Origin of the sequence: Actinoplanes subglobosus (assembly GCF_042650585.1) — a bacterium.
Classification (GTDB): Bacteria; Actinomycetota; Actinomycetes; order Mycobacteriales; family Micromonosporaceae; genus Actinoplanes; species Actinoplanes subglobosus.
In genome coordinates this window covers 397,235-454,700 of sequence record NZ_JBHSBL010000018.1, presented here as the reverse complement: position 1 = coordinate 454,700, position 57,466 = coordinate 397,235, and the positions used below count along the sequence as shown (strand labels likewise).

General features: G+C 69.3%; 49 protein-coding genes and 3 pseudogenes (1 of these 52 only partly in view). 18 read left to right on the top strand and 34 right to left on the bottom strand.

What is annotated here, in order from left to right:
- Positions 1-767 precede the first annotated feature (767 nt).
- The 4 genes and pseudogenes from ACFO0C_RS23960 to ACFO0C_RS23945 all read right to left on the bottom strand — a co-directional run.
- Positions 768-1,421 carry a regulatory protein RecX gene (locus tag ACFO0C_RS23960; RefSeq protein WP_378069139.1) on the bottom strand — a complete coding sequence of 218 codons (654 nt, stop codon included), beginning with the start codon at positions 1,419-1,421 and terminating at the stop codon, positions 768-770.
- A gap of 269 nt (positions 1,422-1,690) precedes the next feature.
- The gene (gene recA / locus ACFO0C_RS23955) at positions 1,691-2,743 is read right to left on the bottom strand and encodes a recombinase RecA (RefSeq protein WP_317797347.1); all 1,053 of its coding nucleotides are present in this window, start codon (positions 2,741-2,743) and stop codon (positions 1,691-1,693) included.
- Between the two features lie 196 nt (positions 2,744-2,939).
- The gene (locus ACFO0C_RS23950) at positions 2,940-3,140 is read right to left on the bottom strand and encodes a DUF3046 domain-containing protein (protein ID WP_378068887.1); all 201 of its coding nucleotides are present in this window, start codon (positions 3,138-3,140) and stop codon (positions 2,940-2,942) included.
- Between the two features lie 36 nt (positions 3,141-3,176).
- A pseudogene (locus ACFO0C_RS23945) lies at positions 3,177-3,551 on the bottom strand (uracil-DNA glycosylase family protein); the annotation flags it as partial.
- 79 nt (positions 3,552-3,630) lie between these two features.
- Here ACFO0C_RS23945 and ACFO0C_RS23940 point away from each other — a divergent pair.
- Genes ACFO0C_RS23940 through ACFO0C_RS23930 form a run of 4 tightly spaced genes read left to right on the top strand, consistent with a single transcriptional unit; the run spans position 3,631 to position 5,642 of the window.
- Positions 3,631-3,801 carry a hypothetical protein gene (locus ACFO0C_RS23940; RefSeq protein ID WP_378068886.1) on the top strand — a complete coding sequence of 57 codons (171 nt, stop codon included), beginning with the start codon at positions 3,631-3,633 and terminating at the stop codon, positions 3,799-3,801.
- Positions 3,798-4,631: a helix-turn-helix domain-containing protein gene (locus ACFO0C_RS23935; RefSeq protein WP_378068885.1), complete on the top strand. Its 834-nt coding sequence runs from the start codon at positions 3,798-3,800 to the stop codon at positions 4,629-4,631. Before ACFO0C_RS23940 ends, ACFO0C_RS23935 begins: the two co-directional genes overlap by 4 nt.
- A gap of 5 nt (positions 4,632-4,636) precedes the next feature.
- Positions 4,637-5,332, top strand: coding sequence for a hypothetical protein (locus ACFO0C_RS49045; protein ID WP_449191257.1), 696 nt, complete (start codon positions 4,637-4,639; stop codon positions 5,330-5,332).
- A gap of 16 nt (positions 5,333-5,348) precedes the next feature.
- Positions 5,349-5,642, top strand: coding sequence for a hypothetical protein (locus ACFO0C_RS23930; protein ID WP_378068884.1), 294 nt, complete (start codon positions 5,349-5,351; stop codon positions 5,640-5,642).
- 65 nt (positions 5,643-5,707) lie between these two features.
- Here the strand turns inward: ACFO0C_RS23930 and ACFO0C_RS23925 are convergent, their stop codons facing one another.
- Positions 5,708-6,079 carry a hypothetical protein gene (locus ACFO0C_RS23925; protein WP_378068883.1) on the bottom strand — a complete coding sequence of 124 codons (372 nt, stop codon included), beginning with the start codon at positions 6,077-6,079 and terminating at the stop codon, positions 5,708-5,710.
- 398 nt (positions 6,080-6,477) lie between these two features.
- Between ACFO0C_RS23925 and ACFO0C_RS23920 the strand changes: the two genes are divergently transcribed.
- Together ACFO0C_RS23920 and ACFO0C_RS23915 are read left to right on the top strand one after the other, a co-directional pair.
- Positions 6,478-7,236, top strand: coding sequence for an XRE family transcriptional regulator (locus ACFO0C_RS23920; protein WP_378068882.1), 759 nt, complete (start codon positions 6,478-6,480; stop codon positions 7,234-7,236).
- A gap of 1 nt (position 7,237) precedes the next feature.
- Positions 7,238-7,705 (top strand): NUDIX domain-containing protein, encoded by a 468-nt coding sequence (locus ACFO0C_RS23915; protein WP_378068881.1) that lies wholly within the window; start codon positions 7,238-7,240, stop codon positions 7,703-7,705.
- 466 nt (positions 7,706-8,171) lie between these two features.
- Here ACFO0C_RS23915 and ACFO0C_RS23910 read toward each other — a convergent pair whose 3' ends face one another.
- The 6 genes from ACFO0C_RS23910 to ACFO0C_RS23885 form a co-directional block, all read right to left on the bottom strand.
- Complete coding sequence (locus ACFO0C_RS23910) at positions 8,172-8,477, bottom strand: HNH endonuclease (RefSeq protein WP_378069138.1); 306 nt, start codon at positions 8,475-8,477, stop codon at positions 8,172-8,174.
- Positions 8,478-8,778: 301 nt separating this feature from the next.
- Complete coding sequence (locus ACFO0C_RS23905) at positions 8,779-9,948, bottom strand: phage major capsid protein (protein ID WP_378068880.1); 1,170 nt, start codon at positions 9,946-9,948, stop codon at positions 8,779-8,781.
- Positions 9,949-10,092: 144 nt separating this feature from the next.
- The gene (locus tag ACFO0C_RS23900) at positions 10,093-10,593 is read right to left on the bottom strand and encodes an HK97 family phage prohead protease (protein ID WP_378068879.1); all 501 of its coding nucleotides are present in this window, start codon (positions 10,591-10,593) and stop codon (positions 10,093-10,095) included.
- A 1,635-nt stretch (positions 10,594-12,228) separates the two neighbouring features.
- Positions 12,229-14,016 (bottom strand): recombinase family protein, encoded by a 1,788-nt coding sequence (locus tag ACFO0C_RS23895; protein ID WP_378068878.1) that lies wholly within the window; start codon positions 14,014-14,016, stop codon positions 12,229-12,231.
- Positions 14,017-14,027: 11 nt separating this feature from the next.
- The gene (locus tag ACFO0C_RS23890; RefSeq protein ID WP_378068877.1) at positions 14,028-14,357 is read right to left on the bottom strand and encodes a uracil-DNA glycosylase; all 330 of its coding nucleotides are present in this window, start codon (positions 14,355-14,357) and stop codon (positions 14,028-14,030) included.
- Between the two features lie 151 nt (positions 14,358-14,508).
- A complete protein-coding gene (locus ACFO0C_RS23885) occupies positions 14,509-15,855 on the bottom strand; it encodes an aminotransferase class I/II-fold pyridoxal phosphate-dependent enzyme (RefSeq protein ID WP_378068876.1) in 1,347 nt (448 codons plus the stop codon).
- Positions 15,856-15,915: 60 nt separating this feature from the next.
- On the opposite strand from ACFO0C_RS23885, the gene ACFO0C_RS23880 reads away from it, so the two are divergent.
- Both ACFO0C_RS23880 and leuE read left to right on the top strand, forming a co-directional pair.
- Complete coding sequence (locus tag ACFO0C_RS23880) at positions 15,916-17,157, top strand: bifunctional pyridoxamine 5'-phosphate oxidase family protein/GNAT family N-acetyltransferase (protein WP_378068875.1); 1,242 nt, start codon at positions 15,916-15,918, stop codon at positions 17,155-17,157.
- Positions 17,158-17,186: 29 nt separating this feature from the next.
- Positions 17,187-17,840 (top strand): leucine efflux protein LeuE, encoded by a 654-nt coding sequence (leuE, locus tag ACFO0C_RS23875; protein WP_378068874.1) that lies wholly within the window; start codon positions 17,187-17,189, stop codon positions 17,838-17,840.
- 222 nt (positions 17,841-18,062) lie between these two features.
- Here the strand turns inward: leuE and ACFO0C_RS23870 are convergent, their stop codons facing one another.
- The gene (locus tag ACFO0C_RS23870; RefSeq protein WP_378069155.1) at positions 18,063-18,590 is read right to left on the bottom strand and encodes a hypothetical protein; all 528 of its coding nucleotides are present in this window, start codon (positions 18,588-18,590) and stop codon (positions 18,063-18,065) included.
- A 252-nt stretch (positions 18,591-18,842) separates the two neighbouring features.
- Here ACFO0C_RS23870 and ACFO0C_RS23865 point away from each other — a divergent pair, with 252 nt between their 5' ends.
- Positions 18,843-19,604: a hypothetical protein gene (locus tag ACFO0C_RS23865; protein ID WP_378069154.1), complete on the top strand. Its 762-nt coding sequence runs from the start codon at positions 18,843-18,845 to the stop codon at positions 19,602-19,604.
- A 1,395-nt stretch (positions 19,605-20,999) separates the two neighbouring features.
- On the opposite strand, the pseudogene ACFO0C_RS23860 reads toward ACFO0C_RS23865, so the two are convergent.
- A pseudogene (locus tag ACFO0C_RS23860) lies at positions 21,000-21,671 on the bottom strand (serine/threonine-protein kinase); the annotation flags it as partial.
- Positions 21,672-22,017: 346 nt separating this feature from the next.
- Between ACFO0C_RS23860 and ACFO0C_RS23855 the strand changes: the two are divergent.
- Positions 22,018-26,556, top strand: a complete 4,539-nt coding sequence (locus ACFO0C_RS23855) for an ATP-dependent helicase (protein WP_378069137.1) — start codon at positions 22,018-22,020, stop codon at positions 26,554-26,556.
- Between the two features lie 426 nt (positions 26,557-26,982).
- On the opposite strand, the gene ACFO0C_RS23850 is transcribed toward ACFO0C_RS23855, so the two are convergent.
- Positions 26,983-27,909: an LLM class F420-dependent oxidoreductase gene (locus ACFO0C_RS23850; RefSeq protein ID WP_378068873.1), complete on the bottom strand. Its 927-nt coding sequence runs from the start codon at positions 27,907-27,909 to the stop codon at positions 26,983-26,985.
- Positions 27,910-27,983: 74 nt separating this feature from the next.
- Between ACFO0C_RS23850 and ACFO0C_RS23845 the strand changes: the two genes are divergently transcribed.
- Positions 27,984-28,772, top strand: a complete 789-nt coding sequence (locus ACFO0C_RS23845) for an SAM hydrolase/SAM-dependent halogenase family protein (protein WP_378068872.1) — start codon at positions 27,984-27,986, stop codon at positions 28,770-28,772.
- 66 nt (positions 28,773-28,838) lie between these two features.
- Here the strand turns inward: ACFO0C_RS23845 and ACFO0C_RS23840 are convergent, their stop codons facing one another.
- Positions 28,839-29,576 (bottom strand): N-acetyltransferase, encoded by a 738-nt coding sequence (locus tag ACFO0C_RS23840; RefSeq protein ID WP_378068871.1) that lies wholly within the window; start codon positions 29,574-29,576, stop codon positions 28,839-28,841.
- A gap of 105 nt (positions 29,577-29,681) precedes the next feature.
- On the opposite strand from ACFO0C_RS23840, the gene ACFO0C_RS23835 reads away from it, so the two are divergent.
- Positions 29,682-30,470 carry a DNA-formamidopyrimidine glycosylase family protein gene (locus ACFO0C_RS23835; protein WP_378068870.1) on the top strand — a complete coding sequence of 263 codons (789 nt, stop codon included), beginning with the start codon at positions 29,682-29,684 and terminating at the stop codon, positions 30,468-30,470.
- Between the two features lie 217 nt (positions 30,471-30,687).
- On the opposite strand, the pseudogene pspM reads toward ACFO0C_RS23835, so the two are convergent.
- The 6 genes and pseudogenes from pspM to rimO all read right to left on the bottom strand — a co-directional run.
- Positions 30,688-31,428 (bottom strand): annotated as a pseudogene (gene pspM, locus ACFO0C_RS23830) (phage shock envelope stress response protein PspM); the annotation flags it as partial.
- A gap of 34 nt (positions 31,429-31,462) precedes the next feature.
- Positions 31,463-32,323 carry a PspA/IM30 family protein gene (locus tag ACFO0C_RS23825; protein WP_378068869.1) on the bottom strand — a complete coding sequence of 287 codons (861 nt, stop codon included), beginning with the start codon at positions 32,321-32,323 and terminating at the stop codon, positions 31,463-31,465.
- Between the two features lie 226 nt (positions 32,324-32,549).
- Positions 32,550-32,927, bottom strand: a complete 378-nt coding sequence (locus tag ACFO0C_RS23820) for a helix-turn-helix domain-containing protein (RefSeq protein WP_378068868.1) — start codon at positions 32,925-32,927, stop codon at positions 32,550-32,552.
- A 158-nt stretch (positions 32,928-33,085) separates the two neighbouring features.
- A complete protein-coding gene (locus tag ACFO0C_RS23815) occupies positions 33,086-33,577 on the bottom strand; it encodes a CinA family protein (RefSeq protein WP_378068867.1) in 492 nt (163 codons plus the stop codon).
- A gap of 20 nt (positions 33,578-33,597) precedes the next feature.
- Positions 33,598-34,182 (bottom strand): CDP-diacylglycerol--glycerol-3-phosphate 3-phosphatidyltransferase, encoded by a 585-nt coding sequence (gene pgsA / locus ACFO0C_RS23810; RefSeq protein ID WP_378068866.1) that lies wholly within the window; start codon positions 34,180-34,182, stop codon positions 33,598-33,600.
- Positions 34,179-35,636, bottom strand: a complete 1,458-nt coding sequence (gene rimO / locus ACFO0C_RS23805; protein WP_378068865.1) for a 30S ribosomal protein S12 methylthiotransferase RimO — start codon at positions 35,634-35,636, stop codon at positions 34,179-34,181. The genes pgsA and rimO overlap by 4 nt, the downstream gene beginning before the upstream one ends.
- A 101-nt stretch (positions 35,637-35,737) precedes the next feature.
- Here rimO and ACFO0C_RS23800 point away from each other — a divergent pair, with 101 nt between their 5' ends.
- Complete coding sequence (locus tag ACFO0C_RS23800; RefSeq protein WP_378068864.1) at positions 35,738-36,397, top strand: helix-turn-helix transcriptional regulator; 660 nt, start codon at positions 35,738-35,740, stop codon at positions 36,395-36,397.
- A 31-nt stretch (positions 36,398-36,428) separates the two neighbouring features.
- Positions 36,429-36,890: a DUF3291 domain-containing protein gene (locus tag ACFO0C_RS23795; RefSeq protein WP_378068863.1), complete on the top strand. Its 462-nt coding sequence runs from the start codon at positions 36,429-36,431 to the stop codon at positions 36,888-36,890.
- On the opposite strand, the gene ACFO0C_RS23790 is transcribed toward ACFO0C_RS23795, so the two are convergent.
- Complete coding sequence (locus ACFO0C_RS23790; protein WP_378068862.1) at positions 36,877-39,417, bottom strand: DNA translocase FtsK; 2,541 nt, start codon at positions 39,415-39,417, stop codon at positions 36,877-36,879. The two genes, ACFO0C_RS23795 and ACFO0C_RS23790, sit on opposite strands and share 14 nt — an antisense overlap.
- 86 nt (positions 39,418-39,503) lie before the next feature.
- On the opposite strand from ACFO0C_RS23790, the gene ACFO0C_RS23785 reads away from it, so the two are divergent.
- Entirely contained in the window at positions 39,504-39,929 is a 426-nt protein-coding gene (locus tag ACFO0C_RS23785; protein ID WP_378068861.1) for a YbjN domain-containing protein, read from the top strand.
- Between the two features lie 111 nt (positions 39,930-40,040).
- On the opposite strand, the gene ACFO0C_RS23780 is transcribed toward ACFO0C_RS23785, so the two are convergent.
- From ACFO0C_RS23780 to ACFO0C_RS23760, 5 genes are all read right to left on the bottom strand, one after another.
- Positions 40,041-41,582, bottom strand: a complete 1,542-nt coding sequence (locus ACFO0C_RS23780; protein WP_378068860.1) for a S1 family peptidase — start codon at positions 41,580-41,582, stop codon at positions 40,041-40,043.
- Between the two features lie 115 nt (positions 41,583-41,697).
- Positions 41,698-43,386, bottom strand: a complete 1,689-nt coding sequence (locus ACFO0C_RS23775; protein ID WP_378068859.1) for a ribonuclease J — start codon at positions 43,384-43,386, stop codon at positions 41,698-41,700.
- Positions 43,387-43,399: 13 nt separating this feature from the next.
- Entirely contained in the window at positions 43,400-44,293 is an 894-nt protein-coding gene (dapA, locus tag ACFO0C_RS23770) for a 4-hydroxy-tetrahydrodipicolinate synthase (RefSeq protein WP_378068858.1), read from the bottom strand.
- Positions 44,294-44,319: 26 nt separating this feature from the next.
- Positions 44,320-44,862, bottom strand: coding sequence for a DUF2752 domain-containing protein (locus ACFO0C_RS23765; protein WP_378068857.1), 543 nt, complete (start codon positions 44,860-44,862; stop codon positions 44,320-44,322).
- Between the two features lie 10 nt (positions 44,863-44,872).
- A complete protein-coding gene (locus tag ACFO0C_RS23760; RefSeq protein ID WP_378068856.1) occupies positions 44,873-46,267 on the bottom strand; it encodes a winged helix-turn-helix domain-containing protein in 1,395 nt (464 codons plus the stop codon).
- A gap of 39 nt (positions 46,268-46,306) precedes the next feature.
- On the opposite strand from ACFO0C_RS23760, the gene ACFO0C_RS23755 reads away from it, so the two are divergent.
- Complete coding sequence (locus tag ACFO0C_RS23755) at positions 46,307-46,882, top strand: GNAT family N-acetyltransferase (protein WP_378068855.1); 576 nt, start codon at positions 46,307-46,309, stop codon at positions 46,880-46,882.
- Here ACFO0C_RS23755 and dapB read toward each other — a convergent pair.
- From dapB to ACFO0C_RS23730, 5 genes are all read right to left on the bottom strand, one after another.
- The gene (gene dapB, locus ACFO0C_RS23750; protein ID WP_378068854.1) at positions 46,879-47,640 is read right to left on the bottom strand and encodes a 4-hydroxy-tetrahydrodipicolinate reductase; all 762 of its coding nucleotides are present in this window, start codon (positions 47,638-47,640) and stop codon (positions 46,879-46,881) included. The two genes, ACFO0C_RS23755 and dapB, sit on opposite strands and share 4 nt — an antisense overlap.
- 74 nt (positions 47,641-47,714) lie before the next feature.
- Positions 47,715-49,046 carry a M16 family metallopeptidase gene (locus ACFO0C_RS23745; RefSeq protein WP_378068853.1) on the bottom strand — a complete coding sequence of 444 codons (1,332 nt, stop codon included), beginning with the start codon at positions 49,044-49,046 and terminating at the stop codon, positions 47,715-47,717.
- Positions 49,047-51,371 carry a polyribonucleotide nucleotidyltransferase gene (locus tag ACFO0C_RS23740; protein WP_378068852.1) on the bottom strand — a complete coding sequence of 775 codons (2,325 nt, stop codon included), beginning with the start codon at positions 51,369-51,371 and terminating at the stop codon, positions 49,047-49,049.
- A 190-nt stretch (positions 51,372-51,561) separates the two neighbouring features.
- Entirely contained in the window at positions 51,562-51,831 is a 270-nt protein-coding gene (gene rpsO / locus ACFO0C_RS23735; RefSeq protein ID WP_360292687.1) for a 30S ribosomal protein S15, read from the bottom strand.
- A 114-nt stretch (positions 51,832-51,945) separates the two neighbouring features.
- Positions 51,946-52,878 (bottom strand): bifunctional riboflavin kinase/FAD synthetase, encoded by a 933-nt coding sequence (locus tag ACFO0C_RS23730; RefSeq protein ID WP_378068851.1) that lies wholly within the window; start codon positions 52,876-52,878, stop codon positions 51,946-51,948.
- A gap of 102 nt (positions 52,879-52,980) precedes the next feature.
- On the opposite strand from ACFO0C_RS23730, the gene ACFO0C_RS23725 reads away from it, so the two are divergent.
- Positions 52,981-55,641 (top strand): hybrid sensor histidine kinase/response regulator, encoded by a 2,661-nt coding sequence (locus ACFO0C_RS23725; protein ID WP_378068850.1) that lies wholly within the window; start codon positions 52,981-52,983, stop codon positions 55,639-55,641.
- Positions 55,638-56,039, top strand: coding sequence for a response regulator (locus tag ACFO0C_RS23720; protein WP_378068849.1), 402 nt, complete (start codon positions 55,638-55,640; stop codon positions 56,037-56,039). The genes ACFO0C_RS23725 and ACFO0C_RS23720 overlap by 4 nt, the downstream gene beginning before the upstream one ends.
- Here the strand turns inward: ACFO0C_RS23720 and truB are convergent, their stop codons facing one another.
- Positions 56,040-56,885: a tRNA pseudouridine(55) synthase TruB gene (truB, locus tag ACFO0C_RS23715; protein WP_378069136.1), complete on the bottom strand. Its 846-nt coding sequence runs from the start codon at positions 56,883-56,885 to the stop codon at positions 56,040-56,042. It abuts the gene before it with no gap.
- Between the two features lie 72 nt (positions 56,886-56,957).
- A protein-coding gene (locus tag ACFO0C_RS23710) for an MATE family efflux transporter (RefSeq protein WP_378068848.1) crosses the window boundary here: on the bottom strand, positions 56,958-57,466 show its 3' portion. It continues 823 nt past the right edge of the window; the window shows 509 of its 1,332 coding nt (coding positions 824-1,332); the start codon falls outside the window, past its right edge — the gene reads right to left on this strand; its stop codon occupies positions 56,958-56,960.

The following is a 57,466-nucleotide window of genomic DNA, read 5'->3' as shown; positions in this document are numbered from 1 at the left end:
CGGTCAAGGACTCATGATTCGGCAGCGGATAGGACGTACGGCACAGAGTTCCTTACGCCCAGCTCACGATCCCACGGGACAATTCCAGACGTACCACGCGATCACGCCCCGGCGATCGAGTTCCATCCTCGTGCCGTGACCATTATCGCCACCGGGACCGACGCCGAAGCGCGCGACACGGAGCGTGACAACGGCTCGAAGTGACGGAACGTGTCAACCACCACGGCCACGAAGCCACCGCGTGATATCGGGCTGAACGGTCACCAGAGGAGCGATCCTCACATCAGGACTATATCGGCGAACGCCCTGACCACCAGCCCCAACGGCCCGGCTCGGTCATCAACAGCGGCCTTGCGGTCACGCCCTGGTCGCTCCACCGCGGTCATGGGCGCCCCGCATGGTCTGCCGGCGCCAGCGTCGTGCATCCGACCGTTCCGCAGACGCCTACCGGTCATCGACCACACAGCCGTGTGATCGCGGCCCCGATGGGGTGACCACCTATCGCATGCAGCGTCATGCACACACATCCGGCGGGCTCGATCATCCGGCGGCTCGATCATCCGGACGGCCGTGTCGCGCGGCCCTTTCCTCCGGCCCCGTCTTCGTCTGGCCTTTCGGGCCTCTTCACGCCGCTCCGGCCTCTTCACGCCGCTCCCGGCCCCTTTTCACGCCGCTCCCGGCCCCTTCCGGCCTCTTCCCGCCGCTCCCGGCCTGACCAGACATCCCTTGACGGCCGATTCCGTATCGGTTCAGGTTCCGTATCGGTTTCAGGTCTGAAGGTCTTCGGCCGCGTCGGCTAGGGCATCGGCGTCGAGGGCGTCCGCGAACTCCGCGGCCTCGGCGTCACGAGCAGCCAGTGCGTCCTTGACCGCCCGGATCGCCACCCCGGCTGGGTAGCCCTTCCGGGCCAGCATCGCGACGAGCCGGCGGAAAATCGCGTCGGGTGTGCCCGATGCCGTACGCAGCTTCCGGTCGACCAGATCCCGCGCCGCTGAGGCCTCCGCCTCGTCGTCGACGGCCGCCAGGGCCTCTCCGGCGGTCTCCGCGTCGACCCCGCGCTGCCGCAGCTCGTTGGCGAGCGCCCGTCGGGCCAGGCCACGACCTTGGTGCCGGGTGGAGACCCAGGCCCGGGCGAAAGCCGCGTCGTCGATGATCCCGACCTCGTCGTAGCGATCCAGGACCTCGGCGATCACCTCTTCGGAGATCTCCTTGCGCAGCAGCGCCTTGGTCAGCTCGGCACGGGTCCGTGGGCGAATCGCCAGCTGGCGCAGGCAGATCTCCCGGGCGACTTCGGACTCGCTGCGTGGCGGCTCCTGACGCGCGGGAGCACCGTCGTCGCGCGCCCGGCCTCTGCGGCCCCGCGCCCACGCCGGTGTGCCCGTGCCAGCGCTACCCGGGTCAGTCCCACCAGCCCCGTACAGGTTGGCTCCGCCAGCCCTGTCCAGGTCGGCCCCGCCTGCGCCGTCCAGGTCAGTCCCACCAGCCCCGTCCAGGTCGGCCCCGCCTGCGCCGTCCAGGTCGGCGGATGCCCTGGACGGCCACGAGCCGCGGCGGCCGCGACGCCCCGTGGAACGTCGCGACTCGTCCGCGTCATCGCCTGCTGTCGTACCAGCGCCGGTCCTGGGCGGGATGGCGTCCCATCCGCGCCCGGACCGTGCGCCACGCCGTCCGGCCATCGTGACTTACCGGATCAGAAGTCGACCGGCGGCAGCTCGGGACCACCGGCGGCATCGCCGGCGCCGGCCTGGCCGACACCGAGTTTCTCCAGGATCTTTTTCTCGATCTCGGCAGCGACGTCCGGGTTCTCCTTGAGGAACTCCCGAGCCTTCTCCTTGCCCTGACCGAGCTGGTCACCGTCGTAGGTGTACCAGGCACCCGACTTGCGGATGATGCTCTGCTCGACGCCGACGTCGATGAGCGAGCCCTCGCGAGAGATGCCCTTGCCATACATGATGTCGAACTCGGCCTGCTTGAACGGCGCGGCCACCTTGTTCTTGACGACCTTGACCCGGGTCCGGTTGCCGACGACGTCGGTGCCGTCCTTCAGGGCCTCGATACGCCGGACGTCGAGACGAACCGACGCGTAGAACTTCAGAGCCCGGCCACCGGTCGTCGTCTCGGGCGAACCGAACATGACGCCGATCTTCTCGCGCAGCTGGTTGATGAAGATCGCGGTGGTGCCCGAGTTGTTGAGGATACCGGTGATCTTCCGCAGCGCCTGGCTCATCAGGCGGGCCTGCAGACCGACGTGACTGTCACCCATCTCACCCTCGATCTCGGCACGCGGCACGAGGGCGGCCACCGAGTCGATGACGATGATGTCGAGGGCGCCGGAGCGGATCAGCATGTCCGCGATCTCCAGCGCCTGCTCACCGGTGTCCGGCTGCGAGACCAGCAGGGCGTCGGTGTCGACGCCGAGGGCCCGCGCATACTCCGGGTCGAGGGCGTGCTCGGCGTCGATGAACGCCGCGAGACCGCCCGCCTTCTGTGCGTTGGCCACCGCGTGCAGGGCGACCGTCGTCTTACCGCTGGACTCGGGACCGTAGACCTCGATGACCCGGCCACGCGGCAGACCGCCGACGCCGAGCGCCACATCGAGCGCGATGGAGCTGGTGGGGATGACGGCCATCTGCTGGACCGGCCGCTCCCCGAGCCGCATCACCGAACCCTTGCCGAACTGCTTGTCGATCTGCGCCAGCGCTAGCTCGAGCGCTTTCTCCCGATCAGGTGTTCCTGCCGCCATTCCCGCCACCCCTGTATTCGACTTCGTGCTCTTCGTCGACGAGCTTTTGTTCACCACGGTCGACACGTTAGGCGAGGGGTACGACAAAAATCCTCCGCCCTGTCGTGTGCTGTGGATGACCGAGCCGCTGTGGACAATAGCCGAACACCTGTACGACGATCGAGTGACACGCCAGAACAGGCGTACTAAAAGCAGCTCAGCGCAGCCGCGAGGGCACCCGATCGGGGTACGCCGCCACGACTGCGCGCCAGATAGTAGCGGTATCGACACCCTGAGTAATTGATTCCTCGATGGTTCGCCCGCCGAGCTCCGTGAAGGAGTGGTCAGCCGCGATGCTATGGGCATAAGCGGCGCCGAAGCTCTGCTCCAGGCGCTCCCAGAAATCTGTCAACCGCACCCGCAGAAGGGTACCCACCGACGGCCCGCCCGCACCTCAGGCGACCGCCGCAGCCGCCACCCTCAGATCGTCGACGAGACCCCGGTAGGCCGTCTCGCGATCGTCGGCCCGCAGCACCGCCGACGGATGGATCGTCGCCAGTGCCCGGATCTCCGCGACCGGGAAGTCCTCCGGGTGCTGGGCCGAGGCCGGCCACGGCATCAACCGCCCGCGCGAACGGGTCACACGGAAGTCGGGACCGAGCAGCGCCTTGCCCGCGGACGCGCCGAGAATGACGACCAGCTCCGGCTTGAGCAGTGCGAACTCGGACACCAACCACGGTCGGCAGGCCTCGATGTGAACCGGGCCCGGAGTCTGGTGGATCCGCCGGCTGCCTCGCAGCTCGAAGCGGAAATGTTTCACCTCGCATGTTTCACGTTGTTCAAATACAGACAAGCTCCGGCCAGTGCGCCAACACTGACCGGAGCGGGTGACGGGATGGAGCCCCGCCGTGGACAACACTACTAAGAAGGTGCGTGCCGCTCTGGCCGCCCTTGCACCGTTCGGCCGTTTGGATGCCGACACAGCCCTGATCCTGCTCTCTTGCTGGAAGGGTCGGCACGAGCTGAGTGCCGCCGACCTGTCCGCCGTTCGTGCCGTGTACGCCGGGGGTGCCCGGTGACCACGCGCCGGTACTCCGTAGGCCAGCTCGTGAAGGCCGCGCTCCTGTCGTCTCGTGACTTGAAGAAGTCAGAGCGGGATGCGCTCGTGGCGATCATGGCTCACGGCAACGGGTACGGCGTGGCTCAGCCGTCGGTCCCCGGCGTGGCTGAGTACGTCGGATGTTCGGAGCGCACCATCCAACGGATCATCACGAAGCTTGTCGATCTGGGGCGGCTCGTGGTGACCCGTGTCAAGGGCTGTAAGACCCTGTACCGGCTTCCAGCCGCCGCGCTCGCTCTCGTAGTGAAGCCCGCCGAAGCTTCCGCCCAGGACCCCCGACAGAACGGCACCCAGGGGGTGACAGATCACGGGACTAGTGGTGACAGCCGGAGCGAGGGCCTGGCACCCGAAGTTGGTTTGGAAGTTGGGGAAGAAAACCTCTCGCGCGAGCGCACACAAGATCAAAACCCAGCACCGATGACGGAGGTAGCCCCTCCGGCCCGGAAGCGCCGCTTCGGGGACTGGAAGACCCCCGGATGGTTCAACGGGAAGCGCATCCTGCCCACAACGGCCGAACGGTGCCCTGTGGTGGGACATGAGCACATGTGGGCGAGCAACTGTGCCGCGTGCAAGGTTGACGACGCTCAGGCCGTAGCTGCCTGCCAGAAGTGGGCTCGTGAGCAGGAAGCCCCGTCGTCCGCCCAGGGCGGGACGGCTCCGCTCGTGGGCTTTGAGCGGGTGGCTAAGGCCAGTGATCGGCTCACCCTGGCTGAGCGCCTGTCGATGATTGCGGAGCGCCAGGAAGCCCAGCGTCAGGCTTACGCCGGAGCCCTGGGCGGTGCCCTGTGAACCGGATGGAACGCGCGGAACGAGCCGCGCTCGTGTTGATCCTTCTGGGTGTCGGTGCTGCCGCTGGCTGGGCCAGCTTCACGCACATGAGGGATTGGACGCTCGCCAACAGTCCGGCCGGAACTCCGGCCGCGTACGGATGGGTGAACGCTGCTGTCAGTGAGCTAGTGCCGATCGCTGCGCTCCTGACGATCCGTCAGCGTCGCCGGACGGGGAAGCCGATCGGGTACCCGCTCTTCCTTCTGTTCGCTGCCGCCGGCCTTTCCCTCGCGGCACAGCTAGCCGTCGCTAAGCCGGGCATCTCCGGGTGGGTGCTGTCCGCCGTTCCGGCGCTTGCGTTCATGGCGCTGACGAAGCTGGTCCTGTCCGGCTCCGGGGACGCTCCGGCGAAGAAGCCGGAACCGGGGACCGGGAAACCTCACTTCATCCCGCAAGTTCCGCCGGAACAACCGGCCGTGCCCGCTGTGCCGGTTCCTCCCGCCCTGGGCGCGTCCCGGACAACGGGAAGGAAGGCCGATCGATCTTTGAAGCGGGAGCCGGAACAAGCGGCTACCGTCCCCCGGAAGCGTCGCCCAGCGGCAGAGACTCGCCGGTTGCATGACGAGATAGCCGCCGGTGACCCGACTCTTACGAAGGAAGCCATAGCGGAGCACCTGGGGATCACTCCCCGGCGTCTCCGGACCGTTCTAGCCGCCGCCTGAAACCTGGGGAGTCCGCATGTTCCGCTTCTTTCCGAACTCTCCTGCTGTGGCGGTAGGGATGGCCCGACACGGACTGTCCACGCTCGCCGACCTGGCGGAGTACATCGGGGCTGACGTCCTGGACGTCGCCGAATGGCAATCCGGTCAGCACACCTACCGAGCGATCACGGAAGGCATGGCCGCGCTCTGCGGAATGCTGGGGATCAGCGTCTTTCATGTCATGTACGTGCCGGACGATGACGAGTACCCGAGCGTGTCATGGGAAGACCTGGAAGACCTGGAAGCCTTCCACGAGTCCCTGAACCTCTAGCCACACTGGGAGCCCCTGTCTGCCCTCCAGGGGCTCCCAGGTCTATACGGCCGTGAGCGTTGATCTCAGGCCCGATAGAGCCCGGTCTGTGTCTTCACGATCTGCGGAAGACCGTTCGCTGTCACCTGATCAGCTTCGGTGCCGTGGGTGCCCCGGCAGACTCGGCACAGCCGGTCAACGGCGTCTTCCGGCTCTTCATCACCGGGAAGGTACGTATGCGGGCCGTAGTCGATCGTTTCCACTGTCACCATCGGATAGATGCCGATGACGGAGATCTCAGCAACCGACTTGTGCGCTACCGCGCCGAAGCAGAAGTGAAACCGGTAGCTGACGAATCCGGGAACCGAACCGATCGGGACCGACGGTAGTTCCGCACCCTCTATACAGTGGGGAACGTGAATGATCTTCGCTGGCGGGTAGTGCCGACGTTCAGGCATCGGTCTTGCCCCCTACCCGTCGCATTCACGTACGGCGAGCGAATAGACGCGCCCGCTGTCGTCGGCCTGGGCGTCATCAACCACGTCAAGATCATTGACCGCTACTGCTATCTCATAGCCGGGGCCGCTACCGGTATCCATCCACACCCGCACGCGCCCATCGGCCGGTAACGTCGTGGGACCCACCACCAACACAGCGCCACCCCCTACACCAGAAGTCGGGAAGCCCTTCAAGCCCGGTCGTGGCGACAGGGCGAAGATTCGTCGTGATCCCACAACACCATGTGGCCCAGGACGTCTCACCCGCCCTGTGGGCCGTGTTAGGGACCTTTACGAAACGACAGAACGTCGCTGGGCAGTCTTGAAACGTCCCGACGGGTCCCGGTCCAATGGAGAGCGTGAACGAGCGACTTCGGACGACGATGCTCCGCCGGGGTGTCACGACTGATCAACTAGCCGTTGAGTGTGGCGTGGACGTCAAGAGCGTTGAGCGCTGGATCAGCTTGAACCGCGTTCCGCACCGAAACCACAGGTGGACAGCGGCGAAGTTGCTGGAAGCTGACGAGACGTTCCTATGGCCCAGTGTCCTCACGCGTTCCGCCGGCCGACGTGCCCGCGAGGCTTCACAGGCGGAGCTAGTGGAGCTGTACCCGGACCGCGCAACCGTCCCCCGCGAGACCTGGCTAGGGCTCCTGACAAATGCTCAGCAGGCTATCGATGTGCTGGTACACAGCGGGACCTTCTTCGCCCAGACACAGCCCAGAGTCGCAACCATGCTGGCGGAACGAGCATCGAAGAACGTCCGTGTTCGTCTGTGCTTCGGCAACCCTCAGGCTGAGGCCGTAGCCATCCGGGACCGCGAGGAACGCCTAGGCGGAACGCTGGCAGCGAAGATCAGAGCGAGCCTTACCTATTACCGGTCCCTGATCGACGTTGAAGGTTGCGAAATTCGCCTACATGATGCGGCGCTCTATACGTCGATGTTCCGCTATGACGATGATCTTCTAGCGAATGCCCACGTGTACGGGGCACCCGCGAGCCTGAACCCTACGTTTCATTTCCGCCGAATCGACGGCGGAACCGTGTTTGATCACTATATGGAGGGCTTCGAGAAGACATGGGAGTCTGCCCTCCCCTGGCTAGGAGCTGAGATCTAAAATGGGACGCCGTGAGTTTTATTTCGACGAAAACGCACCGGCCGCAAACACGTTGGTTCCGGCGTGCGGAACCCTAGTTGTTGATGGCGCTGGACGAATCCTGATGCAACAAAGGCGGGATACGGGACAGTGGGCGCTACCGATGGGCAAAATGGAGCTTGGAGAGCGCCCTACCGAGTGCGCTATACGGGAAACCGAAGAAGAGACCGGTATCCGGGTTGAGATCCTGTCTCTAGTCGGTATCTTCTCTGAACCAAACCATATCGTCGCGTACACCGATGGTGAAGTTCGTCAAGAATTTGAAATAACCTATTTAGCCCGCCCGGTGACCGGCGATCCACTCTCCAATGACGAAGCTAGCGACGTCGGTTGGTTCACCCTGGAAGAGTTGCGGGAGATGGACGTTCACCCGAGTATGCGACGGCAGATTGCCGCGTACGCCGATGGGAAGATGCCGTTTCTCCAGTGAGAACCAACCCCTATGGGCGGAGCGCCTGAAAGCCCCCGTAGACTCGTCCAAGAGCCCCGGACGAACCCAGCAATGTCCGGGGCTCTCTCATGCCCTCATGGGCAGCTAGCCGCCCCTGTCAAATGGGACAGGCCGTGCACGTCGGCTAAGTCTGGATCGGGGATTGCGTTTCCGTAGCTGGCTCAGCGGGACACCCTGTACCGGTGTGTCCAGAGTCTCCGACTGATCCGGCTCTTGGGGCTCGCCGGCCTTCCGTTCATCGCTCACTTAGCCCTAGCCTTCCGGCGGGAAGCGTCCGCCGCCTGGATGTTGTGACAGCGCCAATCCGGGAACCATCCGTGACATGAGCATGTACGCAAAGCGATCCACTCCGCTTCAGTTTGAGCGGCACTCCGGGGGCCTGTCATCCTCGCCTGATACTCCCCGTCGGCGAGCATTTTCCGGGCCTTACGCTCCTGTTCGTAGCTCATGCGCTCATCCCAGCGTCTTCGACGTTCCGCTGAGCCACGAGGTAACGAGCGTATTCGCGCCAAGCTTTAGACGTTGCGCGCCAGGAATTCTCTTCGCGCGGCACTACGGCGAGATGCCGATAGTTAACACAAAGCCGATTGTGGCAAAGATGGTCGATCGTCATTCCTTCTATTGACCATCCTTGCGAGCGCGCTACCACCCTGTGCACGTACTCAACCTTGCCGTTATCCCGAATAGCACCATACCCGCTTCCGGTTACAGCTCCCGCCCAGACAACGCATCCGCCATCCTCCAACGGCATCGTCATCACACGATCAAAAACGCGCTCATGCGCCGGACGTCGTGAAGTCACTATAAAATCCCTTCGATGTAGATCGTTACAACCATTAAGTCAAAAAAGAGAGTGACCGGGAATCATCCCGGTCACCTCTGCCCACACCACACACCGAACCCTGAACATGGGACGCTCATTCTGATTCGTTGCGGATTCGTGCAGCTCAGTACGCGAATCAACCACGAATCACAAAGAGAGGCCCAGGGAACCGAACAACCCTGGGCATACCCTCTTACTCGCTAGCCCGAAAGGTAGCTAGCGGACGCTATTAGCTAGCGGCAGCGACAATCTTCTGAACCGAAGTCGCCTCAGCAACCCGGATGCCGGCCCACCTCGAAGTGGCCCGCCAGCTAGACATATCCTCACCGAATGCGTACTCATCCGAACGCTTCACGGTGACGTCACGGCGCACACCCAGATACACGCGCGACGCGTCAGCAACAATCACAGTCCGGGCCGGAACGTTCGCCGACGGAAGAATCGGAAGCCCCCAGGCCGCACCCGCCGGATCAGCGGTAACGGAACCGGCGAGATACGCGCCCGTAGAGCCATTCTCACGGCTCTTAACGAGCCCTCGGAACTGATCGATAGAGCACCACACAACGGTGGGCTTACGGCCCGTCAGGAGAATTGCCATGTAGGCATCTAGAACGTGATCCCAGGTGACCGAAGTGGTGCCAGCGGCGAGCGTAGTAGCCGTGTTCAGCGCTGCCGTGGACGAGATACCGAAAAGACCGGTCGTGCCGTTTCCCTGGAAAGCGTCAAGGTCAACCTTGCTAGCGATGTTTTCCACCATCGTCTGAGCCACAAGCTGCTCAATGTTGATCGCGCTATCTTCCAGGATCTCGCTAGAAGCCTGATAGATGAAGCCGTACTTCTGGGCGTTAAAATCAACGGGACCGGTAGTCAGGTCCGCCTTCGGAATGGTCGCACCCTCAGCGACCACCGACGGATTGCCCGAAGTGAGAACCTGGGGAATGCGGAAGGTCGCGGAATCGAACGGAATCAGGTTGATACCGGGGGCCGCTAGAAAAACGGACTGAGCGCGAAGCTGCCCAATCCACTTATTGCCGACCTTCTGAGGAACGGTGTAACCGCCCTGGGCTGGAGCGCCGGTCTCCATAAGGGCGCGGTATTCCTCGTGCGACGGGAACAGGTTCCGCCACTCCATACCGCTATCCGGCTCGTCCAGGTCGCGCCGACGGGCAGTCTCAGCGCCGGCCCGCTCGTGGACCGTCCGAAGCTCCGCCGCCTGAGCCTCAGCCTGGGTGCGCTGCTCAGCCTGGGCGGCGTCGTTAACCTCCGGGGCCAGCTTGTCCAGAGCCGCATTACGCGACTCCACCGGGAGATCCGTGTTCTCAGAGAGAGTGATCAGGTTCTCCGCCAGCTTCGCGCGCTTCTCGGCAAGCTCACGGGTACCGCTGCAATTGTCAGTCACTAAGTCTTCTGTCCTTTGCTCTAAGGGTTGATTTGGCCGTGTGGGGGCCGCAAAAAGGCCCGGTGCCTACCGGCTTCCGGGCAACAAAAAAGGCCGCACCCAGACGGGTCGGCCCTGTGTTCTATTCGGTTGTGTGTAGCGCCTTTAGACGGCGCTGGACTCACTGGAGAGGTAAGCCGGGTACGTAACCGGCGATACGTCCAGGATGGTTAGAGAGTTGATCGAGCGGAGCGGAGTAAACCCGTCTTCATGCTTCGCCCATTCCTGGCCGCCAGCATTCACACGGAAGCCGAATGAGCTATGGGTGATGTCTCCGCGCTCCAGCGCGATCAGAAGATCGCTGACGTAGCTAATTCGCTCGTCAGCCTGGATCTCGTAGTGAAGGCCCGTGGAGTCCTCAGCGAGCTTTAGCGTGCCCGCAGTGTTTCGGCCTAGTACGAAGTTGGCGTCATGGTTAAGGAGCGCCCGGATGTCATCTCGCCGGATCGACTCCGCGCCGGCCCCCTCTAAAATCTGCTCCCGGAAGCCGCCCATAAGGCGGCTGAGGGAGCGAAACTTGTAGGCGTACCCGATGATTAGCCGCCGGTTGAGTCCGGCACTACGGTGCTCCACGTCAGACGCGAACGTGCGACGTTCAATCGTCAAGCGTGTTCCTTTGATTCAGTATTATTGTGGGATGACGGATTTACGCACCGTCGGGCGAGATTAGGTGCCCGGACTTTTGCTCTCCCATGCCGGGCCAACGGTCAAAGCACGCGCAAGGGTTGGTAAAGCCCTCACCGCTGGCATGTCTGCTGTTTCCTTCATCCGCGCACAACAGAAAGCGCGGGCCTCACTCTGAAAGGTGTTCCGACCACATCGAAGCGTCTCATCATCTACATGTTGCGACATCTTCTATGTCAACTCCGGGAAGGCCGCTGGCCCTCTCGGCTAATCGTGTTGCGTAGCCCCGCAACCGGGCCGCCGGCCTACATGGCCGGAAGTCTTTGTGTGCCGCTTAAGCGGCGTCCAGGTGCTCACCGTGGACAGCGCGGAACTGAGAGCGCTCCGTACCCCATACACGGGCGTAGTGCTCGCGGCGCTCAGTGGCCTTCCTGGCATTCTTCGCCTTCCGGCGACAGTCCAGGGAGCAATAGCGCGGAATCCGGCCCGTGGAGCCGTTCCGCTGGACATCCTTAGAGCAAACCCAGCAAAGGCGGGTCACTGTCCCTCCTTCTGGGATCGTCTATGAAGTTTTGGGAGCCCGTTTCGTCCTCCCACTATGTTTATTGTGGCCGGAACGGCTAAACCGTGCCCGCGAAAGGCTGTGAATTGGGCCACAGTTTCGGGGACGCTTCCTGCCCCCTCATACTGTTTATTGTGTCCGTATGCCGAAACCGGGACACGGAAACGGTGTGGGATACCTCACAGTTTCGACCCCGGTTTCTATTCCCCCAAAGCGGGCAATTCTGCGGACGCACAAGCGGGCATAAGGACGGGGGTCTCTCTGCCTAGGTCCCCAGAGTTTTGACCCTCCCCCTACCCTTCGGGTCGGGTGATTTGACACGGAGCGCAATGTGTGCTCCGACGTGGCAATCAGCGTGTATCCCCTGATGAGATGCCATCCGCACGACGGGATGGCCCATAAAGAGCCGCTCCGGCGGCTCATCCGGTAACTGTGCGCAATCAACCCGGCGGGGATTGATTGCTGGATCATCGTCCATTGGACGGTTACTGGATTCATTAAGTAATAGAGAAGACACCTTTGAAGGTGTCTTCATTAGGTAATAGGTGTATCTATTAATGAGATACCCCTTTAAGGGTGTATCTCTTAGATAGTTATGTAAGTAATCTAGTATCTAAGTAACTACTACTCCCCTTTAAGGGGGAGTAGTTATATGTAAGTTAATTACATTAACGAGCGCGCACGCGTGCGTACGTACGCGAGGGGAGTCACACCCACGACGGGACAGGGGCTCCAGAGCCCCGACACGGCTCCCGCCGGCCACACCCACACCGGGACCACACCCGCCCGCCGATCGGGGCTCAGCGGACCCACTGGAGGGGGTGAAGCACCCATCCGGAGGGATGTCAAGCCATCCGGCAGAATCTGGCACATCATTTAAGGCCCCTAGCGTCCCCGTGGACGAACGAGCGGGGGTGAGTGGCTACACGGGCTAGGGTACGGCCCTCATGATCGCTCACGGCAGCTCTGAGCCGTTTGGGGCTCAGTCCCGCCACGGGTAGGCGCAAAGCAAGATCCCCCGCCGTTGCCGACGGGGGGATCGTCCCGGCTGACGCTCAGCCCCGCCCAGCGGTCCCCCTGGCCCGCCAGAATAGATCCTTCGGGAAGGTCAGTGCGGCTACCGCATTCCCCACAGCGGACAGGTACACCGTCGGCAATTCAGCAGCTTTCCCGCGTTCGTACGCGGCGCGCATCACAATTCCCTTAGCGTCCTCGGTATCGTGACGGACCACTTCCGCGCGAATTCCTGAGTCAAGTAGGAGTTTGCGGCGCTCCGCCGCATCGGCCGTCTCCCAGGTTTCCCGGTAGGTCTTACCCGTCGGCATCATTTCGACGTGTGGCTCAATCTCCGGCATCTCAGCGAGCTTCGTAATGCGCTCTTCCAGCGCCGTAATCTGTTCCGCATAAATCGCCTGGACGGCGGCTGACTTTCCAGCCGTCCGCTCCGTAATGTCCATCAGCGCCGCTGTCGCTTCCGCCAGCTCTTCCCTGTGAGACTCCCCCGCCATCTCTACGGGAACCAACACGGGCACGCTTCCCACCATCCGGAGCACAGCCGCTTCTATGGCGTCTTCCAGGTCGCTTGCCTTGACGCTCTTGTTGGTGCAACGCTCTTCCGGCTTCTGTTCCATGAGATAGGCCCAGTTGCTCCGGCACCCGTAGTAGCTGTACTCAACAACCTTCCCCGCGAACCGGGATTTCTGGTTCCGGTAGTAGCGGGGCTCCCCGCAGACGCCACAGAAGACGATCCCGCCCAGCGGAGACGCGTCGGAAGAGTGGAGCTTGCTATGAGCGTCCCCATCCGCCGCCAGGATGGTTTGCAGGCGTGCCCACTCGTTCCGGTTCACGAGCGCCGGGCAGCGCTTGACGGGCATCCCATCCGAACCTAGAACGGCTTTCCTCTCAAACTCCACGACACCTAGGAGTGCCTGGGCGCGGAGTTGGTCACCGATCGTCTTCCCGCTCCACATGATCGGTGCTGTCAGGCGGTCCCCCTCCGCCACAGGTTGCCCCAGCGTGACGGACCACTTGGCGTGCTTGGGAAACTTGCGGACCTCCGCCGGCCCAGTACCGCCGGACGGTTCGATGGTGCACACGTCATCGGTCAGAGCCGTAACGGTTCCGTCGGCTGGGGCTGTGGGCACCTTCCCGTTGACCATGTTTCGGTACTCACGCGGCGAGAGGATTTCGCGCCCGTTCAGGCTGTCCGCAATGCTGCGCTTGCTCTCCCGGTTGAGCGCCCGTTCCACGATCTCTTCCATTACCTCCCAGGTCTCCGGATTCTTGACGAGCCGCCATCCGTTGCCGTCTCTCTCGGGCATCGTGTGATACGGGTACATCCCGCCGGACCATCGACCGATGGACCGCATGTAGGCCCGCGTCTCTTTGTTCCGCTGGGTGATGACTGAGGCTTCCCACTCAGCGGCGAACGCGAAGATCATCACGATTAGGTGAGTGATCGGGTTAAGGGCTCCGCCCCGGAGATCCAGCACCATCGGCTCTCCGCCGATGCCGGACGCGAATACAAGTTGCTTGCTGTGCTTCGCTGCCCACTTCACCAGGTCGTACATGTCAGCCATCGACCGGATAGCCCGGTCAAACTTCGACCACGCGATCCCGTCGTACTCGCGGACCCTGGAGCCCTCTAGCCACTTGCCCAGCTCCGGCCGGTCGAACGGTGGAAGCGAGATCGCCGATACGTCAAGATCGCTGGCCCATCCGATGATCTCGCTGTGCTGGGCTTCCGCCACAGCCTGGATCGCCGCACGCTGGCGCTCAGGAGAGGTAGAGGGGTCAGCTTCGCCCCGGTGGCGAGAGAGCCGGATTGCACCAAGTAGCCGCATGGGCAGGGATGCTAGTCTCTTCTACAACGCGGCACATGTGAGACCGAGTTGGTGATGTAGAGATCGGCCGGATCGATGCCGGCATCGTCGACCGCCTCCCGGAGCAGGCGGCCCGCCGGACCGATGAACGGCAGACCGTGCCGGTCCTCGACGTCACCGGGTTGCTCCCCGACAAAGACGATCTTCGCGTGCGGGGCCCCACGGCCGAACACGGTCTGTGTCGCATTCTCGTTCAGCTCGCAGCCGTGGCAGTCGGCCGCCGCCGCCTTCAGCTCGTCGATGCTCCGAGGATGCGGCGGCACCCACTGCTGCGCCCCGACGGGGGTCTGGGTCCATGGCATGGCACCGTTTTACCCCCACCCCCCGACAGGATTCCGCCCGGACTCCCCCTCCAGGGGGACGCCGGATCGGCCCGTCGCGGCTCTCACCACATCGGCGGCTCCCCCACCGGCGGCCCGCACAACATCGGGGCTCTCCCCCCAGCGGCGATTCTCACCGCATCGGCGGTGCCATCGTTGCCGGGTGGACCGCGGAGGCCACGGCCCGGGCCAGTTCCGGCGCCTCGTCGGTGTCGAGAGTGCTGATGGTGATGCGGATCCCGGGTGGAGAACCGACCCGGAAGAGCGCCCCCGGTGCGACCGCCCAGCCCCGGTCACGGAGCACGGCGATCGCATGGGTCTCGTCGGGCACCGGGACCCAGACGTTGATACCGGTGTCACCGCCCACCTCGACGCCCTCGGCCCGGAGCGCGTCGCGCAGCGCCCGGCGGCGGCGGCCGTAGGTCTCCGCGGCCAGGCCGACGATCGCGGTCACCTCCGGATCGCGCCACAACCACAGGAGCATCCGCTGGAGCACCGTCGACACCCAGCCCATGCCGATCCGCATCCGGCCGGCCACCCGCGCGACGGTCGTCTCGTCGCCGGCCAGCACGGCGATGCGCAGATCGGGGCCGAACGGCTTCGACGCGGAGCGCACGAACGCCCAGGAACCGGTCACCGGGCCGATGCAGTGCGGCTCACGCTCGGCCAGCTCGGCGGCGTGGTCATCCTCCACGACCAGCACACCCGGGAAGCCGCTCAGGAGGTCGCGCAGCCGGCGGGCACGGTCGGCACTCACCGCGGCTCCGGTCGGGTTCTGCGCGCGGACGGTGACGACGACGGCTCGGGCACCGGAACCGAGGGCCGCAGCGAGCGAGTCGGGGTCGGGGCCGTGCTCGTCGACGGAGACCGGGGCAGCCCGGAGGCCCAGGGCCGCCAGCAGGTCGATGAGGGCGGCCCAGCCCGGATCCTCGATCGCGACGGTGTCGCCTGGTCGGAGGTGGGCGTTGAACACGCGCTCGATCGAGTCGAGCGCACCTGAGGTGACGACGATCTCCGCCCCGGAGACCGGGACGCCCTCGGCCAGGAGGCGGGGGCGTGCGGCATCCGCCAACTCCGGCATGGTGACCGCAGACGCATACCCCTGAGGTGGGGTTTCGCCTGCCGCCGCAGCGGCCAGGGCCGGCGCGAGCGGTGGCAGCAATCGCAGGTCGGGCTCGCCGGTGGAGAGATCCCGCAGCCCGGATGGGATCGGGGCGTGCAGAGCGGAGCGCCGCACCGCAACGGCGGGCCGGGAGCGGACGCGGGTGCCGCGGCGGCCCTCGGTCTCGATCACTCCGCGCTGCCGCAGGTCCTGGTAGGCCTTGGCCACCGTCGCCGGGCTGACGTGCAGCGATCCCGCGAGAACCCGCACCGAGGGAAGAGCCGATCCAGCCACCCAGAACCCCCTGAGGACGCCCGTCTCGATGCTGGCCGAAATCTCTGCGGCGCTGTCACCACTGACCTGATACTGTTCTGCCACAGAAGCGATTCTGTACTAGCACAGGCTCTGACGCAAGCTGAACATACCGGGGAGGCCCCGATGACCGACCTCTACGCTCCCACGCCGCGCACGACGGCCACCCGCACTCGCAAGCGGATGCACTACGAGCGCGAGACCGCGCACGCGATCCTCGACGAGGCCTTCGACTGCGCGGTCGGCTTCGTCGTCGACGGGGAGCCACGCGTTCTGCCCAACCTCCATGTCCGGATCGACGACACCCTCTACCTGCACGGGTCCACCGGCGGGCGTCTCGGTCTGGCCGCTCGCGGCGACGGTGTCCCGGTCTGTGTGACGGTCACCATCCTGGACGGGCTGGTCTATGCGCGGTCGCAGTTCAACCACAGTGCCAACTACCGGTCGGTGGTCGCTTTCGGGACGGCCCGGCCGGTCACCGATGACGATGACAAGCTCCGGGTGCTGCTGGCCCTCACCGACAAGGTGGGCCGAGGCCGGTCCGCCGACAGCCGCCCGCCCACCCGGCAGGAGCTGGCACAGACCACCGTTCTCGCGCTGCCGCTGGTCGAGGTGTCGGTCCGGGCCCGCTCCGGCGGCGTCGGTGACGACCCGGAGGACCTCGACCTGCCGCATTGGGCCGGCGTGCTCCCGTTGCGGACGGTCGCCGGGCCACCGGAGACCGATGCCGGCGTCGCCGCCGCCCCACCCACCTACCTGCCGGGCCATCCGTCGCAGTGGCAGACCCCGGTCGTGCTGGAGGGCCGGCACGTGCGCCTGGAGCCGCTCACCCCGGGTCACGCGCCGGGGCTGTTCGAGGCGCTGGACGACGAGGAGGTCTGGCGGCACATCCCATTCCCACGGCCGCGGACGCCGGAGGAGTTGCTCACGGCCGACATCTCGACCGTGTTGCGTAGCCAGTGGCTCGGCCAGCGCTCGGCATGGGCCCAGGTCGACCCGGCGACGGGCGAGGTGATCGGCATGACGACCTATCACGACATCGACACGAACCTGCGGTCCCTCGGCATCGGGCACACCATGGTCGGCCGGAAATGGTGGCGCACCGGCGTCAACACCGAGGCGAAGCTGATGTTGCTCGAGCGGGCCTTCGACGTGCTCGGCGCCGAGCGGGTGTTCTGGTACACCGATGTGCTCAACGAGCGCTCTCAGCAGGCGATCGCCCGGTTGGGAGCCACCCGCGACGGGGTGATCCGCCGCCAGCGCAGGCGGCCCGACGGGAGCTGGCGCGACACCGTACTGTTCGCGATGACCGCGGACGAGTGGCCCGCCGCCGCTCAGCGCCTCCGGGACCGGCTGGCGTCCGGATGAACCGCCCGTCGACCGAGAAAGGCTGACCGATGCTGGGCATCACCGATTTCTGGACCTACGTGCTCGGCGTGGTCGCGATCATTCTTCTGCCAGGCCCCAACTCGATCTTCGTGTTGTCGGTGGGCGCTCAGCGGGGCATCCGGGCCGGCTATCAGGCCGCGGCCGGGGTGTTCCTCGGCGACACGGTCCTGATGGTCCTCTCCGCGACCGGGGTCGCCTCGCTGCTGAGCGCCTACCCACCCCTGTTCCTCGTCCTCAAGTACGCGGGCGCCGCCTATCTCGGGTGGGTCGGCATCAACATCATCCGCGGCGCCTGGGCCAAGTGGCGCAATCGTGCGGAGACCGCCCCAGCGACGATCGAGGAGCCACCGGCCGAGCTTCAGCGCCCCTTCCGCCGGGCCGCCGTGATCAGCCTGCTCAACCCCAAGGCGATCCTGTTCTTCCTCTCGTTCTTCATCCAGTTCGTCGAGCCCGGCTACGCCCATCCCGCGCTGTCGTTCCTGGTTCTCGGGTCGGTGGTGCAGTTCTTCAGCGTGCTCTACCTTTCCGCGTTGATCTTCGGGGGTCGCTATCTCGCCGGCCAGTTCCAGCGTCGGCGCCGCCTGGCGACCGGGGCGGCGACCGCGGTGGGCGCCCTGTTCGTGGGGTTCGGCATCAAGCTGGCAACGGCGAGCGTCGGCTGAGCCAACAGCGGCCGGCCCGGCCCGGCCCGATGGATCGGCTCAGCCTTCCGCTGCTCCTCCTTGTGCCGCTGCTGCTCTTCACCTCGCCATTTCTCCTCACCTCGCTGTCGCTCCTCACCACGCCATTGCTCCTCACCTCGCTGGTTTCGTCGCCCACGACGCTTCTCGTCCGGTCACGACGCTTCTCCGCTACGGCCAACGTGTGGCCTGCCAAGCGCGTGGTCACGGGCCGGAGCTCGATGGCTCGGATTGCGGAGAGGGTGTCGAGCGTTTCGAGTAGAACGTGCTGCGGATCATCTGGATCTTGGGAAGATCAGCGGTCCAGGCCTTTTCCGTGGTGCTCCAGCCCAGTGCGTACGCTCTGCCGCCCATGACGAACCACCGGAAGACCGCATGCCGGGCGGTGCCACCCGCGGAGCGGTAGCGGTACTCCCAGTCCGCGGCCTTGTTCAGCAGCGGCACCGGGTTGACACCGATGAGCGCGTAATCGGGCAGTTCTCCCGAAGCGGCGAGTCGGCTCTCCTCGGCGCGGGACTCCGTCACCGGGTCGGCGGCGGGATCACGGGCCGCGTCCAGGGTCAGGGTTCTGGCGTTGCGGGGGCTCCGGAAACAGTGGGTGGCGCCGATGAGCTGATAGGTCCAGCCGTCCGGTACCGCGATGTGAAAACCGGAGCCGTCGGTGAAGTAGGACCATCCGGACGGGAGGTTCAGGCCACTCACACCCTGGGCCGCGCCAGCCAGCGGGGTCACGGGCAGATCGTCGGGCGGCGGCGAGTCGCACAGCGACGGTGAGAATGCCTGCACGGGCGCGACCGCGGGTTCGGACGCTGATGTCACGCCCGAGGAAGCCGGTGGTTGCTCCGGAGCCACGGACGTCGTTCCCGGCCCGGCGGAAGCATCCGAGACGCCCGGGGCTCCCGGCAAATCGGGACCTTTGGCGGCACCTGTCGTGGCCGGGGCGCCAGGGCCGGTCGTGGAGGTAGGTGAGGGATCCGGGGACGCTTGGGTCGACAACGGCGTGGGGAGGAAGACCTGGGGTCGGGCAGTGGTCCGTTCAACGACATAGCTGGCCAGCAGGCTGCCGCTGAGCAGCAGGACGACGAGAGCGGTGACAGCCAGGCGCGCATGGGTGACACGCCTCGCGGCCGTACGCCCCGAATTCCGGTGGGGAATCTCGGTGCCGCCCGCCGTCGTGATCACACCGACCAGGACCACCCCCTGCCCTGGTGGAACAGACCGCCGGGGCGCACGGGACTCATCCTGGCCGACGAATTCGTCCGCCCCGGCCGACTCGTCCCGACCGATGGAACCACTCGGCACGGCCGACTCACCGCGATCCGCGCCACGAAGATCCGCGCCACCACGATCCGCGCCACGAAGATCCGCGTCACCGCGATCCGCGTCACGAAGATCCGCGCCACCGCGATCCCCACCGCCAAGATCCGCGCCGAACTCCCGGTCATTATCGGTCGTCTGGTTGGACTCGGCGCTGCCGTCGGCGGGCGGTGCCGCACCAGCGATGTAACCCCTACCGGTGACAGGTGCCTGGCCGGTCGGGGGCTTGCGGCCGGCGCCGGGATCACGGGCGGCTGCCGATGTTCGGTCCGGCCTCGAATCCCGGTCAGCGGTGGCTGCGCTGGGGACTTGGTTATCCGGACTCGGTTCGGTTCGTGGCGGCGTTTCCCGGCGACTCCCGTCGACCATCCGCCGCGCGATCTCGACGGCCGTCGTTTCGGTCGGAACCCGAGCGGACACGCCGCTTGATCGGGTCGCCGATTCCGGCATGGCTTCCTGCCGTCCGGGTACCGGGTCATGCGCGACTCCGTCCGGCCTCGGCACAGACTCCGACACGGACCCGTCCGGTCCCGGCATAGACTTCCGCGCGAATCCATCCGATTCAGGTACCGACTCTCGTGCGGGCCGGTGCAGTCCAGCGACCGGCTCCCGCGCAGGCCCCTCCGATTCAGGCGTCGGCTCCTGTGTGGGTCGGTTCGAGTCAGGAACCGGCTGCCGCTCGGATCCACCCGGTCCTGGTACGGGTTTCCGGATGGACATATCGCCGGGCCTTGCCGTTGACTCAGGCTTCTCCGCGTCGCCTGCCCCGGCCGCTGATGTCCCACCGGAATCTTCCGGCTCGGCCGATGGTGCCCTCTCGGACGTCGCGCCTGTACCGCCAGTCCTTGAGGTGGGGCGGTTCTTCTCGCCTGCCGGCTTTCGGATGGGGTCTCCGGCAGGATTCACGGCGCCGGCCGCGTTCGCCACAGAGGCTGCGTGGGCAGAAGGATCAGCGCTTCTGTTCGGCTGTTGTGGAACACGTCCCGCCGGTCTCTCGGCATCGGCATGGGTGCCCGGCCCCACCAATCCGTCGACGGCGGCCGGAGGTGCACCCGGCGTCCTCCTCCCCGGCGGCATGCCCGAACCGGACGGGGCCACCTGACTCGGCAGGAGGGGATCATTTTCGGACTTCTTGACATGGTCGTGCGGTAACGCGGAGCCCGAGTCGGACGCTGCCGAAGACGAAGGTGCGGTCCGCCGACCGTCGCGCGGGCCGACCGACGCCGCTGCGGACGAAGGCAACGCCGGAACCGGTGATCCATGCGGCCGCGCGGGAACGGCAGCGGAAGAACCCGCAGGAGAGGCCGCAGAGATCGCCGAGGCGGATGCGGACGAATCAAGGTTCGGCGAAGGCGCCACCGGCGAGGGCACGGAGGGGGCCGAGGTCGAGGACGAGGTTGAGGACGGGGTCGAGGTCGGGGCCGGGGACGGGATCGAGGACGGGGTCGAGGACGAGGACGAGGATGGGGACGGGGACGAGGATGGGGACGGGGACGAGGAACGCGGCGGGGTTCGGGGATACGGGGCCGGGGACGGCGGCATTCGGCTGGTGACAGTGGCTGTTCCTCGATGTGGACCGCCCGGCCTGACCGGGCCGATCACCCCGGTATGCCCTGATCCCGCGGGAGCCGCCGCCTGCCTCGGAACCACCCCCGGCTTCGCGGGCGCGCCGGTCGGACGGGGATGCCGCGCCTCCCCGGCACGAGCCGCACGCCGTCCGGGCAGGAAGGGGATCTCCTGCGGATCACTGGAGACGATCATGCGGAGGCGGCGTTCGATTTCGGACACGGTGAGCCGGGTCGCGGGCTCGTAGCGCAACAACCCGTCGAGAACGGCCGCGAGCGGACCGGCTCGGACAGGCGGGTCAGGAGGTTCGGTGGCGAGGGCGGCGAGGGTCGCCATCGCGGTCTCCCTCGCATACGGCGAATGCCCCTCGACCGCCGCGTACAGCGTGGCACCCAGCGACCACAGATCCGATTCGACAGTGGAGGCGCCGTCGCGGGCGCGTTCCGGAGAGACGTACTGCGGCGAACCGACGATCAGCCCGGGCGCGGTCACCCCTCCGTCATCAACGAACGTCGCAAGACCAAAGTCGGTCAGCACGACACGACCATCGGTGCCGATGAGGACGTTGTGCGGTTTCACGTCGCGGTGCAGGACACCGGCTCGGTGCGCGGCCGCGAGTGCGTCCAGCACGGCCAGGCCGATCCGCGCGGCAGCGGCCGGATCGTAGGGCCCGTCCTCGTTCAATACCTGGTAGAGCGAGCGGGACGGGACATACTCCATGACGATCCAGGACTGCCCCTCAGCGTGCACCACGTCATAGATCCGAACCACGTGGGGATGGCTGAGACGCGCGGCGCTGCGGGCCTCCCGGAGGGTCCGCTCGCGGAGCCGATGCTGTTCAGCATCGGACATCCACTCCGGCGGAACGATCTCCTTGACGGCCACGTCACGGTGCAGCATCTCGTCGCGGGCCAGCCAGACCCGGCCCATCCCACCCGCGCCGACCGGTTCCTGAAGACGGTACCGGCCAGCGACGAGCATCTGCCTGACCGCCATCGGCACCCACCCATCACGTCGGGTATCAGGATAATCAGCCACAGACCGGCCAAGGAACGACGATCACCCGGTTACTGCTCAGAACACCAAGATCAGAAAAACCATGACCAACGGGGTGTACGGCCGAACGAGCTCCCTGATCGCGAAAGAGGCGGGAGCGCGTACCACTGGAAAAGCGAAAGGTGATCGAACCTGCCGAACCGGGAAATCTCTCTCCGGAGGCGCGCCGGCGCCCCGGTTTCTGTCACACCCCCGAGGCAGGATGTGAGACGTGCGAGACGTGCTGGAGCAGTTCGGGCCGGCCACCAGGGAGTGGTTCACGGCCGCCTTCGCCGCGCCCACCGCCGCTCAGGCCGGGGCGTGGCGGGCGGTCGGCGCGGGGCGCAACGCGCTGGTGGTCGCGCCGACCGGGTCCGGCAAGACGCTGGCGGCCTTCCTCTGGTCGCTGGACCGGCTGGCCCGCGAGGCGGTTCCCGAGCAGGTCCGCCGGCGGTGCCGGGTGCTCTACATCAGCCCGCTCAAGGCGCTCGCGGTCGACGTGGAGCGCAATCTTCGGGCGCCCCTGACCGGGATCCGGCAGGCGTCCGGGCGGCTCGGCCTGCCACCACCCGAGATCACCGTCGGCATGCGCACCGGTGACACCCCGGCCGAGGAGCGGCGTGGTTTCGCGCGGACCCCGCCGGACATTCTGATCACCACGCCGGAGTCGTTGTTCCTGCTGCTCACGTCGGCCGCGAGGGAGTCGCTGCGCGGCGTCCAGACAGTGATCATCGACGAGGTGCACGCAGTCGCGGCGACGAAGCGTGGCGCCCACCTGGCACTCTCCCTCGAGCGGCTCGACGCGCTGCTGGAGCGCCCGGCTCAGCGGATCGGGCTGTCCGCGACCGTCCGGCCGATCGACGAGACGGCGCGGTTCCTCGGTGGCGCTCAGGATGTCGAGATCGTGCAGCCACGCAGCGCCAAGACGATCGAGGTGACGGTCGAGGTCCCGGTGGAGGACATGACACGGCTCGACGAGGCTCCCGATTCCGATCAGGACGATCCGGGGGCCGGCCGGCACACGCCGTCGATCTGGCCGGCCGTCGAGGAGCGGGTTCTCGATCTGATCCAGGCGCACCGGTCGACGATCGTGTTCACCAATTCGCGGCGCGGGTCCGAGCGGCTCTGTGCCCGTCTCAACGAGCTGGCCGCCGAGCGCGCCGATCCGGAGTCCGCGCAGGTCACGGCCGGTTCACGGATGCCGGCGGAGATCATGGCACAGGCCGGTGCCACCCGTGGCGCGCCACCGGTGGTGGCCCGCGCCCACCACGGCAGCGTCTCCCGTGAGGAGCGCAAGCAGATCGAGGAGGCGCTCAAGTCCGGGCATCTCCCGGCGGTGGTGGCGACGTCGAGCCTGGAGCTGGGCATCGACATGGGTGCCGTCGATCTGGTGGTGCAGATCGAGGCGCCGCCGTCGGTCGCGGCCGGTCTCCAGCGCATCGGCCGGGCCGGTCACCAGGTGGGCGCGGTGTCGCGTGGCGTGGTCTTCCCGAAGCATCGCGGTGACCTGTTGTCCTGCGCCGTCGTGGCGGAGCGGATGGGTGACGGCGCGATCGAGGAGCTGCGCTGCCCCCGCAACCCGCTGGACGTGTTGGCCCAGCAGATCGTCGCGATGACCGCGCTCGACGAGTGGCAGGTCGACGATCTCGCGGCGCTGGTCCGGCGGGCTGCTCCGTTCGCCGAGCTGCCGTCGTCGGCGCTGCACGCGGTGCTCGACATGCTGTCCGGCCGCTATCCGTCGACCGCGTTCGCCGAGCTGCGGCCACGCCTGGTCTGGGACCGGGCGACCGACCTGCTCACCGGCCGTCCCGGCGCGCAGCGACTCGCCGTGACCAGCGGCGGCACGATCCCCGACCGAGGGATGTTCGGTGTCTTCCTGGCCGGGTCGGAGCGGGCCTCGCGGGTGGGCGAGCTCGACGAGGAGATGGTCTACGAGTCCCGGGTGGGTGACGTCTTCCTGCTCGGGTCGACGTCCTGGCGGATCGAGGACATCACGCCCGACCGGGTGCTGGTGTCCCCCGCCCCGGGAGCCCCGGCCCGGATGCCGTTCTGGAAGGGGGATTCCCCCGGCCGCCCGATCGAGCTGGGCCGGGCGATCGGTGCCCGGCTCCGTGCTCTGGTCAAGGCCGGCGACGAGGCGGCGACCAGCACACTGCGGGAGTCGGGGCTGGACGAGTGGGCCGCTGGCAACCTCGTGGCCTACCTGCGGGAGCAGCGGGAGTCGACCCGCCATCTGCCCGACGACCGGACGGTCGTGGTCGAGCGGTTCCGCGACGAGCTGGGTGATTGGCGGATGACCGTGCACTGCGTGCTCGGCGCCCGGGTGAACGCGCCGTGGGCGCTGGCGATCGCCCGCCGGCTCTCCGAGCGTTACGGGGTCGACGGCCAGGTCATGCCCTCCGACGACGGGATCGTGGTGCGACTGCCCGACACGGCGGATGAGCCACCCGGGGCCGATCTGATCGCCTTCGACCCGGAGGAGATCGCCCAGCTGGTCGAGGAGTCGGTCGGCACGTCGGCGCTGTTCGCGTCCCGGTTCCGGGAGTGTGCCGCCCGGTCGCTGCTGCTCCCCCGCCGCGACCCGCGCCGCCGTCAGCCGCTCTGGCAGCAGCGGCAACGCTCGGCGCAGCTGCTCGACGTGGCCCGCGAGTTCGCCGACTTCCCGGTGACTCTGGAGGCGGCCCGCGAGTGTCTGCAGGACGTCTTCGACGTGCCCGGCCTGACCGGGCTGATGCGGGAGATCGCCGGCCGTAAGGTCCGGCTGGTCGAGACGGAGACCGCGCGGCCGTCGCCGTTCGCCCGGTCGCTGCTGTTCGGCTATGTGGGTGCTTTCCTCTACGAGGGGGACGCGCCGCTGGCCGAGCGCAGGGCCGCCGCGCTGGCCCTCGACTCCACTCTGCTCGGTGAGCTGCTCGGCCGGGTCGACCTGCGTGAGCTGCTCGACCCGGAGGTGATGGCCGAGACCGAGGCGCAGCTGCAGTGGCTCACCGCCCAGCGCACACCCCGTGACGCCGAGGACGCGGCCGAGCTGCTCCGGCTCCTCGGCGACCTGTCGGCCGGTGAGCTGGCCGTGCGGGGGGTCCCCGAGGAGTGGGTGGACGGTCTGGCCGCGGCCCGCCGGGCGGTACGGGTGCGGGTGGCCGGTGAGGACCGGTGGATCGGCATCGACGACGCCGGGCGCTATCGGGACGCGCTCGGAGTGGCGCTGCCGGTCGGTATTCCGGAGGCCTATCTGGAGCCGGTCGCCGACCCGCTCGGTGACCTGGTGGCTCGGTACGCCCGCACGCACGGGCCGTTCGCGGCGGCGACCTGTGCGGCCCGGTTCGGGCTCGGGGTCTTCGTGGTCGAGCAGGCTCTGAAACGGCTCAGCGCGACCGGCCGGGTCACCTCCGGCGAGTTCTCCCCCGGTGGCGCCGGCAGCGAGTGGTGCGACGCCGAGGTGTTGCGGATGCTGCGGCGGCGCTCCCTGGCCGCCCTGCGCCGGGAGATCGAGCCGGTCCCACCGCGGGTGCTGGCCACCTTCCTGCCCCGCTGGCAGCAGGTCGGCGGGAACACCCGCGGGGTGGACGCGCTGGCCGCCGCGATCGAGCAGGTCCAGGGCGTGGCGGTGCCGGCGTCGGCGTGGGAGCGGCTGGTGCTGCCGGCCCGGGTGGCCGACTACGCGGCGCCGCAGCTCGACGAGTTGTGCGCCTCGGGTGAGGTCCTGTGGGCCGGGTCCGGGTCGATCTCCGGCGGGGACGGCTGGGTGACGCTGGCCTACGCGGAGAGCGCGCCACTGCTGCTGCCACCGCCCGACGACGGGTTCGCCTCCGGTCCGCTGCACCAGGCCGTCCTCGACGCGCTCGACGGCGGGCAGGCGCTGTTCTTCCGCTCACTCTCCGACCGGGTCGGCTCCACCGACGACACCGACCTGGCCGCGGCCGTGTGGGATCTCGTGTGGGCCGGGCATCTGACGAACGACACGTTCGCCCCGCTGCGGGCCCTACTCGGCGGCAGTGGCGCGCACCGGGCGAAAGCGGCGCCGGCCCGCTCACGGTACCGGCGACCGGGACGACCCCATCTGCCGGCGCGGGGCGGGCCGCCGAACATGGCGGGCCGCTGGTCACGGCTTCCCGATCGCGATCTCGACCCGACCCGGCGGGCGCCCGCCGTCGCCGACGTGCTGCTCGAGCGGCACGGCGTGGTGACCCGGGGAGCAGCCGTGGCCGAGGGGGTGACCGGCGGGTTCGCGGCGGTCTATCCGGTGCTGGCCGCGCTGGAGGAGCGTGGGGCGGCCCGGCGGGGCTACTTCGTCGAGGGGCTCGGGGCGGCGCAGTTCGCGGTTCCGGGCGCGGTCGACCGGCTGCGGGCGCTGAACGAGCCGGACGAGGAGCGACGTGGCGGCCCACCGGCGGTGGTGCTGGCCGCGACCGACCCGGCCAATCCTTACGGGGCGGCGCTGCCATGGCCGGACCGTGTCGTGGACAGCGGCGACGGGGAGCCGACCGCCAAGGCCGGTCACCGGGCCGGGCGGAAAGCGGGTGCCCTGGTGGTGCTGGCCGGCGGCGACCTGGTGCTCTACGTCGAGCGTGGGGGGCGGACGCTGCTGTCCTTCACCGACGACGCGGAGTTGCTCACCCACGGGGCACACGGCCTCGCCGGGGCGGTGCGGTCCGGAGCGCTGGGCGCCATGTCGGTCGAGCGGGCCGACGGCGAGTCGGTGCACGCGTCGCCGTTGCGGGACGCGCTGACGGCGGCCGGATTCCGCACGACACCACGGGGCCTCCGCCTCCGCGCCTGATCCACGGCTGCGATGACGGCCAATCTCGGATAGGCGGCTGGCGCCCCCGCGGGTTAGCCGGCCCAGGCAAGGTGACCCGCGCGGGATAACCGGCCATGGCGGGGTGGCCGGCCATGGCGGGGCTTCAGCGTGGGGTGGCGGGGGCCGGCGCAGGGCGGCGAGGGCCCGGCGCGAGTTGGTGGAGCCCGGCGCAAGGCGACGAGGCCCGGCGCAGGGTGGCGGGGCCCGGCGCAGGGTGGCCGGGCCCGGCGCAGGGTGGCCGGGCCCGGCGCAGGGTGGCGGGCCCGGCGGGCCGCCTCCTCGCAGGTCCTCGGCCTGCCCCGGGAGTTCGAGGTGACGGGGCCCGGCGGGTGACGGGGCCCGGCGGGTGACGGACGGCCGCGGCGGGGTGGCGGCCGGTGTTGGTGGGCCGGCCGCCGTTCCGGGTCAGAGTTTCGGGGCCACCTCGGCGGCCACCAGGTCGATGTGGTCCAGGTCGGACAGGTCGAGGACCTGGAGGAACAGGCGGGAAGCGCCGGCCTCCGCGTACCGCTTGATGGTTTCGGCGGCCTCGGCGGGCGTTCCGACGATGCCGCCGTTGGCCCGCATCTCGTCGGCTTCGCGGCCGATCGCGGCGGCCCGGCGGTTGACCTCCGCGTCGTCCCGGCCCACGCAGAGGACGGCGGCGGCGGAGTAGGCGAGCGGTTCGGTACGGCCCAGAGCCTCGGCCGCGGCGCTGACCCGGGCGTACTGGGCCGGGATGTCCTCGATCTTGGAGAACGGGACGTTGAACTCGGTGGCGTAGCGGGCCGCCAGGTACGGGGTGCGCTTCTTGCCGTGGCCGCCGACGATGACCGGGACCGGGGCCTGGACCGGCTTGGGCAGCGCGGGCGAGTCGGTGACCTGGTAGTGCTTGCCGGCGAAGTCGTACCGGGAACCGGCCGGGGTGGACCACAGGCCGGTGATGATCTCCAGCTGTTCTTCGAGACGGTCGAAGCGCTCGCCGACCGGCGGGAACGGGATGCCGTACGCCGTGTGCTCGCTCTCGAACCAGCCGCCGCCGAGGCCGAACTCGACGCGGCCGCCACTCATCGCGTCGACCTGGGCGACCGCGATCGCCAGCGGGCCGGGCAGACGGAACGTGGCCGAGCTGACGAGTGTGCCGAGCCGGATGCGGGACGTCTGCACGGCCAGGGCGGCGAGCGTGATCCAGGCGTCGGTCGGGCCGGGCAGACCGGCCCCGTCGCCCATCCTGAGGTAGTGGTCGGAACGGAAGAACCCGTCGTATCCGCCGTCCTCGGCGGCCTTGGCGACCCGCAGGAGATCGTCGTGGCTGGCGCCCTGCTGGGGTTCGGTGAAGATCACGAGACGCATGGCCACAACAGTGCCACGACGGTCCGGCGCGCCAGCCGCCCATCGATCATCGACAGGCAGTAACGTTGGCCACCATGGCCGGTTATGGATGGATCAGCTTCACGACTGATTACGGCACATTTGACGGCTTCGTCGCCGCGTGCCATGGCTCGATCGCTCGGATCGCACCCGAGGTGAGAGTGATTGACGTCACTCATCATGTGCCGCCGGCCGACGTCGCGCGCGGTGCGGCCGTCCTGGCACAGACCGCACCGCACCTGCCGGCCTCGGTGCATCTCGCGGTCGTCGATCCCGGGGTCGGCACGGCCCGCCGTGGCGTCGTGCTGACCACACCCGGCGGACTCCTCGTCGGGCCCGACAACGGTGTGCTGATCTGGGCCGCCGAGGCTCTCGGTGGCGTCACGGCCGCCTACGAGCTGGACAACAAGGACTGGACGCTCGGCGGCGTGTCCCGCACCTTCCATGGTCGGGACGTGTTCGCCCCGGCCGCGGCCCGGTTGGCGCTCGGCGCGGCGCCGGAAGAGGCCGGACCGGCGGTTGACCCGGCCGGGCTGACCCGTCTCCCGGACCCGGTAGCGACGATCGGCGACGGCTGGATCGAGGCCGAGGTGCTGACCGTCGACCGGTTCGGCAACGTGCAGCTCGCGGCGGACGGGGCGGCGCTGTCCGGTCTCGGCTCCGAGCTGCTGGTCAACGGTGGGGTCCGGGCCCGGCGGGGCACCACGTTCGCTGACGTGAACGTGGGTGAGCTGCTCGTCTTCGCCGACTCCGCGGATCGGGTCGCGATCGCGGTCAACAACGGGCGGGCCGTCGTCCTGCTCTCGGTCGTCCCCGGCGACATGGTCCGGATCACCGCCCGCTGACACCGGGCGCGGAAGCACCCCGGCAGCGACCCGGCCGGGGAGACGCCCCGGCCGGGAGCGGGACGTTCACATGCGGTGGTGGACCCAGACGTTGGGTTCGACGTAGACGGCGTGGTCCTGGGCCGTGTCGCAGTGGATCGGGGACAGGGCACCGGGCACCTCGACCGGCCCGGTCCGGTCGAACGGCAGGCCGGTCCACGAGCGCCACTCCGCGAGGGTTCCGGCGTACGTCATGCTGTAGTGCGCGACGTTGACGATCGTGGCCCCGGCACGGACGTGTACGCGCAGCCACGGGTCGACCGGCAGTCCGTCGGGGCGGATCGCGTGGGCGTACTCATCGATGGGTCCTTGAATGTCCTTGGGTTTGCCGCTGGGCCGGACCGGCGCGACGAGATCGGTGAATCCGTGCCGGGCCGCGTTGTCGCGCATGGCCGTGAGCATGATTCCGGAGAGGCCGGAGCCGCGCAGATCGGACCGGATGTTGATTTCCAGAGCGGAGACCATCGTCGGTTCGATGTTGTTGAGATGGTCGTGCATGGCGGTGCGGATGGCCCAGTCCCAGCCGCCCTCGGGCAGGCCGTCCGCCAGGTCACCGTCGAAGGACAACGGCACGGAATGCGCCTTGGCCACCGCCCGCCCCGTCGCCCGATCGACTGCCAGCAGGGAGAACTCCGGCCAGAAACGGTCGGCATAGCGATAGAAGAAGCCACTGGTCGGATCCTTGCTCATGAATTCCGGCCAGCCTCCGTCGAGTTCCCGGTAGAGCTCGGTCCGATCCCCGATGGGGGCGATATCCAGATCCATGCGGGCAGAATCTCAGCCGTCCGGCGCCGGGGCACCCGGATTTCCCCGGGCCGAGAAGGGGACCGGAAAGCGACTGAAGCCGCCCGCACGGGGAAGAATGGCAGCATGCCGGAAGGCGACACCGTCTGGAACACCGCGCGCGTGCTGGAGAAGGCCCTGACCGGCGAGACCCTGACCGGTTCGGACTTCCGCGTTCCCCGGCTGGCCACCACCGACCTGACCGGCTGGACGGTGGCCGAATCGGCGAGCCGTGGCAAGCATCTGCTGCTGCGCCTGACCCGGGAGGGCAGGCCGCCGCACACCCTCCACTCGCATCTGCGGATGGACGGCGCCTGGCGGGCCTACCGGCCGGGGGAACGCTGGACCGGCCGCCCCGCCCATCTGATCCGGGTGGTGCTGCGGACCGCCCGTTCGGTCGCCGTCGGGTACCACCTGCACGAGATCGCCCTGCTCCCGACGGCCGGGGAGGAGACACTCGTCGGCCATCTCGGACCGGATCTGCTGGGCGCCGACTGGGATCCGGCCGAGGCGGTCCGGCGGATCTCCGCGGCACCGTCGGCCTCGATCGCCGAGGCGCTGCTGGACCAGCGCAATCTGGCCGGTGTGGGCAACCTCTACAAGGCGGAGACGCTGTTTCTGCGCGGCCTGTGGCCCTGGACCCCGGTCGAGCGCGTGACGGACCTCACCGGCACCGTCGAGATGGCCCAGAAACTGGTGGCCAACAACCGCGGCCGCTGGACGCAGACCACGACCGGGTCGCTTCGCAAGGGCGAGACCAGCTATGTGTACGGCCGTCGCGCCCAGCCGTGCCGCCGGTGCGGCACGGCGATCCGCAAGGCCGAACAGGACGACCGGGTCACCTACTGGTGCCCGCGCTGCCAGCCCGAACCCTGACGGCCGTTCAGCCCGACGCTGTCGACCGCGAGCCGGGTGGGGTCCGCAATCTGGTGGTACGCGCCTCGGACAACTCCCCGAACTCCGCGGAGGAGGGGCCGGACTCCGCCAGCGGCCCGGAGGACGAAGGCCCAGAAGACGAAGGCCCAGAAGTGGACGGCCCGGAGGAGGACGGCCCGGAGGAGGACGGCGTGGAAGAGGAGGGCGGGACGCGGAACTCAGTGGTCCGCAACTCGGCCAGCCCCTCAGCGATCCCCCGGAGCCGATCAGCCGCGTCGACCAGGCTGAAGTAGCCCGGATGCCGGCTCTCGGCCACCGGATGCCCATCCTCCGCGACATAGGTCGCCGCGGCCGCCACCAGTTGCTCGTAAGCCTCGACACCCTCGGTGAACTGCTCGGCCAGCCCGGCGTGCGACTCGATCAGCGCCTCCCGCTGGCCGGGCTGTGCCAGCGGGACGGCCCGCTCCACGCTCGCCACCCGCTGCCCCAGATCGCGCAACCACTGCTCGGCGGTGGCCGCCTCCAGCATCGCCGTCTCGCCGGCCCCGGTGAGTCGGCCGGCCAGCCCGGTCATGGCCTGGGAGGCGCGGTCCAGACGGTCCCACGCGTCGGCGATCGCCGAACCGCGCAGCGCATAACGCCCGCGCTGCCGCCGGACCTCCCGCAGCACCGTCTGACCGGCGGGGAACCGCTGGAGGGCCTTGCTGAGCTTGTCCTCGGGGAGGGAGGGCGGTGGCGCGGGGGTGGCGGCGAGCTCACGATGATCCTTCCACCGCCACATGGCGAGGACCGCCGATGCTCCGGCCGCGGCCGCCCAGGCCGCGTCGCCGGCACCGATCCCCGCGTAGGGGGTGAGGACGGCCGCCGCCGCGGTCAGGCCACCGCCCAGCACGCTCCACCGCCGCGCCGATCCCCGCAGCCGCTTGAGTCGCCGGAAGTACCTGGCCCGCTCGTCCACCCTCGCTCCCCTTCCGCCTATCTGTCCGGGCCGGTCAGCCGGCCGCGGTGGTGTCGCCGCGCTTCTGATTCATGCTGGCGCGGATCTCGTCGAGACGGGCCACGCTCGCCGCGTCGGCGGCCGGTGTGGCGGGCTGCTCGACGGCCGGCTGCGCGGCGGCGCCGCCCAGCTTCTCCCCCGCCATGCTGGAGCGGATCTGCTCGAGACGGGAGGCACCGGCCAGGTCCAGGCTGGATTTCTGCACCTCGAGCATGCGGCCCTCGACCGAGTTGGAGGCCAGCTCGGCCCGGCCCATGGCATTCGCATACCGCTGCTCGATCTTGTCGCGCACCTGGTCCAGCGACGGGGTGTTGCCCGGCGCGGCGAGCTGCGACATCGACTCGAGCGACTTGGCCACGGTCTCCTGCATCTTGGCCTGCTCGAGCTGGCTGAGCAGACGGGACCGCTCGGCGATGCGCTGCTGCAGGAGCATCGCGTTGTTCTCGACCGCCTTGCGGGCCTGGCCGGCGGCGCCGAGAGCCTGGTCGTGGAGGGTCTTCAGGTCCTCCATCGACTGCTCGCCGGCGACCAGCTGGGTGGCCAGGGTCTGCGCGGTCTGCTCGTATTTCTGAGCCTCGGACTCGTCACCGGCGGCGCGGGCCCGGTCGGCGAGCACCAGGGCCTGGCGTGCCATGCCCTGAAGCTTCTCGACCTCGGACATCTGCCGGGACAGCTTCATCTCGAGCTGCCGCTGGTTGCCGATGACGGCAGCGGCCTGCTGCACGAGCGCCTGGTGCTGGCGCTGGGCGTCCTCGATGGCCTGCTGGATCTGGACCTTCGGGTCGGCGTATTCGTCGATCTTCGCGCCGAAGAGCGCCATCACGTAATGCCAGCCCTTGACGAACGGATTCGCCATCTCGTGGTGTCCCCTCAAATGTCGCTCCGTCGGACGCGCCACCGCGGTTTCTAGCGATGACGCGAAACCCATCGTGACAGCCGGACGCCACCGGCGTCACGGGTGCTCCGGGGGATCTCAGGGTCTCCCCTGGCATCGAGGCTACGCTCCCCTGAGCTCCCTCGGCGAGGCACGAAGCAGGCCGGACCGCTCCCTGGGGAGCGGCCCGGCACAGACGTATTCATGATCAGGCGGCGTAGACGATGTCCCGCTTCGGTTTGCGGGTCGCGTGCAACGTCGCCTTGAGCGGGGAGTCACGGCGCACCGAGACGGAGACATCCCCGTCGGCGCTCGCCTTCTCCTCGATCGGGACCAGCACACCCTCCATGTTCTCCGCGAGGGACAGCGTGCTGCTGACCTCACTGAGCAACTCGGAGAGCCGGGCGCCGAGAGCGTCACAGATGGCGGCGAGAAGCTCGCTGGACGCCTCTTTCTGCCCACGCTCGATCTCGGACAGATATCCCAGGCTGACGTTTGCGGCGGTCGACACCTCGCGCAGCGTGCGGTGCTGCCCCTGCCGGCGCGCACGAAGTGCGTCGCCGATAACGCGGCGTAGCAGGACCATGGCACCTCCTCCTGCGAGCTCGCCGCCGGCTGACGCCGGAGGCTTCCCGCAACCGTACCTGGCGTTAGCCGCGCCGACATCCCGCCCCGCCGAATTCCCGGGCCGGCCGGCCCGTGACAGAACCGGACAAGCGGCGCACGGTGGCGAGTATTGCCAGCTCAGAGCCGTGCGGGCAGCGCTCGGAGAGAGTCGGTCAACAATTGAAGGACGGCCGTCACACTTTCGGTACGGATGGCCGCGCGGTTTCCGGCCAGTTTCAGCTCGCGCACCGTGGACCCGGCGCGGTCGGCGACGGCGACATAGACGAGGCCGACCGGCTTGCCGTCCTGCGGCTCCGGACCCGCGACACCGGTGGTGGCCAGGCCCCAGTCCGCGCCGCAACGCTCCCGGGCGCCCTCGGCCAGGGCGGCGGCCACGTCACCGTCGACCGGGCCGCGCTGCTCCAGCAACCCCTCCGGTACGCCCGCGAGGCGCGCCTTGAGCTCCGTCGCATACACCACGAGCCCACCCCGGAAGACCGAACTCACCCCGGGGATCTCGACGAGGGTCGCGGCCACCAGGCCACCGGTGAGCGACTCGGCGGTCGCCACCGTCTCCCGCCGCTCGACGAGGGCGTGCACCGCCGCAGCCGCGGCCACGGACATCTCCATCGGACCCTCCCCGCCGGTGGCTAGCTCCGGGCGCTCCGGCGCAGCCTCAGAGCCTGGAAGACGTAGTCGGCGCCGGTGACCACGGTGACCACCAGGGCGGCCGCCATCAGGACGACACCGACCAGATGGAACGGTTCCGGCACGGGCCACAGATACCACGCGATGGCGACGGTCTGCAGCCCGGTCTTGAGCTTGCCACCCCGGGAGGCGGGGATGATGCCATACCGGATGACCCAGAAACGGAGGGCGGTCACCCCCCACTCGCGGACCAGGATGATCACGGTCACCCACCACGACAACGGGCCGTAGAGGGAGAGCAGGACCAGGGCGGTGCCGGTGAGCGCCTTGTCGGCGATCGGGTCGGCGACCTTGCCGAACGAGGTGACCAGGTGCCACTTGCGGGCGATCCAGCCGTCCGCGAAATCGGTCGCCGAGGCGATGCAGAACGCCAGGCAGGCGGCGATCCGCCAATCCGGATCGTTCATCTCGGAGACGACGACCAGGACGAGGAAGACCGGCACGAGCACGATCCGGACCACGGTGAGCGCGTTGGCCGCGTTGTAGAGCGACACCACGCGCGGCGCGGGCACCGGCTCGTTGGTCACCGGGTCACCGGGGCTGCCGAGATCATCTCCACCGGCACCGCGATCAGGTCGACGCCCTCGGTGCCGGTGACACGGGCACGGACCAGGTCACCGGGGCGCAGCATCGACAGGTCGACCTCGCCGCCCCCGGCGACCAGGGTGGTGGAGCCGTCCACCTCCGGGGCCTGGTGCTCGGCGCGGCCCTCGATCTCGCCGTCGCCGATCGAGTCGACGAGGACCTCGACGGTGTTGCCGATCCGGTCCTCGGCGCGCTGGGCACACAGCTCCTCGGCGAGCGCGACGACCTTCTCGTACCGCCGCTTGATCGTCGCGTCGCTCAGCTTGCCGGACAGACCGGCGGCCTCGGTCCCGTCCTCGTCGCTGTAGTCGAAGACGCCGATGGCGTCGAGGCGCGCCTCGGTGAGGAAACGGATCAGCTCGTCGACGTCCTGCTTGGTCTCGCCGGGGAAACCGACGATGAAGTTGCTCCGGGCGCCGGCCCAGGGCGCCAGCTTGCGGGCCGACTCGAGCAGCTCCAGGAAGCGGTCGGTCGAGCCGAACCGGCGCATCCGGCGCAGCACCGGCTCGCTGGAATGCTGGAAGGAGAGGTCGAAGTAGGCGGCGACGCCGGGCGTGGTGGCGATCGCCTCGACCAGGCCGGGACGGGTCTCGGCGGGCTGAAGGTAGCTGGCCCGGACCCGGACGATGCCGTCCACCGCGGCCAGCTGCGGCAGCAGCTTCTCCAGCAGGCGCGGGTCGCCCAGGTCCTTGCCGTAGGACGTGCTGTTCTCGCTGACCAGGACCAGCTCGCGGACGCCGGACTTGGCCAGCCACTCCGCCTCGGCGAGCAGCTCCTGCGGGTCGCGGGAGACGAACGCGCCGCGGAAGGCCGGGATCGCGCAGAACGCGCAGCGCCGGTCACAGCCGCTGGCCAGCTTCAGCGAGGCGACCGGGCCGGTGTCGAGCCGGCGGCGCAGCACCTTGCGCAGGTGGGCGGGGGTGTGCTCGTCGACGGTGGCGTGACCGGGCACGACCACCTTGGCCGCGTGCCGCTCGACCGGGGTGATCGGGAGCAGCTCGCGCCGGTCTCGCGGGACGTGCGACACATGGCTCTCGCCGCGCAGCACGCTCTCCAGACGGTCGGTGATGTCGGTGTAGTCGTCGAAGCCGAGCACCGCGTTGGCCTCGGGGAGCTGATCGGCGAGCTCCTTGCCATACCGCTCGGCCATGCAGCCGGCGGCGACCACCTTGGCCCCGGTGTCGGCCGCGGCGAGCAGGGTGTCGATCGAGTCCTGCTTCGCCTTCTCGACGAAGCCACAGGTGTTGACGACGACCACGTCGGCGCCCTCGGCGTCGGTGCCGACCTCCCAGCCGTCGGCGTCGAGACGGGCGGCCAGCTCTTCCGAGTCGACCTCGTTACGGGCGCAGCCCAGAGTCAGGAGGGCGACACGGCGGGTGGGAGGAGTTCCAGACACCCGCCAAGGTTACCGGGCGTCCGCGGCGGGCCCTTCCTCCGCTCGGCTGGTCCCGAGGTCACGCCTCTAGCGCCAAAGGTCGTTGGCAATACGATGACGGGGTGACTTCACCCGATCACCTGGACGATCTCGACGCCGTGACCGCGCTCACCGACCGGGTCCGGCGTGCGGCGTACCGGGCGGTGGCCGACGCGGCGCCGGATCCGGCCGGACGGGACGAGGTGGCCGAGGCGCTCGGCGTGGGCCGCACCCTCGCCGCGTTCCATCTGGACAAACTGGTGGACGCCGGGTTGCTCGAGGTGTCGTACTCCCGCAGATCGGGCCGGAGCGGGCCGGGCGCCGGACGTCCCGCCAAGCTGTACCGGCTGTCCGCGGCGGAGCACGCGGTGAGCGTGCCGCCGCGCGCCTACCGCAGCGCCGCCGAGCTGCTGGCCGAGGCCCTGGAGCGCTCCGGCGCGGAGGAGACGCTGTACCGGGTGGCCGAGGAACACGGCCGCAAGGCCGGGCCGGAGCCGGACGTCACGGCGCTGCTCACCGGCAACGGCTACGAGCCGGTCACCCGCGAGGACGGGCGGATCGAGCTGCGGAACTGCCCCTATCACCGGGTGGCCGAGCAGTTTCCCCCGCTGATCTGCGGCATGAACCTGGCGATGCTCAACGGGCTGCTGGAAGGTGCCGGCCTGGCCGGGGACTGGTGCGCGCGGATGGATCCGGCGCCGGGTCGCTGCTGCGTCACCGTCTCTAAAAACAAAACCGATTGACTTTAGTTGTACGGCCTGGTGGAGTGACCGCATGACGGACTTCCACCTGGCCCAGATGAACGTCGCCAAGCTCCGTGCCCCGGAGGGGGATCCCCTGGTCGCCGAGTTCACCGCCGGCGTCGACCTGATGAACGAACTGGCCGACCGCTCCCCCGGTTTCGTCTGGCGGCTCAAGGAGGAGGACGTCGACCTGGCGGCGCTCGGGATCGAGCCGGCCCCGCCGGAGATGATCGCCACGATGTCGGTCTGGGAGTCCCTGGAGGCGCTCCGGGGCTACGTCTACCACTCCACCCACCTCGACTACCTGCGCCGCCGCCGGGAGTGGTTCGTCCCGGGCGAGTCCGCGATGGTCCTGTGGTGGGTCGAGGCCGGCCGCATCCCGACGCTCCGGGACGGCCTCCAGCGGCTGGCCCTGCTCGGCGCCGAGGGCCCCGGACCGCGTGCGTTCACGTTCCGGCAGCCCTTCCCCGCGCCGGTGCTCAGTCGACCTTGAGGTCGGCCAGCGCCTCTTCCAGCTCGTCCGGCTTGACCAGCACGTCCCGGGCCTTCGAGCCCTCCGAGGGGCCGACGATGCCGCGGGTCTCCATCAGGTCCATCAGGCGACCCGCCTTGGCGAAACCGACCCGCAGCTTGCGCTGGAGCATCGAGGTCGACCCGAACTGACTGGACACCACCAGCTCGATGGCCTGGATCAGCAGTGCCAGGTCGTCGCCGATCTCTTCGTCGATCTCCTTCTTCTTGCTCTGCGGGACCTCGGTGACGTCCTCGCGGAACTCCGGCTCACGCTGGTCCTTGCAGAACTTGACGACCGCCGCGATCTCCGTCTCGTCGACCCAGGCACCCTGGATACGGGTCGGCTTGGAGGCACCCATCGGCAGGAAGAGACCGTCGCCCCGGCCGAGCAGCTTCTCGGCGCCCGGCTGGTCCAGGATGACCCGGGAATCGGCCAGCGAGGACGTGGCGAAGGCGAGCCGGGACGGCACGTTCGCCTTGATCAGACCGGTGACCACGTCCACCGAGGGCCGCTGGGTGGCGAGCACCAGGTGGATACCGGCGGCCCGGGCCAGCTGGGTGATCCGGACGACCGAGTCCTCTACGTCGCGCGGGGCGACCATCATGAGGTCGGCCAGCTCGTCGATGATCACCAGCAGGTACGGGTACGGCTTCATCACCCGCTCGCTGCCGGGCGGCGCCGTGATCTCGCCGTTGCGGACCTTGCGGTTGAAGTCGTCGATGTGGCGTACCCCGTTGGCGGCGAGGTCGTCGTAACGCATGTCCATCTCGCGGACGACCCACTCCAGGGCGTCGGCGGCCTTCTTCGGGTTCGTGATGATCGGCGTGACGAGGTGCGGGATCCCCTCGTACGCCGTCATCTCCACCCGCTTGGGGTCGACCAGGAGCAGCCGCACCTCGTCCGGTGTGGACCTGGTGAGCAGCGACACCAGCAGCGAGTTGAGGCATGAGCTCTTGCCCGCGCCGGTGGCGCCGGCGATGAGGATGTGCGGCATCTTGGCCAGGTTCGCCACGACGAACCCGCCCTCGATGTCCTTGCCGAGGGCCACCACCATCGGATGGTGGTCCGAGGCGGCCGCCCGCGAGCGCAGCACGTCCCCCAGCGACACGTTCTCCGGGTCGGTGTTGGGGATCTCCACACCGACCGCGCTCTTGCCCGGGATCGGGCTCAGGATCCGCACGTCCGGCGACTTCACCGCATAGGCGATGTTGCGCGACAGCTGGGTGATCCGCTCCACCTTGGTGCCGGGGCCGATCTCCACCTCGTACCGGGTGACCGTCGGCCCACGGGTGAAGCCGGTCACCACCGCGTCCACGTTGAACTGCTCGAACACACCGGTGAGCGCGGCCATGATCTCGTCGTTGGCGCGACTGCGGGCCTTCGGCGGCGCACCGGTGGCGAGGATGCTCGCCGGCGGCAGCCGGTAGTCGCCCTTGACCGCCGAGATCTCCAGCTGCTCGGCCCGGGTGGGCGGCATCGGCGAGTGCTCGGGCGGGGCCTTCTTGCGGGTCTTCGGCAGCTTCGGCAGGGCCACCGTGTCGTGCAGGATGATCTCCTCGTCGAAGTCGTCCGGCGGCTCCTCGTCGACGAACGGCGCGACCTGGGCCTGCGAGCCCTGCCGGCGCCGGGCCGGGCGCCGCGGCTTCGCCGGCTCCTCCAGGATCTCGTCCAGGTCCACGTCGAGGTCCGCGTCCGGCTCCGGGACCGGGCGCTCGACGTGCCGGCCGGAACGGCCGGAGACCAGATCGAGCAGCAGCGCGACCCGCTCCGGGATCTTGGCGATCGGAGTCGCGGTGATCACCAGGAGGCCGAAGGCGAAGAGCAACAGCAGCAGCGGTACGGCCACCCAGTCGGTCACCGCACGCTCGAGCAGGCCACCGACCCCGAAGCCGAGCAGACCACCGGCCTGGTCGACGGTCGGATTGTCGGAACGCGGGCCGGAGATGTGCAGCAGCGCCGCGGTGGCCACGATGATCGCGGTCCAGCCGACCATGGTGCGCCCGCGATGCTCGGGGTCGACCGGCTGGCGCATCAACCGGATCGAGCCGTAGAAGAGCAGCAACGGCAGCAGCACCGCGAGGCTGCCGAGGAACAGGCGCACCATGTCGGCCACCCAGAGGCCGACCGGGCCGGCGCTGCCCGCCCAGACCGCGACCGCGATCAGGATGGCGACACCGAGCAGGAACAGACCGGCGCCGTCCCGGCGGTGCTCGGGGCCGATCGCCCGGGCGCTGGCCGCCTGCCGGCCGGCGCCACGGGCCAGCCAGCCGACGCCGCCGGCCACACCGAGCCAGAGGCTGCCGAGGCCGCGGGCGATGCCGGGCCCGACCGCGGGAGGCGGCGCCTTACGAACCGCGGGACGCCGGGCGGCCGGTTTGCGCGCGGCCGCCTTGCCGGTAGCCTTGCCCGTCGCTTTACGTGCCGGTTGCTGGGCACGGTTGACCGCCGCGCCCCGAGTCGTGGACGCGGCACGGCTCCGGCCCGCCGGAGGAGTTCGGCCCGCCATGGATGTCACCGTAGCCGGGCGGGGCCGCTCTGCCGAGAAGGCGCACCGCGACTGCTTTTCACTTTCCCGGCATTTACCATCGTAAGGTGCAACCTCTCAGCAACGACTTGATCAAGGCCGCGCTGGACGGGCGCGGCTTCTCGTACTTCGTCGATGCCGACGGCGACATCGCGGGCAACTTCCAGGGCAACCTCATCTACTTCTTCCGCCTCGGTGAGCGGCGGGAGATCCTCCAGGTGCGCGCCATGATGCAGCACGTCTTCTCGGTCGAGGAGGTGCCGCGGCTCTACGAGTTCTGCAACACGTGGAACCGGGACCAGCTGTGGCCCAAGGCCTACGTACAGGTCACCGACGAGGGCCAGGCCATCGTGGTGGGCGAGGTCACCACCGACTGGGAGCACGGCGCCACCCTCCAGCAACTCGACCAGGTGATCCTGTGCGGCGTGGCGACCGGCTGCCGGCTCGGCGAGGCCCTGGGCGAACTGAAATCGGGGCCCCCACGCTCAGCGTGAGGACCCCGATCATGATCGCCGGGCCGGGAGTCCCAGCCGGGCGCAGGACTCCGGCCCGGCGGTGGGACAGGCCCGGGCGGCTTCCACGCCCGGACCGTCCCCGGTCAGTTGCTACTGGACGTTGAAGCCCAGGCTGTACGCGCCGGTGCCGGACGTGGCCACGACGACGTACCGGTAGGTGCCGGAACGGCCGGTGAAGGTCAGCGTCTTGTCACCGGTGCCGGTGGACTGCGCCACCGTACGGAACTGGCCGCGGTTGTTGGCCTTCTGCAGCACCAGGTCGAAGTCGGCGCCGTCCGGGGCGTCCAGGCAGGCGGTGTGCGTGCCGGCCCGGGCCCGGTAGGCCCCGCCGTTCGGCTGCGCCTGGTTCTGGCCGGCCCGGGTGATGGTGCCGTCGCGCTGCACCGGGAGGGCGTCACACTCGGAGGCCTCCTCGCCCTCCTCCGCCGGCGGCGGCGTGGTCGCCTCGGCGCCACCTTCGCCCTCGGAGGTGACCAGGGTCAGGTTCTGCGCCGCCAGGATCTCGTTCAGCGGCTGGAAGAACGTCTCGCCGCCGACCGTGCAGTCGCCGGAACCGCCCGAGGTCACACCCTGCGCCTGGTCACCGGAGAGCCACGGGCCACCGGAGTCGCCACCCTCGGCGCAGACGTCGGTACGGGTCAGCCCCGTGACGGTGCCCTCCGGGTACTGGACGGTCTGGTTCTTGGCCAGAACCGTGCCGCAGAAGGTGCCGGTCGTGGACCCGGAACGGCAGATCGCCGCACCGACCGGGGCCTCGGTGTTACCGGCCACCGGCAGCTCGTTGCCGTTGAAGTCGTTGACCACCGGGCGCGGGGTCCAGTCGTCGTTGACGGCGACGAAGCCCATGTCGGCGTTGCCCGGGAAGACCGAGAACTCGACAGTGCCCTGCGCCTCGTTGTTGAAGCCGGTGGTCGCCGTGCCCTCTTCGCCGCAGTGACCGGCAGTGACGAAACCGGTCGTCACCGAGAAACCGATCGAGCAGCGGGCCTGCCCACCACCGATGTTGATGAAGTACGGGTCCGCGCCACGCACGTCGAACAGCGGCTTCGGCTGCGCGTCGCTGATCTTCACGGTCAGCGCCTCGGTGGAGACACCGGCCCGCCGGGCGGCCGCGAGAGCCTCCGACTTCTCACCGGGCTGGGCGACCAGGACCACCTTGTTGGTGGGCACGTCGACATACCAGCCGGTCAGGCCCTCGACATCGGCCGCGGCCGCGTCGAGCTTCGTCTTCAGCGCGTCCAGCTCGGACTCGCTCCGCTTGACCAGCACCGGTACGGCACCGGCGGCCTTCACCGCCGACGCCGCGTCGGAGTCGGTCACCGCGACCTTGAGCGTGGTGCCGTCGGACGCGAGCCAGGCACCACCGAAGTCCTCGCCGGTCTGCGCGGCCAGCGTCGCCGAGACGCCGCCCGCCCATTCCGAGCGGGCCAGCCGGGTCGCCGCCTGTTCACTGTTGAGACCGAGGTCACGTTTCATCGCCGAGAGCAGCTCCGGGGACAATCCCCCCGGAGCGCTCGCGGCCTTCGACCCGCCGGGCTCTTCGGTGCCGGCCAGCGAGGGCAGGGTGAAGGCGACCGCCGCCGCACCCGCCACCGCAACAACCGCCCCTACGGCGATCGCACTGCGCTGCATCTGGAGAACTCCCTCCGCCACGGGTGCCGTGGGGGCGGCACCGGTGCCAGGGAGTACGCAGCCCGGCCGAAGATGGTTGAAACGGACGCTGACTCTTATGGATTACACAGGAATCTCAGACTTCGACGACCGTCGGCACGATCATCGGCCGACGTCGATAAGCGTCGTTCACCCAACGGCCCACCGTACGCCGCACCACCTGTTGTAGCTGGTGGGTGTCGGTGATGCCGTCCTCGGCCGAACGGTGCAGAGCCGCGGTCAGCAACGGGACGACCGGATTGAACGCCTCCGGGTCCTCCGAGAAGCCCTTCGCCGAGATGACCGGCTCACCGACCACCTTTCCGGTCACCGAGTCGATCACCACCGTGGCGGCGATGAACCCACCGTCACCGAGGATGCGGCGCTCGGTGAGCAGCGACTCGCTGACGTCACCGACGGCGAGACCGTCCACGTAGACATAGCGGCTCTTGACCCGGCCGACCACGCGGGCGTGCCCCTCGACCAGGTCGACGACGTCACCGTCCTCACAGAGGACCACACGGTCCGGCGCGACACCCGTCTCGATACCGAGCTGGGCGTGCGCCCGCAGGTGCCGCCACTCGCCGTGCACCGGCATCAGGTTGCTCGGCCGCGTCACGTTGAGCAGGTAACGCAGCTCGCCCGCCGGAGCGTGACCGGAGACGTGCACCTTCGCCGTCTCCTTGTGGACGACCGTGGCACCGGCCCGGGACAACTGGTTGATCACCCGGTAGACCGAGGTCTCGTTACCCGGCACCAGCGAACTCGCCAGCACGACCGTGTCGCCGGAGGCGATCGTGATGTGCCGGTGATCACCCGTGGACATCCGCCCGAGCGCGCTCATCGGCTCGCCCTGCGAACCCGTCGACATGAAGACGATCTCGTCCGGCGGCAGGTGGGTGGCCTCGTCCAGACCGACCAGCAGGCCCTCCGGAATACGCAGCAGGCCCAGGTCACGGGCGATCCCCATGTTGCGGACCATGGACCGGCCGATCAGCGCGACCTTGCGCTCGTGCTCCCAGGCCGCGTCCATCACCTGCTGCACCCGGTGTACGTGCGAGGCGAAGCTGGCCACGATGATCCGGCCCCGAGCCTTGCCGAAGATCGAGCTGAGCACCGGGCCGATGTCGCGCTCAGGCGTCACGAACCCGGGGACCTCGGCGTTCGTCGAGTCGGACAGCAGCAGGTCGACACCCTCCGCGCCGAGCCGGGCGAACCCGGCCAGGTCGGTGATCCGGCCGTCCAGCGGCACCTGGTCCATCTTGAAGTCGCCGGTGTGCAGGACCAGACCCGCGGGGGTACGCACGGCGACCGCCAGAGCGTCCGGGATCGAGTGGTTCACCGCGAAGAACTCGCACTCGAACGGGCCGAGCCGCTCCACACCGCCCTCGCGGACGGTCAACGTGTACGGGTCGAGCCGCCGCTCGGCCAGTTTCGCCTCGACCAGCGCCAGCGTGAACTCCGAGCCGACCAGCGGGATGTCCGGCTTGTGGGCCAGCAGGTAGGGCACCGCGCCGATGTGGTCCTCGTGACCGTGGGTCAGCACGATCGCCTGCACGTCCTCCAACCGATCCAGGATCGGCGCGAAGTCGGGCAGGATCAGGTCGACACCGGGTTGCTCGACGTCGGGGAAGAGCACCCCGCAGTCGACGACGAGAAGTTTCCCGTCGTACTCGAAGACCGTCATGTTGCGGCCGATGGCGCCGAGACCGCCGAGCGGGATGACGCGCAGGGCGCCCTCCGGCAGCGGCGGCGGTGGACCCAGCTCGGTGTGAGCGTTAGTCATTCGCCTCTTCCTGTCAGAGCACGATGCCGGCCGCGGCGGCGTCCTGGCGCAGTTGATCCAATTCCTCGCCGGTCGCGTCGACCAGCGGCGAGCGGACCGGCCCCGCGGGCAGCCCGAGCGCCCCCAGGCCGGCCTTGACCAGCATGACCCCCTGTGTCCGGAAGATGCCGGTGAACAGGGGGAGAGCGGTGCGGTGCAGGGTGAGCGCGGCGGCCGCGTCGCCCCGCTCCCACGCCTCGATCATCTCCTTGGCGATCCCGCCGGTGAAGTGCGTCGACGTGCCCACCAGGCCGACCCCGCCGATCGCGAGCAACGGCAGGGTGGCCGCGTCGTCGCCGGAGTAGTAGGCCAGATCGGTGCGGGCCAGCACGTGCGAGCTGGCGACCAGGTCGCCCTTGGCGTCCTTGACCGCGACGATCCGCTCGTGGTCGGCGAGGCGCACCATCGTCTCGGTGGTGATCGCCGTGCCGGCCCGGTGCGGGATGTCGTAGACCATGATCGGCAGGCCGGTGGCGTCGGCGACGGTGCGGAAGTGGCGCTCGACGCCCGCCTGTGGCGGCTTGCTGTAATACGGCGTCACGACCAGCAGGCCGTGTGCCCCGGCCTTCTCCGCGGCGTGTGCCAGCTCGATGGTGTGGGCGGTGTTGTTGGTGCCCACGCCCGCCAGAACCTTCGCCCTGTCCCCGACGGTCTCGATCACGACGCGGAGCAACTGCTCCTTCTCCGCGTCGGAGGTGGTGGGGGACTCTCCGGTGGTGCCGCTGATCACGAGAGCGTCGTTGCGCTGCTCGTCGACGAGGTGGGCGGCGAGACGGGCCGCGCCCTCCAGGTCCAGGGAACCGTCCGGGGTGAACGGGGTCACCATGGCGGTCAGCAGCCGTCCGAAGGGCCGCGGGTCGTGCGTCATACCTGACAACCTATCGGACGCTCCGGTCACACGTAGAAAGCGGTGAACGGCGCCCATGGGAGGTTACGCAGGATGCTCCAGACGCCCCAGACCGCCATGAATGTGATCATGACGGCCGGACTGATCGTGAGCTCCGGCAGCTTCCACCGGAACACCCGGCGGCCGGCCCACGCCACATACATATAGATCAGGAACGGCACCGCGAAAACGAACAGCAGGTGGTGGCGGGCCGCCGCGGGCACGTCGCCGTGCAGCAGGAACCACGCCGCGCGGGTGCCGCCGCAACCCGGGCAGACAAAGCCGGTCAGGTATTTGAGCAGGCACGACGGCGCCTCGCCGGCCTCCGAGGTGGCCGGGTCGGTGATCAGTGTGTAGCCCACTGCGGCGCCTGTGCAGGCCAGGACGGCGAACGGCGCCAGCCACATCGGTGACCGGGCCGCGACCCGGTTGACGAACCGGGTGAGGCGGTCGGGCTCGGGCGCGGGGTAGTAGTGGAACCACTCGGGCGGCACCGGTGGGCCCTGGATCGGCTGGTCGGCGAGCCAGGCGGGCAGCTCGGCAACGCTCATGGCCGTCACGCTACACCCGCGGCGCCCGCGGATCGCTCCCCGGAGTGCCCTCCGCGTGCGAAGACGGAGCGCCTGGCGCGTGCGAAGACGGAGCGCCTGGCGCGTGCGAAGACGGAACGGCCGGAGCCTGCGAAGACGGAACGGCCGCCGCTTGCGAAGACGGAACGGCCGCCGCTTGCGAAGACGGAACGCTCGCCGCGCGGAGAGCGGCCGCCAGCGGGGCCAGGAAGTCGCCCCGCTCCGGTGGCATGACCGTGTGCAGGCCCAGCCAGCCGGCCAGGCGGGACAGCTCGGCGGCCAGGGCGGTGGCGGTCTCCTCCGGCTCGGCGCCGGGCTCCAGCCACGCCGCCGGGATCTGCAGCTCCCCCGTGCGGCGATCCGCCTTCAGGTCGACGCGGGCCGCGAACCGGTCGCCCAGCAGGAACGGGAGCACGTAATACCCGTACAGCCGCTGGGGTCTGGGCACGTAGATCTCGATCCGGTAGGTCATGCCGAACAGCCGCTCGGTGCGGGCCCGCTCCCAGATCAGCGGGTCGAACGGGCTGACCAGGGTAGCCGCCGACACCCGCCGGGGCAGGCGTGCCTCGTGGTGCAGCCACGCCGCTTTCCACCCCGGGACGGTGACCGGGCGCAGCACCCCGGCCTCGGCCAGCTCGGCGATCGCCGTCCGGCAGGGTTGCACCGGCAGGCGGAAGTAGTCGCGCAGCTCGGCCTCACCGGCCACCCCGAGCGCCCGCGCCGAGAGCTCCACGAGGGCGCGGAACGCCTCGCCGGGCGATGGGTCGGGCGCGGCCAGCACGGCCGGCGGCAGCACCCGCTCGGGCAGGTCGTAGCGCCGGGCGAACGAGGTGGTGCGCTCGGCGGCGGTGACCTGGCCGGTGTAGAACAGCCACTCCAGCGCCTGCTTGACGACCGACCAGTTCCACCCCCAGTGGTCCTTGGCGCGGGGGGCGTCGTGCTCGATCTCGGCGGCGGTGATCGGGCCGCGGTCGCGCACCTCGTCGAGCACCCAGGCGACCAGCTGTGGCTGCTCCTGGGCGATGCGGCGCATGTTGCCCCAGGCGAACTCGTGGGCCCGGGCCATCCGCCAGCGGAACAGCGGCTGGAGGTCGGTGCGGATGAGCGACGCCTCGTGGCCCCAGAACTCGAACAGGTCACGGGGCCGGCGGTAGGCGGCCCGCTCCAGCAGCCCCGGGTCGTAGGGGCCCAGCCGGCTGTAGAGCGGCATGAAGTGGGCACGCTGCAGCACGTTGACCGAATCCATCTGGATCAGGTGCAGGCGGCGCAGGACCCGGCGCAGGTGGCGCATGTCGGTGGCGCCACCCGGTCGTGGGTCGAGGAAGCCCTGGGCCGCCAGCGTGATCCGGCGGGCCTGGGCGACGGAAAGCGATTCGGACACGGCCACCGGGGAAGACTAGGTGACGGGTATGACAAAGTTGCCGCCATGGCACTCGGCTTCGTCCGTCCCGCCCGTCCCGAGGACGCCGCGGAGATCGCTCGCATCCAGCTCTCCACGTGGCGCACCGCGTACCGGCGGATGTTCCCGCCGCACGTGCTGGAGAACCTCGACGAGGGCTATCTGGCCCGCGGCTGGACCGAAGCGATCACCGCGCCGCCGTCGTCCCGGCACCGGGTCCTGATCGCCGTCGAGCAGGGCGAGAGCTCGGCCCACGTGGTCGGTTTCGCCGCGTCCGGGCCGGCCGACGAGCAGGCGCTGGCGCCGGAGGAGAAACCCCTTGCCGACGACGTCGCAGCCGTCACCGACCTGCTCATCGAGCCGCGCTGGGGCCGTCGCGGCCACGGCAGCCGGCTGCTCGCGGCCGCTGTCGACAACTGGCGTGACGACGGGTTCCGGACCGCGGTGGCCTGGGTCTACGAGGCCGACGAGGCGATGCGGAAGTTCCTCTCCTCGACCGGCTGGGAGCCGGACGGGGCGGGCCGGGCCCTGGATGTCGACGACCTCCTGGTACCACAGCTCCGCCTGCACGTCGCGGTGACGGTCGCGGAGGAGGAGGCCTAGCCCTCCAGCAGCGGGTCCAGGCCGATGGTCAGGCCGGGCCGGGTGAGCACGCTGCGGACCGCGAGCAGCACGCCCGGCATGAACGACGACCGGTCCAGCGAGTCGTGCCGGATGGTCAGTGTCTCGCCGGAGGTGCCGAACAGCACCTCCTGGTGTGCCACCAGGCCGGCGGCGCGGATCGAGTGGACCCGCACCCCGTCGATCTCGGTGCCGCGGGCACCGAGCTGCTCCTCCTTGGTGGCGTCGGGCATCGGCGGGCAGCCGGCCGCGGCGCGGGCCTCGGCGATCACCTTGGCGGTGTGCATCGAGGTGCCGCTCGGCGCGTCCAGCTTGCGCGGGTGGTGCTGCTCGATGATCTCGACGGACTCGAAGTACCGTGCGGCGCGGGCGGCGAACTGCATCATCAGGACGGCGCCGATCCCGAAGTTCGGCGCGATCAGCACGCCGACGCCGGGCTTGGCGGCCAGCCAGCCGCGCACCCGCTCCAGCCGCTGCTCGGTGAAGCCGGAGGTGCCGACGACGACGTGGATGCCCTGCTCGATCGCCCAGTGCAGGTTGTCCATGACGACGTCGGGGTTGGTGAAGTCGACGAGCACCTGGGCACCGGCGTCGGACGCCTGGAACAGCTCCTCACCCTGGTCGATCATCGACACGAGGGCGAGGTCCTCGGCGGCGTCGACCGCCTTGCACACCTCGAGGCCCATGCGGCCCCGGGCGCCGAGAACACCGACACGGATGGATTCAGGCAGCTCAGTCACACCGTCAACTTAACGTACGGCCCGGGCCGGACCACCGCACGGACGGCCGCACGGTGGTCTTCACTACGGTAGCGTCACGCGGGGAGCTCGCCGGCCTCGAACGGGCCGACCACGGCCAGCGACAACGGCTGAGCCAGCAGCGCCGCGGCGACCGCGTGGACCTCCTCGGCGGTGACCGTGTCCACCCGGGCGAGCATCTCGTCGACACCCATCAGGTCACCGTGCAGCAGCTCCGACTTGGCCAGCCGGCTCATCCTCGACCCGGTGTCCTCCAGGCCCAGCACGAACGACCCCTTGGCCATGCCCTTGCCCCGGACCAGTTCCTCGGGCGTGATGCCGTCGCTCGCCACCCGGTCCAGTTCGAGCCGGATCAGGTCGAGCACCTCGCGGGCCTTCGCCGGGGCACAGCCCGCGTAGACACCGAAGAGGCCGCTGTCGGCGTACTGCCCGGCATACGAGTAGACCGAGTAGGCCAGGCCGCGCTTCTCCCGGATCTCCTGGAACAGGCGGCTCGACATGCCGCCGCCCAGCACGTTGTTGAGCACGCCCATCGCGAACCGGCGCTCGTCGTGCCGGCCCAGGCCGGGCCCGCCCAGCACGATGTGCGCCTGCTCGGTGTCGCGGTGCAGGACGACGTCACGGGCCTTGCGTACCCGTACCCGGGAATCGGACGGACGCGGCGGTGCCGGATCCGCCTGGCCGGTGTCCAGCGGGGTGCCGGCAAGGGCCTTGCGGACCAGCCGGACCACCGTCTGGTGGTCGAGGTTGCCGGCCGCCGCGACGAGGACCTCCGGCGCCGTGTAGCGGCGGCGGTAGAAGCGGTTGATCTGGTCCCGGGTCATCGGGGTGATCGACTCGGGGGTGCCGGAGATCAGCCGGCCGAGCGGGTGGTCGCCGTAGATCGCCTCGGCGAAGACGTCGTGCACCTCGTCACCGGGCTCGTCCTCGTGCATGGCGATCTCCTCGAGGATCACGCCACGTTCGGTCTCGACGTCCGCCGGGTCGAGGATCGAGTCGGCCACCGCGTCGACCAGCACGTCCACCGCGAGCGGGAGATCGGCGTCGAGCACCCGCGCGTAGTAGCAGGTGTACTCCTTCGTGGTGAAGGCGTTGGTCTCGCCGCCGACCGCCTCGATCTCCGAGGAGATGTCCAGGGCGGAACGCTTGTGGGTGCCCTTGAAGAGCAGGTGCTCCAGGAAGTGCGAGGCGCCGTGCAAAGACGGGGTCTCGTCACGGGAGCCGATGCCGACCCAGATGCCGAGGGCGGCACTGCGGGTGGTCGGGATCGCCTCGGTGATGACGCGCAGGCCGCTGGGCAGGACGGTCCTCTTGACACCGCCCTGGAGGGTCCGGGTAGAAACGCGGGCCGACCTGGTGGCCGGCCCGCGTTCGTCGTTCGCTGTCACCTAGTCGCGGCGCTCGCCACGGTCGCCGGACGGGCGCGACCGCCGACGGCGGGGCTCGCCACCACCCTCACCACGGGGAGCACGCTCCTCGCGCGGGGGCCGGTTCTCCGAGGGAGCCGCGGCGGCCGCGGGGGCCTCCTCGCCCTCGGGGCGGACCTTGTCCAGGTAGATCTTGCCGCGGGCGTCGATGTCCGCGATGGACACCTCGACCTTGTCGCCGACGTTGAGGAAGTCCTCGACCTTGTCGACCCGCTTGCCGTCGCCCACCTTGGAGATGTGCAGCAGGCCGTCGCGGCCGGGCAGCAGCGAGATGAAGGCGCCGAACGCGGCGGTCTTCACCACGGTGCCGAGGAACTTGTCGCCGACCTTCGGCAGCGTCGGGTTGGCGATCGCGTTGATCCGCTCGACGGCGGCCTCGGCGGCCGGGCCGTTGGTCGCACCGACGTAGATCGTGCCGTCGTCCTCGATGGAGATGTCGGCGCCGGTCTCGTCCTGGATCGCGTTGATGGTCTGGCCCTTCGGGCCGATCACCATACCGATCTTGTCGACCGGGATCTTCACGGTGGTGACCCGCGGGGCGTGCTCGCTCATCGCGGCCGGGCCCTCGATCGCGGCGGTCATGACCGCGAGGATCGTGGCGCGGGCCTCGTGCGCCTGCTGCAGCGCGCCGGCCAGCACGTCCGACGGGATGCCGTCGAGCTTGGTGTCCAGCTGCAGGGCGGTGACGAACTCGCTGGTACCGGCGACCTTGAAGTCCATGTCACCGAACGCGTCCTCGGCACCGAGGATGTCGGTCAGCGCGACGTACTCGGTCTTGCCGTCGACCTCGTCCGAGATCAGGCCCATCGCGATGCCGGCGACCGGCGCCTTCAGCGGCACACCGGCGCTGAGCAGGGCCAGCGTCGAGGCGCAGACCGAGCCCATCGAGGTGGAGCCGTTGGAGCCGAGGGCCTCGGAGACCTGACGGATCGCGTACGGGAACTCCTCGCGCGACGGCAGAACCGGCACCAGGGCCCGCTCGGCCAGCGCGCCGTGACCGATCTCGCGGCGCTTCGGCGAACCCACCCGGCCGGTCTCACCGGTCGAGTAGGGCGGGAAGTTGTAGTTGTGCATGTAGCGCTTGGTCTTCTCGGGAGCGAGAGTGTCCAGCGACTGCTCCAGGCGCAGCATGTTCAGCGTGGTGACGCCCAGGATCTGGGTCTCGCCGCGCTCGAACAGGGCCGAGCCGTGCACGCGGGGCAGCACGCCGGTCAGCGCGGTCAGCGGGCGGATGTCACGCGGGCCACGGCCGTCGATGCGGACCTGCTCGCGCAGCACGCGCTGGCGCACCTCGGACTTGGTGACCGAGCGGAACGCCGCGCTGATCTCCTTCTCCCGGCCCTCGAACCGCTCGTCGAGCAGCTCGTGCGCCTTCGCCTTGACCAGGTCGAGGGACTCCTCGCGCTCCTGCTTGCCGGCGATCTTCAGCGCCTCGGCGACCTCGGTGCGGACCGCGTCGGAGACCGCGGAGTACACGTCGTCCTGGTAGTCCAGGAAGACCGGGAACTCGGCGACCGGCTTCGCGGCGACCGCGGCCAGCTCGCTCTGCGCGCGGCACAGCTCGCGGATGGCCGGCTTGGCGGCCTCCAGACCACTCGCGACGACCTCCTCGGTCGGCGCGGTGGCGCCGGCCGAGATCAGCTTGATCGCGTGCGGGGTGGCCTCGGCCTCGACCATCATGATCGCGACGTCGCCCTCGGCGGTGACGCGACCGGCCACGACCATGTCGAACGTGGCGCGCTCGAGCTCCTCGAGCGTCGGGAAGGCGATCCACTGACCCTCGACGTGCGCGACGCGGGTCGAGCCGACCGGGCCGCTGAACGGCAGGCCGGAGAGCTTGGTGGACATCGAGGCGGCGTTCATCGCGACGACGTCGTACGGGTGGGCCGGGTCGAGCGCGAGGACGGTCTCGACGACCTGGACCTCGTTGCGCAGGCCCTTGGTGAACGACGGGCGCAGCGGCCGGTCGATCAGGCGGCAGGTGAGGATGGCGTCCTCGGACGGACGGCCCTCACGCCGGAAGAACGAGCCGGGGATGCGGCCCGCGGCGTACATCCGCTCCTCGACGTCGACGGTCAGCGGGAAGAAGTCGAAGTGGTCCTTCGGCTGCTTGCTGGCGGTCGTCGCGGAGAGGACGGTGGTGTCGCCCAGCTGGACGATCACCGAGCCGGCGGCCTGCTGTGCGAGGCGGCCGGTGGAGAAGACGATCTCGCGGGTGCCGAACGATCCGTTGTCGATGACGGCGGTGCGGGATTCGTTGCCGAGAGCGTTGTTCTGCTCGGTCATGAAGTGCGGTACTCCTTCGTCGAGGACCCGGCGGTCAACAGCGCGTTTCAGTCGAGCCGGTCTTCGATCGAAGTGCCCAGGGACGTCACCTGGGAACCACTACCGAGGACCGGTGCTGACGGAGTGATCCGCGCGGGTCCGTGGGGTTTCTGTGGTGCTTCCTGGGGGAGCGAACTCCCCCAGGATCGAACTAGCGGCGCAGGCCGAGGCGCTCGATGAGCGTCCGGTAGCGGGCGATGTCCTTCTTCTGAACGTAGTTCAGAAGGCGGCGGCGCTGACCGACCAGGAGCAGCAGACCACGACGGCTGTGGTGGTCGTGCTTGTGCAGCTTGAGGTGCTCGGTCAGGTCGGCGATCCGCTTGGTGAGCATGGCGACCTGAACCTCGGGCGAACCGGTGTCGCCCTCCTTGGTCGCGTACTCACCCATGATCTTGTTCTTGGTCTCTTGATCGAGCGCCATGTTCTCCGGGATTCTGTGTTGCCGATTGCACGGTTACCCCGCGACCCGCGGCGTCGGGCAGGCAGGCGGGACCGGTGTCGGATATTCCAACGACCGTTCAACCCTACCAGGGGGTCAACTCAGTAACACCCGGGTCTGGGCGACGTCGGCCTCGATCTGAGCCACCAACGGCTCGATGGCGTCATATTTACGCTGCTCACGCAGGAGGGCCACGAAATCGAGGCTCACCCGCTCGCCGTACAGGTCGCCGGAGAAATCGAGCACGTACGCCTCGACGCGGCGTTCGCGGCCGGAGAATGTGGGATTGGTGCCGATCGAAACGCTGGCCGGCAACCGGACGCCTTTCTCCCCGCCGCGGGTGAGCCAGGCGGCATAGATCCCGTCGGCCGGCACCGCCGCATAGCGGTGGGTCATCAGATTGGCGGTCGGAAAGCCCAGCTCACGACCGCGCTGGTCACCGCGGACGACCACGCCGGCGAGGCGGTGCGGACGGCCGAGCGCGGCGGCCGCGGCCCGGACGTCCCCGGCGTCGACACAACTACGGATGTACGTCGAGGAGAACACCAGTCCGTCCTCGGCCACGAGCGGGGCGTCCTCGACGGTGAAGCCGAACGTGCGCCCGAGCGACTCGAGCAGCTCCACGTCACCGGCCGCCCGGTGTCCGAACCGGAAGTTGTCGCCCACCACCACGGACGCCGTGTGCAGCGACTCGACCAGCACGTCGTGGACGAACTCGCTGGGTGTCAGCTGGGAGAAGGCCGGGGTGAACGGCACCACGCACAGCGCGTCCACGCCGAGCGCCTCGATCAGCTCCGCCTTGCGGACCGGCTCGGTGAGCACCGCCGGGTGCGAACCCGGGCGCACCACCTCGGCCGGGTGCGGGTCGAAGGTCATCACCACGGACTGGAGGCCCGAGTCACGGGCACGTTTCACCGCGTGCCCGATGATCGCCTGGTGGCCACGGTGCACCCCGTCGAAGACACCGATCGTCACGACCGACCGGCCCCACCCGGACGGGATCGTCTCGAATCCCCGCCATCGCTGCATCGAACGCTCCTCCGCCGACATTGCCCGGCCCTAGCGTATCGATCGTTCAGGCCGCCGGTATCAGCCCTCCACCTCGCCCGCCTGAGTACGATAAATCGTGAAATGAGCGTCGGGTGGATTCGCCTCGTACTGCTCGCTGCGGAGGTCACCTTCGCGGTGCTCTTCCTTCGTGCTCTGGCCGGCCACCTCCGCCGACCCGACCCGCTGCGCCGCGACGTGACACTGGTATTCGCGCCGTTCGTGCTGGTCTTCTGCGTCGACATGGTGCGCTCGGCCCAGGGCGGGGTGCTCCCCCGGTGGCTGCACGCGGCCGGCGCCGCCGCGGTGCTCGTCCAGCCGTACCTCACGCTCCGTCTCGCCGCCCGGTTGCGCGCCGTGCCGCGGATGTTGACCGTCGCCGTCCTGCTGGGATACCTCACGCTGCTGGTCCTGATCCTCGTCCTGCCGCTGCCACTGCCCACCCCGGCCCGGATCCCCTCGGTGCTCTACTTCCTGATCGTCGAGCTGATCGCGGCCTGGCTGCTGTTCGGCGAGGCACGGCAGCGGACCGGCGCGAACCGGGCCCGGCTGATGATCGCCGCCGGCGCGACGGTCGCCTTCGGTTGCGTGATCCTGCTGCGCGGGCGTACCGCCGACTCGCCGTGGCGCGGGATGAGCATGGTGCTGGCCCTGGTCAGCGCGGTCGGTTACCTGATCGCCTTCCAGCCGCCACGATGGCTGCGGCGGGCCTTCGCGGCCGCGGCGGCCCGCCTGGTCACCGAACGGCTGCTGCACGCGCCGGACCAGGTCTGGCAGACCTACGCGGAGGTGATGCGGGACCAGACCGGCGCGGACGCGGTCGCGGTCCTGCTGCGGTCACCCCCGGGGGCGTACGCGCGGATCGCGTACTCGGGCCCGGATCTGCCCGCCACCGGCGACCCGATCGACGCCGACCTGGAGCGGCTGGCCCGCGGGCGGGCGCAGATCCGGCTCGGCGACGGTGGGCCTGGCCTGGCCCGCCACTTCGGCGACGAGCTGGCCGACGACTACGTCCGGGTGCTGCGGATGCGGGTGCCGCCCGACGTCGAGGGGGCGGTGCTGCTGTTCAACCGGTATCGCAACCTGTTCAGCGAGGACGATCTGCGGCTGCTCGCCGATCTCGGCGGACACGCCGGGCTGCTGGCCGAGCGGCAGGCGATCACGGCCGAGCTGACCGCGTCGGTGAAGGCGCTGACCCTGGCCAGTCAGGCGAAGAGCGACTTCCTGGCGAACATGAGCCACGAGTTGCGTACCCCGCTGAACGCCATCATCGGTTTCAGCGACCTGATGCGGCTCGAAGAGCCGGAGGGTGACCGCCGCAGGGTGCCCGCCGAATGGGTCGACCATGTGCACAGCAGCGGCCGTCACCTGCTCGGGCTGATCAACGACATCCTGGACCTGACCAAGGTCGAGTCCGGGCGGATGGAACTGCGCCTCGCCCCGGTACGGGTGGACACCGTCGTCGAGGACCTGCTCACCTCGCTGGCCCCGCTGTTCACCGGCAAGCGGCTCGCGGTCCGCGCCGATCTGGCCCCGGTCACCGCGCTCGCCGACCGGTTGCGGTTCCGTCAGATCGTGGAGAACCTGCTCTCCAACGCGGTCAAGTTCACCCCGGACGGCGGCAGCATCACGGTGACCGCCCGGCCCGCCGGCGACCGGGTCCGGATCGTGGTGGCCGACACCGGTGTCGGCATCGCCACCGAGGACCTGGACCGGGTCTTCGAGGAGTTCCAGCAGGCCGGCGATCCGGAACGGCGGCACTCCGGCACCGGGCTGGGGCTGGCGCTGACCCGCCGGCTGGTCGCCGCCCACAAGGGGGTGATCAGCCTGGCGTCGGAACCGGGTCAGGGCAGCGAGTTCACCGTCGAGCTGCCGGCCGCGTCGATCGTCCCGTCCCCGGCCCATCCCGGCGACGGGCCGTACGTGCTGCTCATCGAGGACGATCCGCAGTCGGCCGAGCTGATGAGCACCCAGCTGGGCAACGCCGGTTACCGGGTGGAGGTGGCCGGCACCGGGGAGAGCGGCCTGGCGCTGGCCCGGGAACGCCGCCCGGACGCCGTGGTCCTCGACGTCACACTGCCCGGGATCGACGGCTGGGAGGTGCTGCGCCGGTTCAAGGCCGACCACCGGCTGGCCGGCATCCCGGTCTTCTTCGCCAGCATCCTCGACGAGGCGCCGGCCGGGATCACGCTCGGCGCCCACGACTGGTTCGTCAAGCCGGTCGACCAGTCCGCCCTGCTCAGTGCCCTGACCAACGCGATCGCGGCGCGGGCCGTACCGAGAGTGCTGGTCGTCGACCACGACGACCAGGCCCGGCGGGCGATCGCCGAGGGCCTGCGGGCCGGCGGTGCCGACGTGGTGGCCTGCGCCGACGCCCGGGACGGGCTGGCCCGCAGCCGCAGCGGCGAGTTCGACCTGATCGTCTGTGACATGCAGTCGCCGGAGAAGGACGGCTTCAGCCTGCTCGCGGCGATCGAGCAGGATCCGGCCGGCCGGCAGACCCCGGTGCTCGGGCTGAGCGCGGCGGCACTCGCCTCCGGGACCTCGCCGCTGATCGCCACGGCGATGGCCGGTGGTGCGGTCGCCCACGCCCTCACCCACGGTGGCGGCGCACCGGCACCACCACCGGCGCCGCGGCTGAGTCCCCATCCGGCGGCGCGACGCGGGATCACCCGGATTCCGGAGATCACCGTCACGCTCCGCAACGCTGTCCCGCCCATCGACGCCCGGAGGACCGAACCGTGAACGACCCGCACCGCATCCTCCTGGTCGAGGACGAGGAGCTGAACCGCATGCTGGTCAAGGCGGTGCTGGCCCGGGCCGCCGTCGCCGCCGTCCGGGACGCCGAGCTGATCGACGCCGCGACCCTGTCCGCAGCCCGCGAACGGCTCGCCGACACCGATTTCGACCTCATCCTGCTCGACATCAACCTGCCCGACGGCAACGGCCTCAACCTGGCCCGTGAGCTGGCCGCGACCGGGGAGCCACGGCCGCCGGTCATCGCGGTCACCGCCAGTGTGCTGCCGCAGGATCAGAAGGCGGCGCTGGCGGCCGGGTGCGACGACTTCCTGGACAAGCCGTACGCCGCCGCCGACCTGGTCGCCACGATCGCCCGCCACCTCGGCCGTGCGCCGGAGCCATGATCAGGCGGGCGCCAGGACGATCTCGGCCCGGGCCCGGCCGTCGCGCTCGCTGACCACCGCCAGCACCTCACCGGCCGGGTCGAACACCGCGTAGGGCCCCTCGATCCCGACCGCCGGGAGCGGGCCGCCGTGCCGGAGCACCCGGGTCTCCTCCTCGCTGGCGACCCGCTGCGGGAACGAGCGGCGGGCCGCCTCGGACATCGGCAGCCCGATCACGTCGGGCGCACGCTCCTCCAGCTCGGCCAGGGTGGACGCGGCGTCGAGGGTCATGCCGCCCACCGCGGTCCGCCGCAGCGCGGTGAGATGCCCGCCGACCCCGAGCGCGGTGCCCAGGTCACGGGCGATGGCCCGGATGTACGTCCCCGACGAGCAGGTCACGTCGATGTCCACGTCGACCACGTCGCCGCCCTCGGGCCGCCGGATGCCGAGGACGTCGAGGCGGTGCACGGTGATCCGGCGGGCCGGGATCTCCACCGTCTCGCCGTCGCGCACCCGCTTGTACGCCCTCTCGCCGTTGATCTTGATGGCGCTGACCGCACTGGGCACCTGGTCGATCTCCCCGACCTGGACGGCCAGACCGGCCCGGATCGCCTCGTCGGTCACGTGCCCGGCCGGGACCGTCGCGGTCACGTCGCCCTCGGCGTCGTCGGTGATCGTCGACTCGCCGAGCCGGATCGTCGCGGCGTAGCTCTTCTCCGCACCGATCACGTAGGTCAGGAGCCGGGTGGCCCGGTTGACCCCGATGATCAGGACGCCGGTCGCCATCGGGTCCAGCGTGCCCCCGTGCCCCACCCGCCGGGTCTTCGCCAGCCGCCGGATCCGGGCGACGACGTCGTGCGACGTCATCCCGGCCGGTTTGTCCACCACGATCAGTCCGTCCGTGTTCACCCGACCACTTTATGGGCCCTGGCACAGCCCTCAGCGGGTGGCACCCGTGACCAGCCAGCGCGGGGACCGCCAGCGCAGGATCAGGCCGGCGAACCGGGCCAGGGTGAACAGCCCGAGGCCGGCCCACACCCCGCCGAGGCCCAGGTCGAGCGCATACGCCGTCCAGATCGCCGGGAGAAAGCCGAGCAGCGCCGACAGGATCGTCAGCGTGCGCAGGAACGCCACGTCACCGGCCCCGATGAACACCCCGTCCAGCGCGTAGACCACTCCCGCGAACGGCAGCAGGCCCACGAACCACGGCCAGATGATCGCCGCCTGGTCGTGCACCGCCGGGTCCGGGGTGAACCAGCCGGGCACCACCGAGGCACCGGCCGCGGCCAGCGCGGCGAAGGCCACCGCGGCCACCCCGCCGGCCAGGGTGACCCGGCGTGCCACGTCCCGCGCCTCGTCGGTGAGCCCCGCACCGAGGGCCGCGCCGACCAGCGACTGCGCGGCGATGGCCACGGCGTCGAGCACCAGGGCGGCGAAGAACCAGAGCT

Excerpts from the sequence above, each read along its gene's own strand:
- recA (WP_317797347.1), bottom strand. The coding sequence starts at position 2,743 with ATGGCGGCAGGAACACCTGATCGGGAGAAAGCGCTCGAGCTAGCGCTG.
- ACFO0C_RS49045 (WP_449191257.1), top strand. The coding sequence starts at position 4,637 with ATGGAACGCGCGGAACGAGCCGCGCTCGTGTTGATCCTTCTGGGTGTC.
- ACFO0C_RS23930 (WP_378068884.1), top strand. The coding sequence starts at position 5,349 with ATGTTCCGCTTCTTTCCGAACTCTCCTGCTGTGGCGGTAGGGATGGCC.
- ACFO0C_RS23925 (WP_378068883.1), bottom strand. The coding sequence starts at position 6,079 with ATGCCTGAACGTCGGCACTACCCGCCAGCGAAGATCATTCACGTTCCC.
- ACFO0C_RS23915 (WP_378068881.1), top strand. The coding sequence starts at position 7,238 with ATGGGACGCCGTGAGTTTTATTTCGACGAAAACGCACCGGCCGCAAAC.
- ACFO0C_RS23910 (WP_378069138.1), bottom strand. The coding sequence starts at position 8,477 with ATGCCGTTGGAGGATGGCGGATGCGTTGTCTGGGCGGGAGCTGTAACC.
- ACFO0C_RS23895 (WP_378068878.1), bottom strand. The coding sequence starts at position 14,016 with ATGCGGCTACTTGGTGCAATCCGGCTCTCTCGCCACCGGGGCGAAGCT.
- ACFO0C_RS23890 (WP_378068877.1), bottom strand. The coding sequence starts at position 14,357 with ATGCCATGGACCCAGACCCCCGTCGGGGCGCAGCAGTGGGTGCCGCCG.
- ACFO0C_RS23880 (WP_378068875.1), top strand. The coding sequence starts at position 15,916 with ATGACCGACCTCTACGCTCCCACGCCGCGCACGACGGCCACCCGCACT.
- leuE (WP_378068874.1), top strand. The coding sequence starts at position 17,187 with ATGCTGGGCATCACCGATTTCTGGACCTACGTGCTCGGCGTGGTCGCG.
- ACFO0C_RS23850 (WP_378068873.1), bottom strand. The coding sequence starts at position 27,909 with ATGCGTCTCGTGATCTTCACCGAACCCCAGCAGGGCGCCAGCCACGAC.
- ACFO0C_RS23845 (WP_378068872.1), top strand. The coding sequence starts at position 27,984 with ATGGCCGGTTATGGATGGATCAGCTTCACGACTGATTACGGCACATTT.
- ACFO0C_RS23840 (WP_378068871.1), bottom strand. The coding sequence starts at position 29,576 with ATGGATCTGGATATCGCCCCCATCGGGGATCGGACCGAGCTCTACCGG.
- ACFO0C_RS23835 (WP_378068870.1), top strand. The coding sequence starts at position 29,682 with ATGCCGGAAGGCGACACCGTCTGGAACACCGCGCGCGTGCTGGAGAAG.
- ACFO0C_RS23825 (WP_378068869.1), bottom strand. The coding sequence starts at position 32,323 with ATGGCGAATCCGTTCGTCAAGGGCTGGCATTACGTGATGGCGCTCTTC.
- ACFO0C_RS23820 (WP_378068868.1), bottom strand. The coding sequence starts at position 32,927 with ATGGTCCTGCTACGCCGCGTTATCGGCGACGCACTTCGTGCGCGCCGG.
- ACFO0C_RS23815 (WP_378068867.1), bottom strand. The coding sequence starts at position 33,577 with ATGGAGATGTCCGTGGCCGCGGCTGCGGCGGTGCACGCCCTCGTCGAG.
- ACFO0C_RS23795 (WP_378068863.1), top strand. The coding sequence starts at position 36,429 with ATGACGGACTTCCACCTGGCCCAGATGAACGTCGCCAAGCTCCGTGCC.
- ACFO0C_RS23790 (WP_378068862.1), bottom strand. The coding sequence starts at position 39,417 with ATGGCGGGCCGAACTCCTCCGGCGGGCCGGAGCCGTGCCGCGTCCACG.
- ACFO0C_RS23780 (WP_378068860.1), bottom strand. The coding sequence starts at position 41,582 with ATGCAGCGCAGTGCGATCGCCGTAGGGGCGGTTGTTGCGGTGGCGGGT.
- ACFO0C_RS23775 (WP_378068859.1), bottom strand. The coding sequence starts at position 43,386 with ATGACTAACGCTCACACCGAGCTGGGTCCACCGCCGCCGCTGCCGGAG.
- dapA (WP_378068858.1), bottom strand. The coding sequence starts at position 44,293 with ATGACGCACGACCCGCGGCCCTTCGGACGGCTGCTGACCGCCATGGTG.
- ACFO0C_RS23765 (WP_378068857.1), bottom strand. The coding sequence starts at position 44,862 with ATGAGCGTTGCCGAGCTGCCCGCCTGGCTCGCCGACCAGCCGATCCAG.
- ACFO0C_RS23755 (WP_378068855.1), top strand. The coding sequence starts at position 46,307 with ATGGCACTCGGCTTCGTCCGTCCCGCCCGTCCCGAGGACGCCGCGGAG.
- ACFO0C_RS23740 (WP_378068852.1), bottom strand. The coding sequence starts at position 51,371 with ATGACCGAGCAGAACAACGCTCTCGGCAACGAATCCCGCACCGCCGTC.
- rpsO (WP_360292687.1), bottom strand. The coding sequence starts at position 51,831 with ATGGCGCTCGATCAAGAGACCAAGAACAAGATCATGGGTGAGTACGCG.
- ACFO0C_RS23730 (WP_378068851.1), bottom strand. The coding sequence starts at position 52,878 with ATGCAGCGATGGCGGGGATTCGAGACGATCCCGTCCGGGTGGGGCCGG.
- ACFO0C_RS23725 (WP_378068850.1), top strand. The coding sequence starts at position 52,981 with ATGAGCGTCGGGTGGATTCGCCTCGTACTGCTCGCTGCGGAGGTCACC.
- truB (WP_378069136.1), bottom strand. The coding sequence starts at position 56,885 with ATGACGTCGCACGACGTCGTCGCCCGGATCCGGCGGCTGGCGAAGACC.